Source organism: Sporosarcina koreensis, assembly GCF_042655825.1.
In the GTDB taxonomy this organism is placed as follows: domain Bacteria; phylum Bacillota; class Bacilli; order Bacillales_A; family Planococcaceae; genus Sporosarcina; species Sporosarcina koreensis.
In genome coordinates this window covers 1-56,873 of record NZ_JBHSNP010000027.1, presented here as the reverse complement: position 1 = coordinate 56,873, position 56,873 = coordinate 1, and the positions used below count along the sequence as shown (strand labels likewise).

Here is a 56,873-nt window from a genome sequence, read left to right as displayed (position 1 = left end):
TTTGGTATCCAGAACCGGAAGTTTTAAAGAAAGACCGCCAATCTGCACGTGGCAAACAGCGGTTTCGTTACCGATCAAAAGGTGTATTGCTTCAATAGATTTTCAAGTTTCAGTGCAAGGCCAATATTGCCTTTCACTTGTAATTTTCCCATCATGAAAGCAGCAGTGGAATTCAAGTTGCCGCCAAGCAATTTTTTGAAATCCCCGACACTCATCTTCAATGCACAATCCACTTCGCCTGGGTCTCCACGGAACGTCTCCGCCTCGCCGCCAGCAAATTTTAATCCATACATGCCGCCGTCCTCACCGGACAAGTCGAATGAATACGACGCATTCATCCCTTCAACTGGGCCATTATTGGCACCCAGCTGCGCATCAATTTCGGTCCAAATCTGTTCCATCGTCATTTCTTCTAATTTCATTCGAAGACACCTTCTTCGCAAATAATGATTGATTATTCATTCATTATAACACATAGGAACAAAAAGGAATTATGAAAAAAATAGGTTTTACCCTCAATAAACCTAGAATTTTGTCGATAGAAAGGGGTAGTAGATATAGTTAGCAGAAAGGGGTTGTAGAAGTCCGATGAATCGTTCCCATGAAGATCTCAATATGATCTTGGAAGAACTGCAGAAAAAACAGGAATTCATATTTACGCAAGCGAAGCAGACGGACCTTTCACGACAATCGATTGCCCCTGTCTTAGAAGAATTGTGCATCCGCATCTCGAAAATAATGGCGTGCGATCGAGTGAGCATTTGGTTATTCAATGATGATCGAACGAGCTTGACCGCGCAAAATATTTTACATAAAAATAGATTCGCACATACATCAGGGGAAATGATCCTTGCCGAAGAGCTGCCGTCTTATTTTGAAGCGGTCCAGCAAAAACGGATATTGGCGATTGCAGACGTTTCCACAGATCCTGCCACTAAGGAATTGATACAGCTTCCTGCATACGATGACGGGGAAGTAAAGTCACTTATTGACGCCTCGATCATCTTAAGCAAGGGGATCGGCGGCGTTGTCTGCTGTGAATCGACAGAGCCTAGAACGTGGACATATCTTGACCGGGTGCTAGCAGCGTCCATAGCGGACATGCTATCGTTCATTTTCGATCGGCTGGAGCGCATCGAAGTGGAAGAACACGTCCATCAGCTAGCCTATACCGATCTTTTGACGGGGCTCGACAACCAGTATTCATTCACTGAAAAAGTGACGAATCTATTGCCGGTGTTAGAAGAAGGACATCGTGGATTGTTCATCTACCTTGTGATGGATCAGTATACGGAAGTGCAAAGCGTGCTTGGACCAGACGGGGCGGATCAAATGCTCAAAATTACGGCGAACCGTCTGAAGACGCTATTCCCGTATCCTGCACAAACCACAAGGCTGGCATTCGACCATTTCGTCATTTTCACGCCATTTGAAGGCGAACTGGAATGCGAAATGACTAGGGTGGAGCGGCTCATCAACCGATTGAAACGTCCGATGCATGTAAGCGGACAGGAAGTGTATATGACGTTCAGCTACGGGGTTTCCATTTATCCCGAGCATGCGACGAACGTGAAGTACGGCGTTCAGGCAGCGTATATGGCGCTGCAATCCGGAAAAGAGGCAGCGAACAGGAAAGCTTGGAACCTCTATAATCCGGACATGCATACATTCCTGAAAGAGACGATGCTTTCGGAGATGAACTTGCGAAGAGGCCTCGATATGAACGAATTCAAGCTGCATTATCAGCCGCAAGTGAATTGCCGGACGGGGGAAGTGAGCGGCTTCGAAGCGCTCATCCGGTGGCAACACCCGGAGCGCGGACTTATTTTTCCTGGGGATTTCATAGAGCTTGCCGAGTCGACGGGGCTCATCACGCCGATCGGGGAGTGGGTCATCAAGCAGGCGGCCGGCCAAATCCGGGAGTGGAATGAGCAAGGATTGAAGAATGCTACCGTATCAGTGAATTTATCACCGAGGCATTTCCTGCATCATAATCTTCCGTTCTATTTGGATAAATGCGTTAAAGAGGCTAACATCAAACCGAAAAGCCTTGTGCTGGAAATAACGGAAAACGTCGCTTTGGAAGATACGGAAGCTGTCGCTAACCGCATTAATCTCCTGAGGGAAATGGGTTATTCCGTTTCCATTGACGACTTTGGAAAAGGGTATTCCGCATTCATTTATTTACAACACTTTCCTATCCAACAAATCAAGATCGATCGCCAATTCATCAACGGGCTCGGAAACGACCCGAAAAGCTCCGGAATTGTCCAGACGATCATTCATCTTGCTGAAATGCTCGGACTGCAAACGATTGGTGAAGGCGTCGAAACGAAACAGCAATGGGATCTTTTGAAACAGTTCGGCTGCTCCGAACTGCAAGGGTTTTACTTCAGCAGACCCGTCCCTGTCGATGAAATCAATGAACTGATCCGCAAGCATGGAAAAGGCGGGAAACTGCTTCTCCCATCCTTGTAAAAGTAAACAAAAGCCTTACACATCGGGGAACTCCCATTGTGTAAGGCTTTATTAATTACCGCCCAATCGGCCAGTCAAATGGCAGCGACCCTGGCGGGGAGTGCTTGATAATATCGATGACCGGAATTGTATAGGCGAATAGAATAAGGGCAATCGTAATCCCGATCCACAGATACCAGTTCTCCAGGATTTTCGGTGTCGGTTCTGCATCAACCTCTTCTTCCGCAATCGGAAATTCCTGTACGCCGCGCGGGGCGAAGAATGCGAGTTGGATAAAGATGTAGATCATCATGATGATGCCGATGAACAGGATCGTTCCTCCGACTGCTTGTGCGATCTGATAGCTGATCCACGTATCGACTTGCGCGCCGCCAGCGTAGTTCGAGAAATTCGAACGTCTCGGCCCGCCAAGAAGACCTTGGATATGCATCGCTGTCGACATGATCGTCATCCCGACCGTCCAAATAATCGTTTGGATGATGCCGAGTTTATTCAACTTCGGTGTCAATCGTCTTCCTGTCAAATGAGGGACGAGCCAATAGGCGATGCCGAAATATGTCAGGATGACTGTCGTTGCGACCGTCAAATGGAAGTGGCCTGTCACCCAGATCGTATTATGGATGAGCGTGTTCACTTGGTGGGAAGCGTTGACGATACCGCCGGCGCCGCCAGGGATGAATGCGACCATGCCGATGAACGGTGCAAGGAAACGGACGTCTTTCCAAGGCAGATGCTTGAACCAGCCGAAAAGCCCTTTATGGCCTTTCCGTCGGCCAGTCGTTTCAAATGTAGCAAAGATCGAGAACGCCGTCATCAATGTCGGAATGACAACCATGAATGTCAGGACGACTTGGATGAATTTCCACGTCGGATCGATTCCGGGCTCCGTCAATTGGTGGTGGAAGCCGACCGGGATCGAGAACATAAGCAAAAGAATGAATGATAGCCTTGCCAAAGAGTCACTGAACAATTTGCCGCCAATAATTTTCGGGATGATTGCGTACCATGCCATATATGCCGGAAGCAACCAGAAGTAGACGAGCGGGTGACCGAAATACCAGAAAAGCGTACGGCTCAGCAGCACGTTGATTGTAGCTGCGTAACCTAAAGACCAAGGGATGAACTGAATTAAAACGGATGTTGCAACACCAAGGGATGCGATGAACCACATCGCCATATTGATGACGACCATGAAAGCGAGCAACGGGGATTTCTGCCCGGGGTTCGCTTTTTTCCAGACGTACAGCTGACGGAAGTTGACGAACACGGCGATCCAGCTGCCGACAATGACCAATGCCAATCCGATATAAAATGCAGCATGTGCACGCAAAGGAGCATAGAATGTGTACAGTACGTTCGCCTGACCAACCAAAATAGTGATCGCTGCAATAATCGTACCGACGAGCATCGTCCAGAATGCGATCCAGCCCCATTTGCGTTGTTTGTCAGAAATGCCGACCGTTTTCCCCATAAGGGCAAATTGGAAGCCGACGATGAAGAATGTAGTCAACACCAAACCTAGAATGACACCGTGCACCGTTAAAATGGTATAGTAGTTTATTCCGAACGGCAGTTGGAATTGCCCTGAGCGGGACAATGTCTGCAAGAGCCCCATAAGGCCGCCGATCAGCAATGAAGCGAATGTCACATGCATGAAAGCCATGTATAGACGCGCTTCCTTTTTCGGAAACAGAACGTTTTTCAACATTACTCAAACACCTCCACAGTTGCAAACATTTGATGGTGGCCGATTCCGCAATATTCATTACAGACGACAGTGAATTCACCAGCGTTTTTCATGACCGTTTCAAGCCGGCTCACATGTCCCGGCTCGACCATCATGTTGACATTCGTGCCTGCAACTTGGAAGCCATGCACGACGTCCTTAGTAGTGATCTGGAATAAAACAGTGGAACCTTTTGGCACGCGGATCTTCTTGACAGGCTTTCCGTCCGCATCCGTGCCGAAATCATAGTTGAATGCTGAAGCGACGATATTGACTGTATATTTTCCGTCAGCCACTTCACGAAGGCCGAGATTTTCAGGTTTGAAAGATTCATGCGCCTCGACATTCTGCGGATCGATCGTTTCGATATGGCTCATCGGATGCGTCCCTTTCCAGAAAGCCGCGAAACCGATGATGATTAGAAAAAGTGCAAGCGAACCCAATCCGAATGTAAGCCAGATCTTTTCGTATTTATGCAAATGCATTGGTTTTCCTCCTAACAAGTCTCATTATCTTGATAAAAAAAGTGCGTAAAGTCCGAACCATGTCACTAGGATGAAGATACCTAACAGCATGACTGAGATGAAAGTCCCTTTAAGATTGATGCCGGTTTCAGGATTTCCGGATTGTTGTACCGGGTTCTTCTTTGTTTTGTTTGTAGCCATTCGTTCCACCTCCTGCATTGATTGAAGTTGCGCATCTCATACTTTTATCATAAGCATTGAGGAAAATTAGAGAATTAGGGAAATCCCTATGAATCTCCAATTGGCGAAAGAGTCCACATTTTGTTCACATCGTCTTCAAAAATTAGACATATACGTTTGGAGAAATGTGATGGGTTTTAGTAGATAAGAAGAGGGAATAGAAGTGTGGTCAACCTTTTTGTGAAAATTATCCGTTTTATTGACCATACTGTTTTTGGAAATTACAATAAGACAGTAAGACCAAATCTATAATGAAAGTCGGTTGAGAATGATGGAAAAATGTAAACTTATTCAAGTGGAAAGCCCTGAAAAAGGAGCAGAAAAATTTTATCAGTTGATAAAAGAAGAACTTGAGCATAATCGACTTCATGTGCTTGGATTGGCAACAGGAAGTACGATGATCCCCGTCTACAAAAAATTGACGGAATCGGAGCTGGACTTCTCGGATGTGACAACATTCAATCTTGATGAATATGTCGGTTTGCCCGCATCCAGCCCGAACAGTTATGCATATTTCATGAACGAACACCTATTCAATAAGAAAACATTCAAAGAAACGAATATACCCGATGGCACAGCTGAGAACCTCGAGGAAGAATGCAAACGTTATGAGCAAGCATTGCAAGACGCAAAACTCGACATCCAACTATTGGGCGTCGGCGAAAACGGTCATATCGCGTTCAATGAACCTGGAACTCCAAAAGATTCCGTCACACATGTCGCCCAGTTGACGGACTCGACACTCGGCGTAAACAGCCAATACTTCGAAAACGACGAGAAGATCCCTAACACTGCGCTGACAATGGGAATCGCCTCCATCATGAGCGCCAAAAAACTTGTCCTTCTCGCATTCGGAGAGAAAAAACGCCCGGCCATCGAAAAAGTGCTCGAAGGCAAAATCGATCCGGACTGGACGATCACATACCTCCTTGAGCATGGAAATGTTACAATCATTACAGACTTAGAATTTTAATGAATAGCCGCATCCCTTGATAAAAGGGGTGCGGCTTTTTAATATGGGGAGAAAAATGACAAGAATGTTTCAAAGGAGAAATATGAAGGTTTTTTGTAATGTTTCTGTTACCGAACTGTAATATTGGACGAGCATAGTACATGGTAAAGTAGTCTCAGATGAAAGATACAGATAAATAAAAATTCGGGGGATCATACATGAGAATATTTTCACGCATGCAAAAGCCTGTTGCATCCTTTGCAATTGTCTTTGCCTTATTGTTCACGCCAATGATAGGTCAAGCTGAAGCATCCTCATCCGATTCAGCTTCAATTTCTGCAACCGCCACTAGTCTTAAAGGAATTAAGTACGTTTACGGCGGGACATCCAAAGCAGGCTTTGATTGTTCAGGGTATGTCCAATTCGTATTCAAGCAGCATGGAGTCAATCTGTCCCGTACGGCATCCGGAATGTATACGTCAGGTGAAAAAGTTGCAAAAAGTGACTTGGCTGTTGGCGACTTGGTATTCTTCAATACAAGGGGCAAAGGGGTTTCACACGTTGGTATCTATATCGGCGACGGAAAGTTTGCACATGCCTCATCATCCAAAGGCGTTAAAGTCGATAAGCTCAATGACCCGCACTATTGGGGCAAGCGTTATGTCGGCGCTAAACGGATCAATGGAATTACAGAAGTTGCATCTAAATAAATGTTAAACACTTTATCATAAAGCAGATTCCCAATTCGGAATCTGCTTTTTAATTTGTGATTTCAACAAAGGATACTTGTTCACCCGCCAAAAAAAGAAGCCTCGACAGCGCGGTCGAAGCTTCTTTTTTCTTTACTTATTGAGGAACTCGGATAATCCACTTAGAGAAATCCGGATTTTCTTTTTGAACCATTTCTTTCGGATAAATGAATGTCCAAGGCTTAGATGTATTCGCCTTCACTTCAAGTGGTCCTAAATTGAACGAACCACGTGCAACAATATCGCCAGTGGCATCCAACAATTCAAGCGGCAGCGTTTCGACGCTGATCTGCTTGGAGTGTCCGTTACGGATGAAGAGGGATACTGAAATGCTCTTGTCATCCTGCTGCTTTACTTGGAAGCCGGCGAAGTTGACCTCGCGTGGCTTTAATTTAGGCATCTGTTCAACAACTTTAGCGAGTGCATCTTTCTGCTCAGTAGAAAGTCCCTCTTCCCATGCTTTATCAAGTTCAAGTCTATGTGGTGCCATAGACTGGACATTAAATGCAAGTTTCCAATTTTCCTTGGGAGGCTGCTCTACAAACGTATTCGTTTTCTCGAAAACGAACACCCATGGACGTGCACTTCGGGCCGGGAGTTCGCCTAATTCGTTCAAATCGAATTCCTGGGAAGCGATTACTTCGCCATTTCCATCCAATAGCAATAATTCCACGGGGCCAATCGTAATTGGCTGTTCCAGTGAAGACCTGAAAAATGCTTTGACTAACCAGTTTCCATTTGCCGGTTCGACATCGATGTCGATTCCGGAAAGGGAGATCTGGTTCGGCTTCAAAGGCTCCAATTCATTTGAAAGGAAACGGAAAACGTATTCCTGCTCTTGTGAAAGCGCCCACTGGGGATGAAGGGAAAGAGTTGTTTCCACTTCATCTGTGCCTTCTGATTGGGCACTGCCTTCCAGAATTTCTTCAGAATCGATTGTGCTATCAGAACCCGTTTTTTCGGTTTTCTTGAATAAATTAAATAGTTTCATGATTATTGGGCCTCCTGTTGTTGTGAAATAAGCTTCATAAAGCCGATAACTTCGGATGCGATATTCCTGCGCAGCTTCTGATAGTGCGTGCCGAACAATTGCAGCCCTTCACGTTGATAAATACGCATTGGATCCTCTTGGCCGTATGACCGCAATCCGATCCCTTCCTTAAGACGCGCCATCACCTCCAGATGTTTCACCCACATCGTATCGATATGGCTCAACATCACTTGCGGGATGATCTCGTTCACCTGTTCATTTTCAGCGAACGTTTCAAGGTACGCAAACAGGTCGGCAACCGGCTCTTCATAAAGCTTCAAAATGTCGGCAGGCTTCTCCAAATTGCGTGGAAGCGCGACCGGCTCCAATAATAATCCGTCCATCGTGCGTTCAATTCGATCGAAATCGAAGTTATCCGGAGTTTCGTGTTCCGGGCAGCTGTCATAGACGACGAATTCCACCGCTTCGGATACCATTGTTTTCAATTGATCAAGAAGGTTTTCGCGCTCAAGCACTTTATCCCGCAGCGAATAAAGTACGCCGCGCTGATCGTTGATGACATCATCGAGTTTCAAATTGTATTCACGCATGGAGAAGTGGGCGCCTTCAACAATCCGCTGCGTCCGTTCAGTAAGTTCGTTCACATCGGTATTTTGCACGAGCCCTTCTTCATCCACGACAACCTTTTTGCTGAATTTCTCCAGGTCATCCTTTGCGAAACGTTTGAACATGTCATCTTCAAGCGAGATGAAGAATTGGCTTTCACCGTGATCCCCTTGACGTCCGGAACGTCCGCGCAGCTGGTTGTCAATCCGGCGGCTTTCATGCTTTTCCGTACCTAGGACGAATAGGCCGCCGATTTCCTCGACCCCTTCGCCAAGCATGATATCCGTTCCGCGTCCCGCCATATTTGTCGCAACTGTTATATGGCCCATTTGGCCAGCCTGGGAAATGAGATCCACTTCCTGCTCGACACTTTTCGCGTTCAATAAATGATAGTCAAGATTCTCGCGATCCAAATACTCCGCAACCTTTTCAGATTGTAGAATGGAAGTCGTTCCAACGAGGACCGGTTGCCCTTTCTGATGGCGCTCCGCCACTTCTTTCGCAACCGCTTCGTATTTTTGTTCGATTGTCTGATATACCCGGTCCGGAGAGTCGATGCGCGCACGAGGACGGTTCGTCGGGATTTGGATGACTTCCATGTTATACACTTCACGGAATTCCTTCTCCTGTGTCTTCGCTGTACCTGTCATGCCGCTAAGCTTCGGATACATCCGGAAATAGTTCTGGATCGTAATTTGCGCTTGGGCCTTATTCTCATCAGTGATCGGCAAACCTTCCTTCGCCTCGATCGCCTGGTGAAGTCCATCCGAAAGTGTACGGCCTTCCATGATCCGGCCGGTGAACATGTCGACAAGTTCGACTTTTTCATCCTTCACGATATAGTCGACATCGCGTTTGAAGATGACGTAGGCGCGGACGGCCTGAATCATATAATGATAGAGTGTCTGGTGTTCAAGCTCATAAAGATTGTCGATGCCGAACGCCTTCTCCACTTTCTCGATTCCAGCTTCCGTAAGTGAAGTCGCTTTTGTTTCATCATCAAATTCAAAATCGACGCCTTTTTTGAATCGCTTCGCGAGTCTGGCGGCGATGAAATGAAGATCGGGATCAGCCTGCATTTTCCCTGCGACGATCAATGGGGTCTTCGCCTCATCGATCAAGACACTGTCCACTTCGTCAATGATGGCGAAGTGATAGGGGCGCTGCACCTTTTGGGAAGTATGCTGAACCATATTATCGCGGAGGTAATCAAAACCGAACTCGGTTCCGACACCATACGTAATATCTGCCATATAGGCATCCTGTTTTTCAGGTCCTTGCATCATCGGAACGTTCAAGCCGACCGTCAATCCGAGGAAACGGTGGATCTGTCCGATTTGATTGTAGTCCCGTCTAGCGAGATAATCGTTCACTGTAATGACGTGAACACCTTTTCCTTCAAGCGCCCGCAAGTAGGAGGGAAGGGAAGCGACAAGCGTCTTTCCTTCACCTGTCGGCATTTCCGCGATATTGCCTTCAGCCAATACCATGCCGCCGATCAGCTGAACGTCAAAATGACGCATGCCTAATACCCGCTTCGATGCTTCACGGACGACGGCGAATGCGTCTGGGAGGATGGCTTGAACGTTTTCGCCCTCCTGGATTTGCACTTTGAATACTTCTGTCATATGGGCAAGCTCTTCATCTGATAATGTTTCATATTTTGATTCCAAGTCATTTATGTGACGGACAACTTTGCGATATTTGCGAAGTTGCCTTTCGCTCGTTTGATTTGAACGTTTGAAAATTGATAACATATAATTGGCGCTCCTTTTTCTCATCCTTCTATTAAAGGATACAAGTTCTATTTTATCAAACTATAAACGAAAAGACTACCTTGATAAGAAATTGGAAGGATTCGCCCTTTGCTAACCGGGTATAGTAGTCTCGAGTGCCTAGTTTCACGAACTTGGGATGCTTTCCATTGACAGCTGTGCTATAATACTTGTGGCTAACTAAATTATTGTCATTTACAGGGAGGAAGGACATGTTATTTCTTGCAATGGCTGCTGCATTCATAGCTTCCATCATACTGACTCCACTTGTCATAAAATTCGCGTTCCGTATCGGGGCGGTCGATCATCCGAACTATCGGAAGGTGCATGCATCCGTCATGCCGCGTATCGGGGGGATAGCGGTTTTCGGCGCTTTTGTCGTCGGTTATCTTTTACTTCGTCCTTCAGATGAGCACGCTGTCGGAATCCTTGTTGGAGCCATTATCATAATTGTTACAGGCTTCCTCGATGATATGCTTGAAATCACCGCCAAGGCGAAGCTGATCGGCCAACTGGCTGCGGCAATCGTCGTCGTGACATGGGGCGGTTTACAAATTGAATTCATTAACTTGCCATTTTTCGGCCCGTTTGACTTTGGGTATTTAAGTATCCCGATTACGATACTTTGGATCATCGGCATTACAAATGCTATCAATCTCATTGATGGTTTAGATGGTCTTGCAGCGGGCGTTTCCACGATCGCACTTATTTCCATCACGGTCATGGCTGTGATCATGGGCGACGTATTCGTTGTAGCGACAGCTGCCATCTTGGCTGCGAGCACACTCGGATTTTTGTTCTACAATTTCCATCCCGCAAAGATTTTCATGGGGGATACCGGGGCACTGTTCCTCGGCTACATGATTTCAGTATTGGCATTGTTAGGCTTTAAGAATGTCGCGGTTGTGTCACTCGTTATCCCGATTATTATGCTTGGTGTACCGATTTCCGATACATTCTTCGCAATCGTTCGCCGGGTGCGGATGAAGCAGCCGATTTCAGCACCGGACAAATCGCACTTGCACCACTGTCTACTCCGTGCAGGCTTCTCTCACAGACAGACTGTCCTGATCATCTATGGACTGGCTATCCTTTTCGGCGTAGCTGCAGTGCTATTTTCACAAGCGACTGTCTGGGGCGCGATCGTACTGATTGCCGTCATGCTCATCGCAATTGAGCTGTTCGTCGAAATCATCGGTCTTGCAGGAACGAATTACCGGCCATTATTGAATTTGGTTCGTATGATAGGAAAATAAATGAATGTATTATAACAAAAAGGTGATATGCGACACTTCGCATATCACCTTTTTTGGTGCGGGGGAATATATCGATCATTTCCCAAGATATATGGTCATTTCGGGACCTTTGGCTTAATAAAAAAACATCCCGGACCCAGCCGGGATGTGAGATTTCTATTTAATAATCATCGCTGCCTTCAGCAGTTTCATCCGCTGTCCCGATGACACTTGAACTATCGGTCAACGAGGACGAATCCGGAATCAATCCAAGATGGGCTTTCAACAGCTGGCTCACGTTCGCTAAATCAGTTTCGTTCAACTTATAATAATAGACGCCTGTCGACCAATCGTCATAGCCCTGCAAATTGATTGTGTCGATTTGAGGCATGCCGCCTTTTGCATACTCCCAGAAGGAAGTCATTTCTTTGAACGTCATGTCGGTTTTCATATTATCGCCGACTGCTTCAATGACGTCGCCATATTTCGTAATGGATTTCACAGATACCATTTCTTTGATGATCGCCTGTAAAATCTCCTGCTGGCGTTTTCCACGCTCGAGGTCACTGTCAAGCTTACGAGTACGCGCCAATGCGAGCGCATGTCTGCCGTCCAGCAATTGTTGCTGGCCTTTAACCAATTGAATCGTGTTTTTATCGTTTTCATCTTTTTCAAGTCTATTATACGGAACGTCGACTGTAATACCGCCAAGTGCATCAACGACTTCGATAAACGCATTGAAGTTCATTTTCACATAGTAATCGATCGGGATATCGAGCATTTCTTCAACCGATTCAATTGCGGCATGAGTTCCGCCGAATGCATGGGCGTGGGTGATTTTATCCTTATATCCGACTTTGGGGATATAAACATATGAATCACGCGGGATGCTCAATAGTTTCACGGATTTCTCTTCAGGATTGAACGTGGCGACAAGAAGGGCGTCGGAACGGCTATGGCTGTCCCCTTGCATTCTCTTCTCGCTGTCATCCACCCCTATTAATAGAAGGGACACATTATCCTTCGAGGGTTCCACTTTCGCCTCGGCCCTGCCCCCCGATTTCTTTGTTTCAGGAACTGCCTCATACGCCCTATCGACTGCCTGCTCCGCTTGTTGTTTCAATGAAAGGCCGTAAGCTGCAGTTGCAAGCAAGGCAGTGAACGAAACTAACAGCCCGATCTTAATCGCGAGCCTCGCTTTGGATGTCTTCTTTTTAAATTTTTTATAATCTTTTCTTTTCATGGCTTGTATTGGCCTCCACCATTGGCTAAGGATTCTTCCCAAGCAAATTTAATGTCCCTCGAAAAACGGAAAATTGACGCAAACATGTATGGAATCCGCAGAATATACAATGAATCGTCAACTTTCACCATTATACTATTAATTTCCTTAGTCGTATACTATTATCGCAAATCGAATTCAAGGAAAGAAGTCGAGACTTCTGAAATTTCAGCTTGCCCATTTGTCAATTCAGTCATCCAGCTACTAAATGTCTCAGTTTCCCCTATTGGAACATAGAGCAGCAAGCTGACGTCTTCTTCGTAGAGGATCTCTTTGAGTGGATAAGGTGATTGTCTTGCTTCATTCTCAACTTTGCCGAGCAACGTATAATCGATGGAGACTTTCATGAGCGCATGAAGCTTCCGCTCTACAACGCCTGTGGCGGCAATCCCCTCGGTAGTTGCGCGTCCATACGCGCGGATCAGGCCGCCTCCACCCAATTTGATTCCGCCGAAATACCGTGTCACGACAACAGCGGTATCTTTCAACCCTTGCTTCTTTAGTACTTCCAGCATGGGGAAGCCTGCTGTACCCGAAGGCTCTCCATCGTCATTTGCCTTCTGGATCTGATCATGCTCTCCGATCATATAAGCTGAACAGTTATGTGTCGCTGTATGATGCATCTTTTTGATGTCTTGAATGAAGTCGAGCGCTTCTTCCTCGGTCTCTACACGCTTGACGTAAGTGAGGAATCTCGACTTCTTGATTTCGATTTCACTTTCACCGGACAATTTGACCGTTTTGTAATCCGCTCGCATTTGCAGCACTCCTGTCACTTGTAATACAATCTTAATACGCAATTAGTTTTATGATGATATAATAATAAAGTGTATAAGGAATTAAGGAATACTGCAACATTGCCTACGTTTAGTTTTATCGCTTTCCAGAAGGGAGGGGTTGGGATGGCAGAACAGACGATGGACATCCAGAATTTGGAAAAGATATTTGACAATATGGTCAACGTGATGGATCAATCCAAAAATGACATTTTCACTATAAGTGAACAAAGCCGTCAAACTTTCCAAGAGATGCAAACTGAGCTCGTTATCATCAAAGAGGATATTTCCCGGGTAATCACTGAAGGGGACTATTTGGAGGATATGACTCGGCAATCCCGAAGGCGACTGGCAGATGTTTCCAAGAACTTCATGAACTATTCTGAGGAACAAGTTCGCCAAGCGTATGAGGTTGCTAATGATTTACTCGTCAGGCTATCCATCAACCGAATGGAAGAAAAGCAATTGCGCGTTCGGCGGGACGAGTTGGACCGGCGCATTGTCGCCCTTTTGGAAACGATTGAAAAGGCGGATCATCTTGTCAATCAAGTGACCACGGTCATTACATATTTGACATCCGATTTGAAAAAGGTCGGGGAAGTTCTGGAGACGGCCCGGCAGAAACAGGAGTTCGCCATTCAAATCATTCAGGCGCAGGAAGAGGAACGTAAACGGTTATCACGAGACATCCATGACGGTCCTGCACAGATGCTTGCCAATGTACTGCTCAGATCAGGGCTGATTGAAAAGACATTTACCGAAAGAGGCCCAAATGCCGCATTATCCGAACTGAACCAATTGAAGGAAATGGTCAGGAATGCCCTTCTTGAAGTCCGACGCATCATCTATGATCTCCGTCCAATGGCATTGGATGACCTTGGATTGATTCCGACGCTCCGAAAATATTCTTCGACGGTGATGGAATATGAAAAAGGCGTCACGATCCACTTCATAAATAATGGAACAGAGAAGAGGTTCGAATCGAGTATCGAGGTGGCGATTTTCCGTCTCGTCCAGGAATGCATCTCAAATGCACTTAAACATGGAAAATCAAGAGATGTTTGGGTGAAAGTCGAGTGGCTTCGTGATACAATGAACATTGTCGTGAAGGATAATGGCAAAGGGTTCGACCCGAGTCAAACTAAAGATAAATCATTTGGCATTATAGGGATGCGGGAGCGCGTAGAACTGCTAAAAGGCGAGATGAAAATAATGTCTGCCATTGGCAATGGCACAACTGTCTTATTCCGTATTCCGTTACAAGAAAATATAATTGAATAGGGTATTGGGAGGGAAATGAATATGACAAAAATTTTAATTGTAGATGACCACCAGCTGTTCCGTGAAGGAGTTAAGAGGATTCTGGATTTTGAAGACTCATTTGAAGTGGTGGGTGAAGGAGACGATGGCAGTGAAGTGGTTGAGCTATACCGCCGCTTTGAACCGGACGTCGTCTTGATGGATATTAATATGCCGGGAATGAACGGAGTGGAAGCAACGGAAGTGCTCAAAAATGAGTTTCCGGAATCGAAAGTGATCATGCTCTCCATCCATGATGATGAATCATATGTGTCACACGCTTTGAAATCAGGCGCGCTCGGTTATATGCTGAAAGAAATGGACGCGGACGCGATTGTACAAGCAATCAAAGTTGTTGCGGCAGGCGGATCTTATTTGCATCCGAAAGTGACGCATAATCTTGTATCCGAATTCCGCCGTCTGAGCGAGCGCGAACATAAAGGATCTTTCCAACAAAATGATATCCGCCGCCCGCTTCATCTATTGACGAAGCGCGAATGCGAAGTTCTGCAGCTGTTGACAGATGGGCAAAGCAACCGGACAATCGGGGAAACGCTTTTCATTTCCGAAAAGACGGTGAAAAACCATGTTTCGAGCATATTGCAGAAAATGGGTGTCAACGACCGTACACAAGCGGTTGTCACAGCAATCAAAAACGGCTGGGTTGAAGTGAAGTGATGTTATACTAAAAGGGGCCTCCTATTTGGAAGGTCCCTTTTACCGTACAGGAGGAAAAATAATGAAAAAAATGCTTGTTTTCTCAATGCTCATCCTCGTGCTCATCCTTGGCGCGTGTTCGAAAAAGGAAGATGCATCGAACCACGGTTCGGTGAATGATGGGGAGGCTCCGAGCGAATTCGGTTCGATCGATCACGGCGTGGATGAAAATAAAGTAGGCTTCAACTTGACAGGCGGCACAATCGAGGAGGCTGCAAACGTGCCGGCGGAAGAGAAAGACCTGATCATCCGATCATTCGACACGTATATCCATGCATTCAACAACCAGGACCTCGATGAATATATGAGCACGCTTTCCGAGAAGCCCAAAAGCTTCAATTTGGATGAAGAACGCGAGTATATCGAAAGCGTATTTGACGAATATGAATTGTCCCGTGAGGCCAAGGATATTACAATCGTGAAATTTGACGAAGAGACGGGCGAATCCCAAGTATTTGCCAACTTGGTGACGAAGATGAAACAGAAGTCCACCGGCTTGGAGACGAAACGAGATGGCAGGCAAGTGACTGTCTTTTCAAAAGAGGGCGGAGATTGGAAAGTGAACTCCGTTTATTATATGGAAGACCAGAAATAACGTTTATTTACAATAAAATCTCCACAGACTGAAACTGCCCGGTAAATTATCGGGCAGTTTTTTCATGCTTAAACAAAAATTACCTTCCCCGCTATATTGCTTTCAAGAAATGAAACAGGTATAATGGGAACAAATGTTCCTTTTGAAGGGAGGAAACCGTAATGCCTTTAATTCCGGCGAAGGCATTGCCTCATTTCGAAAACATGATCTACTTGCCGATGGTCCTCACTGTACTGCAGCGGGACCGCGAGTTATTTGAAAAAGGCCCGTTCAAGTTAAAGGGGCCTTACTTGAAAATTGTCGATAATACGGTGAAGCAAGTCCAAAGCGAACTGCAGGAAACGTCATTCTATTTGCGACGCAATAATATGAAAGTAATCCGGAAAACGAGGGATAGTATGTTCACGGAATACATTTTCATCAATGGCGGCTATGAAGATCACCGCCGCTATTTGAATGTCCGGCTCCGCAACCGGACGGAAGAATTATTGGAACTGTATTTTACAAAGTCGGGTAATCAGTTGACGGGCCATTAGGCGGGAACCGTAAAGAAGAATGGAAGCTCTTCTGCCTTTTCAGGAAATTTCGCTCGAGCAATTTTCCCAAAGCGTATTGCCGGTTCATCGTCGTTTCCGAAATATCCAAGTGATACTTTTCTCCATTTTCCAACACGACGAAAGTCCCTAGTCCATCCTCATCGTAAAAATCGATTGCATGGACGGAAATCCATACATTTTGATCCGATAAAGGTGACAACGTCGGAAGGAAGATGAATGGAATGCCGAAAGCATTTGCCAACAGAAAAGGCGCCTTCTGCTTATTTTCCCCGAATAACCGCTTGGATGTACTCATGGCGGTCGCATAACTGGAACCGTAGTAAGTACATGATGCTGTTATAATATGTATCGGCTTTTTGGGAACAGTCACAATCCTGTCCCTTTCAACAACCCTCGTGAAAATTTTATTGCCTTCTTTCTTCGGTTGTAACATAAGGGTATCAAGCGATAGATAATACCTTGGTTCGAATTCAGTCAAATCAATCTCTCCCTATCCTATTTTTTCCACCTCATCCCTCACTAGTATTATAGGATAATAAATTAGAAAAACAAGTATTTTAAATGAATAATTAGAACTATCCGATAAAAAGTACAATACTACTAAAAAATCCCCCGTCAGTAAACGGGGGATGAAGATATTTATTCAGCTTGATAACCCAACGCCGCAGCGCCTAATGTTTTCGCGGCAAGCAGCATTGCCTGTTCCTCGAAATCGAATTTCGGGTGGTGATGAGGATATGTTTCAGCTGGCTGGGCACCTGTGAAGAAGAATGTACCAGGCACCTTTTCCAAATAATAAGCGAAGTCTTCTCCGCCCATTTGCGGCTTGCTTTCCACGACATGCTCGACGCCAGGAACCGATTCGGCAATGTCTTTCAAAAACTCGGTTTCTTCTTTATGGTTGACGACGGCAGGATAGCCGCGGAAATAGTCGAACCGGATTTCACAATCGTTGGCAAGTGCCGTTCCTTTCACGACCCGTGCCATTTCCCGTTCCATCATGTCGCGGACGTCGGGATTGAATGTGCGCACCGTGCCGCCAAGCTTTGCAGAATCGGCGATGACGTTGAATGCGTTGTCCGCAACGAATGAACCGACAGACAAAACAGCAGACTCAATTGGATCCACGCGGCGGGACACGAGCTGTTGCAAGTTCATGACGAGCTGCGCGCCAATGACGATGGCATCCTTCGTCTGGTGCGGCGCCGCTCCATGGCCTCCTGCGCCTTGAATCGTAATTTCAAACCGATCGGCAGCCGCCATGACTGGTCCTGTTAAATATTCGATAGTTTTGTAGGGGATGAGCGACCAAAGATGCGTGCCGAAAATGACATCTACACCGTCCAGGCAGCCATCCTCGATCATTGAAATGGCCCCGCCCGGCGCAAACTCCTCCGCGTGCTGGTGAATGAAGACATATTCGCCTGCGAGGTCTTCCCGCAGTTCATGAATCGCTTTCGCCAAATGGAGCAATGCCGCTGTATGGCCATCATGTCCGCAAGCGTGCATGACGCCCGGCACTGTCGATTTATAAGGGACATCTTTTTCGTCCTGAATCGGCAATGCGTCGAAATCGGCGCGCAAAGCGACCGTTTTCCCGGGACGAGCCCCTTTGACACGGGCAACTACACCGTTGCCGCCGACGCCTGAACGAACATCGACGCCAAGATCTACGTAAAAATCATGGATGTATTGCGCGGTTTTTTCCTCTTTGAATGATAATTCCGGGTGCATATGCAGATGTCTGCGGATGACGACCATTTCTTCATAAGCGATATCCAACTTCTCGAACAGCAGCTTATTCACTTGATTACCCCTCTCGAAACGCATTATTTATATTCACAATTATAACAATACGCTTGCGGGGCCGCAATGCAGTTAACGATTAAGCCTTGTCATCGATTTTCGCGATATACGTCGTAATATAGGATGCGCTATCAAAAATATGCGTCGTATTGCCTGCAAATGCATTCATGTCGAGCGATTGAGGTGATTCCTTGAACGCCTGCGAATGCTTCCAGCGATCATAGTCGGACGCATCCTCCCATTCGGTCATGACGATATATGTGTCCGAATCGAGCGGTCGCAACAGACGGAAAGCGGTGAACCCTTTCTGACATTCAATCCGGCCGGTGTCTGTGGATAAACGGTGTTCGAAGACAGGCCGCCCTTCATCCGTGACCGGAACGCTATTGAAGACGAAATAGCCTTCTTCCTTCAATTCCCCGGCAGAGCTGACCACTTCATATCTGCGCGGTGTCTGGAAGACAGACTTCTTCCCGTCTGTTTCGTGCAAAAGGAGCGATTGGCCGCCGCCATGCATGAGAATCATCCCCTTATCCGCATGGCGGGCCTGAAGCTTCTCCATGAAATCCCTCGTTCCGGTAGTCAAATACATATACATTCCCAAAACCTCCTTAATGGATGAGTGCTACTCATATTTTCCCTTAACGGGACAATTAAAACAAACATTGTCTAAATGATGGCGGCGTGCGCGAAATATGAGTACAATTTGATGACAAATGGGGCCAATCACTATACATTCAATAAGGAAACGTCTATATTTGAAAGCGAATATGTGAACTTCGATAATTATTATAAAGAAAGTGGGAATCGATTTATGACAACATTTAACGATACACTGCTTCGTGCTGCTAGAGGAGAAAAAATCGACCATACGCCGGTTTGGTTCATGAGGCAGGCGGGCCGTTCTCAGCCTGAATACCGCAAAATCAAGGAGAAGTATTCATTAGAAGAAATTACGCATCAGCCGGAGCTTTGCGCTTACGTGACAAAGCTTCCTGTCGACCAATACAATGTCGATGCAGCGATTTTATATAAGGATATCGTGACGCCGCTTCCGGGAATCGGAGTGGACGTGAAAATAAAAGCGGGTGTCGGCCCAGTCATTTCGAATCCGGTCCGTTCGGTGCAGGACGTCCATAATCTTGGGGAGCTTTCGCCAGAGGACGACATCCCGTTCGTCATCGATACGATCAAAATCTTGAAAGAGCAATTGAATGTGCCGTTAATCGGCTTCGCAGGTGCGCCATTCACACTCGCAAGCTATATGATCGAGGGCGGTCCGTCGAAAAGCTATAACTTGACGAAGTCTTTCATGGTGTCGGAGCCAGAAGCGTGGTTTGCGCTCATGGATAAATTAGGGGATACGATCATTACATCGATCAAAGCCCAAGTTGCAGCGGGAGCGGCAGCAATTCAAGTATTCGATTCTTGGGTAGGCGCATTGAACGTCTCCGATTACAGGATATTCATCAAACCTGTCATGACACGTATTTTCAACGAGCTTCGCGAATTGAATGTGCCATTGATCACATTCGGCGTAGGGGCAAGCCACTTGGCGAACGAATGGCATGACCTTCCAGTCGATGTCGTCGGCTTGGATTGGCGTTTATCAATCAAGGAAGCCGGGGAAAGAGGATTGACGAAAACATTGCAAGGAAACTTGGATCCTTCATTGCTTCTCGCAGATTGGAACATTATCGAAGAGCGTGCGAAAGTGATCGTTGAACAGGGTGTCGAGCACGGCAGCCATATTTTCAACCTTGGCCACGGCGTCTTCCCTGAAGTCCAGCCGGCAACGTTGAAACGTTTGACAGAATTCGTTCACGAATATAGCGCACAGCTTCGCAAATAAATCGGGTAAATACATTCCAAAGAGGTGCAACTGATGACAAAGAGAAAAATGGGACTTTTAGTCATGGCGTACGGAACGCCATACAAGGAAGAGGATATCTTACCGTACTACACGCATATCCGGCGCGGTCGTCCGCCAGCACCGGAACAATTGGAAGATCTGAAAGCACGTTATCAGGCGATTGGCGGCATCTCTCCTCTCGCGAAAATTACGGAAAACCAGGCGAACGCGCTTGGCGACCGTTTGAATGCGATACAGGATGAGATTGAATTCAAAGTCTATGTCGGTTTGAAACATATTACGCCATTCGTTGAGGAAGCAGTGGAACAAATGGAAGCTGACGGAATCAAAGAAGCGGTATCGATCGTCTTGGCACCCCATTATTCGTCATTCTCCGTTAAATCATATAATGAACGGGCAAAGGAAGAAGCCGAGAAGCATGGCGTTTCCATGACGTCCGTCGAAAGCTGGTACAAGCAGCCGAAGTTCATCGAATACTGGTCCGATAAAATCCGCGGCACGTATGAAAGCATGAGCGATGCAGAACGTGAAAAAGCGTGCCTCGTCGTTTCGGCGCACTCCTTGCCTGAAAAGATCAAGCAATTCGGAGACCCGTATCCGGAACAATTGGAAGAGACAGCGAAATTGATTGCGGAAGCGGCGGGAGTCGAACAATATGCAGTCGGCTGGCAAAGTGAAGGGCAGACAGGCGAGCCATGGCTCGGACCGGACGTCCAAGACTTGACGCGCGACCTGCATGAAGAGAAAGGCTACGAAGCATTCGTCTATACACCGGTCGGCTTCGTTTCGGACCATTTGGAAGTCCTGTATGACAACGACCATGAGTGTAAAGTCGTATGCGATGAAATCGGTGCAGCATATTACCGTCCGGCAATGCCGAATACGGACCCGCTTTTCATCAGTGCAATGGCGGATGCAGTCCTTGAACAATTGAAGGAAGCCTGATGGCAGCTAGGAAGTGATGAGATGAGTGAAAAAAAGAAGAGAGTCGTCATCGTCGGTGGAGGGATCACCGGGCTTTCCGCGGCATTCTATATGCAAAAAGCGGCCCGTGAACAAAACTTGCCGATTGAAGTGACGCTGATCGAATCGACGAATCGACTGGGCGGGAAAATCCAGACAGTTCGCCGTGATGGCTTTGTCATCGAACGGGGACCGGATAGTTTCCTCATCCGAAAGAAAAGCATGGATACGCTCGCGAAGGACGTTGGCATCGGCGAAGACCTTGTGCGGAATGCGACGGGACAGGCTTATATCCTCGTGAATGGCCGGTTGCAGCCGATTCCGGGCGGCTCCGTCATGGGCATCCCGACGAAGGTCGGCCCGTTTCTGAAATCGGACCTGTTTTCATTGGCAGGCAAACTGAGGGCGGCAGGGGATTTCGTCTTGCCGCGTTCAGGCGTGGAAGGGGACCAGTCACTCGGCCACTTCTTCCGTCGCCGATTCGGAGCGGAAATCGTCGAAAACCTCATCGAGCCGCTGTTATCGGGCGTTTATGCAGGTGACATCGACCATATGAGCTTGCAGTCGACGTTCCCGCAATTTTACGAAGTGGAAAAGAAACATCGCAGCCTCATCCTTGGCATGAAAAAGACGACGCCGAAGCAAGTGCCGCAGAAAGACGGACATGGCGCTTCCCCAAAGGGGGCGTTCCATTCACTCCGGAACGGCCTTGAATCGATTGTCGAGGCAACGGAACAGCAGTTGGATCCGGGAACGGTGCGGAAAGGGATCCGCATCGAAACTATTTCCAAGCAGGGGAATCAAACCGTCCTGGAACTGAATACCGGAGAAACGATTGTGGCCGACTCCGTCATCTTGACGACCGGTCATATGGCGGCAAGCCAACTGTTCGCTCCCCACGGACTGCTGCAAGGGTTGAAGGAAATCCATACGACATCCGTTGCGACAGTGGCACTCGCCTTTCCAGAAGAGCACATCGTCCAGGATACGGAAGGAACAGGTTTCCTCGTTTCCCGCAGCGGCGATTACTCCATTACCGCTTGCACATGGGTACATCGGAAATGGCCGACGACGACGCCGGAAGGGAAGGTCCTTCTGCGAGCGTTCGTCGGGCGGGTAGGGGAAGACGCGATCGTCGATTTGCCGGATGATGAAATCGAGCGGATCGTCCTCGAAGACCTCGGAAAAATCATTACGATCAAAGGCAAGCCCGACTTCACGGTCATCACACGGTTCAAGGAGGACCGCCCGCAATACCGGGTCGGCCACCGCCAACGAATCGACAATGCCCGCGAAGAACTGAAAAGGGAATTTCCGAACGTCAAATTGGCAGGCGCCTCTTATGACGGTGTCGGACTGCCGGACTGTGTTGATCAAGGCAAAGCGGCTGTTGAAGAAGTCATTGCCGATTTGTTTGGGAATTAACATTAAAAAGTCCGCCCCGTGCGGACTTTTTACATTGGAAGGAATTTTTTATGAAAAAGCTTTTATGGATTATGAGTACATCGGTTTTATTATCCGCCTGCAATATCGGAAATGAATGGGATAATCCGATGCCTGAGGAAGGCTTCCTGATCATTGCGCATCGGGGCGCTTCGGCATATGAACCGGAAAACACGCTGCCTTCTTTCGAACTCGCAGAAGACCTAAATGCGGATTATGTCGAACTTGACGTCCATTTGACGAAGGACGGAGAACTGATCGTCATGCATGACGATGACGTGAAACGGACGACGGAAGCGGTCGGGAAAATAAAAGATTATACTTTGGCCGAATTAAAAGAGCTGACCGCGAATGAAGAGAAAGGCAAGAAAGTCGCCGATGGCCGCAGGGATGAAGAAGAAGCATATAAAATCCCGACGTTGCAAGAAGTGATTGAAGAGATGAAAGACGACATCCGCTTTGTCATCGAATTGAAAGACACCGATCAGTATCCAGGCATCGAGGAAAAATTGGTCGGACTCATGAAGGAGAATGGATTGATTGGTGCCGACGCCAAAGGATATCCAAAGGCGGTCATTCATTCATTTGATAAAAAAGCATTGAAACAGGTTCATAAACTCGAATCGGCGATTCCATTAATGCAGCTGATCTCCTTTGACGAAGGAGAGGAAGCGGAAATTTCCGCGAAGGAACTGAGAGATATTCTGACGTACGCATCGGGCATCGATGTAAGCTATGAAGCGCTGACGCCTCCTTTCGTTAACACGATGCATGACGCAGGTTTGGCGGTATACGCCTATACGGTGGATGACGCCGAAGCCGCACTGCGCTTGAAAGCGATGGGCGTCAATGGAATCCATACAGACGAGCCCGACTTGTTGGGTGAATGAAAAACAGCTGGGAAGCAGAATCCCAGCTGTTTCATATTTTATTCAGATGATGTTGCACTCGTCGCATTTATTACTGTAGCACTCGTGCTGTTCCTCGATCTCTTTTCCGCACTCCACACATGTTTTAGCAGGCAGGTTCTTGAAAAACTCAATGACATTCTCCAGCATCGGTATTCCCTCCCGTCTTTTTGTACTAATACTAAATGGGTAATTAGGCTAGTGTATTATAACAGTGTGGATAAAAAAATTAGACGATATTGCACTCGTCACATTTATTGCTATAGCATTCATGCTGTTCCTCGATATTCTCTCCACAAACTTCACAGGCTTTAGCGGGCAGGTTTCTGAAAAACTCTACGATACTCTCGATCATTTCATCATCCTCCTCGTGTTCTATAACTCAATTTGATAGTGTGATTGTAATATAACAGCTAATCAAATGTCAACACTTTTCTGTCCTTTTCGGATAAAATAGAATTGAATTCATTTACATAGGGAGCGATTAGTGTGTATTTCGTTGACAATAAAGGCATTACAGATCCGAGAATCAACCTCGCGATCGAAGAGTATGTACTGAAAAACATGGACATCGACAAAGATTCATTTTTGCTGTTCTATATCAACGAGCCATCGATCATCATCGGGAAGAACCAAAATACGGTCGAGGAAATTAATACAGAGTACGTCGATGCGAACGGCATTCACGTCGTCCGCAGACTTTCCGGCGGAGGCGCTGTGTACCATGACTTAGGGAACCTCAACTATAGTTTCATCACGAAAGATGACGGCGAATCGTTCCGCAACTTTAAGAAATTCACTGAGCCGGTCATCAAAGCCTTGGCGGATATGGGCGTCAAAGCGGAATTGCTTGGCCGCAACGACATTCTCGTCGAAGGACGGAAAGTTTCAGGCAATGCGCAATTTGCGACGCAAGGCCGCATGTTCACTCATGGAACTTTGATGTTCGACACGGAAATCGAGCGTGTCGTATCTGCGTTGAAGGTTCGGAAGGACAAAATCGAATCGAAAGGGATCAAGTCGATCCGCAGCCGTGTCGCGAACATTTCCGAGTTCATCGAAGAGCCGATGACGATCGAACAATTCCAGATGGAAATTCTGAAGTCGATTTTCGAAGGCGAAGAGAACATTCAATATTGGGAGCTGACCGACGAGGATTGGGACAACATCCGCGCGCTATCCGCAGAGCGTTACGGCAACTGGGACTGGAACTACGGCAAATCCCCGAAATTCAATATGCAGCATTCCCACCGATTCCCTGTCGGCGGCATCGACGTGCGCCTGCAAGTCGGGAAAGGCAAAATCGATGACGTCAACATTTACGGCGACTTTTTCGGCGTAGGCGACGTGGCAGTCGTCGAGGACAGCCTGAAGGGCGTTCAATATGACCGCGAGTCCATCACCAAAGCGCTGGACGCAGTCGACATCCCGACGCTGTTGGGCGGGATCACGAAAGAGGAATTCATTAATTTAATCTATTGAGTTGAAAACCGGTGCTCAGCCGGTTTTTTCTTTTGCCTTATTATATGCGGGATTGCATGAAGTAGTGTAGTTATCACGTGTTGCACGTTGGAACGAGGAGCTGTTTTATCCAATTAATGGTCGAATGGTGATAAACCATGCTTGAGCGGTGATAAAGTCATTCCAAGCGGTGATAAACTCATGCTGAGTGGTGATAAAGTCATTCCAAGCGGTGATAAACTCATGCTGAGTGGTGATAAAGTCATTCCAAGCGGTGATAAACTCCAGCTGAGTGGTGATAAATCGACGAATCGGTGGTAATGCGCCGAGAATCGGTGGTAACACGGCAAGTCGGTGATAACCGGTGGAGAGGCGGTGATAACGAGCAGAGAGTCGGTGATAAACTCCACCGAGTCGGTGATAAATCCATTTCAAGCAATCCCCCGCGCCCGCCGAGCGTGCATTCCATTTTTACGATATACTATATGGAATAAAGAAGGGGGAATTTGCGATGAGGAACCACCGTATCTTCATTGTTGAGGACGATAAAAAAATTGCGCGGCTGCTGGCGGATACGCTGCGCAAATATCAATATGATGTAGCAATTGTGGAGGATTTCGATAATGTGGAGGCGGAATGTGCGGCGTTCGATCCGCATTTGATTCTCCTCGACATCAATCTGCCTTCATATGATGGCTATTATTGGTGCCGGCAGCTTCGCCAGACGACGACGTGCCCGATCATTTTCATCTCCGCGCGTTCGGGCGATATGGACCAAGTGTTTGCGCTCGAGAACGGAGGGGACGATTTCATTACGAAACCTTTCCATTACGAGATCGTCCTTGCGAAGATCAGAAGCCATTTGAGAAGGGCGTTCGGAGAATACGCGCCTAGCCAAGGAGAGCGCACGGTGAAGCTCGGCTCACTCGAATTATTCATCGAGCGGATGGAGCTGCATTTGCGTGATGAAGAAATCCCGCTTCAGAAGAAGGAATGCGTCATCCTTGAGCTATTGATGGATGCGTCGCCGAAAGTCGTGTCGCGGGAGACGCTGCTTGAAGAATTATGGGACGACCAGTCGTTTGTCGATGAAAACACGCTGAATGTGAACATGACACGCGTGCGGAAAAAGCTTGCGGACTATGGCGTGCAATCAGTCATTGAAACGGTCCGCGGGTCGGGTTACCGTTTCCTCGTCGCGCCGGAGGAATCATGAAGCAGATTGTTTTATTCCTGAGGGAGCATCTGTCATGGGTCATCTTCGAAATGCTCCTCGTCACATTCATCCTTGTCTTGTATTGGCTGGACGGATTCCGCGGGCTCAATACGGCAATCTACTCGATTATTATGAGCTTGCTGCTGACGGCGGGCTTCCTCGTCGGGAAATTCATCACCCGGCGTTCGTACTATGCCGCGATTCTGCACAAGCCAGAAAAGATGGAAGATGCACTCATCCGCAATGTGCAAACGACAGAGCAGCGCCAATCGACAAAGTTCATGCGTGCCTTGTATGGCTTGTATCAAAGCGAAGTGCAATCGCTGTACGCATCACAGCATCGGCAGCTCCAGTTCGTTAATCAATGGGTGCATCAGATGAAGACGCCGATCTCCGTCATCAACTTGCTTCTGCAGGAAGATGGCGAGCTCGACAAGCGGAGCATCCGCGAGGAAGTCGATAAAATCCAGCGAGGGCTCGATGTCGTTCTCGTCAACGCGCGGCTTGAAACATTCGAGGAAGACATGCAGATCGAACGGGTCGGTTTGAAGAGCCTCGTCCAGCAGATCGTTACCGAACATAAGCGGCTGTTCATAACGAACGGCGTGTTTCCGGTCATTTCGATCGACGAGTCACTCGTCGTCGCGACGGACCCGAAATGGATGAAAGTCGTTATCGGGCAGTTCATTACAAATGCAGTGAAATACACATTTGAAAAAGGGAAACGGCTTTATTTGACGGCGGAGCAGAACGCAAAAGGGTTCGAGCTGACGATCCGCGATGAAGGGGTCGGGATCCCGGCATCCGATCTGAAGCGGGTGACGAAGGCGTTTTTCACAGGTGAAAACGGAAGGTTGACCGGTGAATCGACTGGGATGGGCCTGTATATTGCCGACGAAGTGTGCTCGAGGCTCGGCCATCCGATGAAAATCGAATCGGAAGTGGGCCAAGGGACTTCCGTCAAGATCCTGTTTACAAATGGAGAGATAGGTGAATCGGATGAAGAACTCGATCGTGCAATTGGATCAAGTGACGAAGATCTATGAAGGAAAAGTGATGCACCGTGCGCTCAATCGCCTTGACTTCGAGGCCGATGCAGGGGAATTCATCGCCATCATGGGGCCTTCGGGAAGTGGGAAGACAACGTTGCTGAACATCATCTCGACGATCGATATGCCGACGTACGGACGCGTCATGATTGACAGCGTCGAGCCCGAGGCATTGAATGCGAATGAACTGGCACTGTTCCGCCGGCATAATTTCGGCTTTGTCTTCCAGGACATCAATCTGCTGAAAAATTTGACGGTGGAAGAGAATATCGTTCTGCCGCTCACTCTGGACGGGCTGCCGATCATGGAGATGCAAAAGCGGGTCGACCTGCTGGCTGGGCAGTTAAGCCTGAAGGAGATCCTCAATCGGCGCCCCGATGAGCTATCGGGCGGACAAGCGCAGAGGACCGCTGTCGGCCGGGCGCTGATCCATAAGCCGAAGCTTATTTTGGCAGATGAACCGACAGGGAATCTTGATTCGAATTCAGCAAAGGAAGTCCTTGAATTGCTCAGTCTTGTCAATCAAACCGAGCGGACGACGATCATCATGGTGACGCATGACCCGATTGCGGCGAGCTATTGCGATCGCGTGCTGTTCATCAAGGACGGGGAATTCTTCAATGAAATCTACAAGGATGAGCGGCGCCAGACGTTTTTCCAACGGATATTGAATGTGCTCAGTTTACTTGGAGGGAATGTCAATGATTTGCGGACGTTGTAATGTGCGGAAAGCCAACATCTTTGGATACTCGGACAGCCGATTAGGGAGGAGAGCTTGATGACATTTCGCCAGTTCGCTTTCCGGAATGTCATGCGCAACCGTCGGATATACGCAGCCTTTTTCATGGCGAGCGTTTTTTCGGTCATGGTTTTTTTCCTTTATTCCATGCTGCTCTTCCATCCATCGATCGAAGGCAGTGCGGTGCAGGACATTGCGGTGCTCGGCATGGGCATCGCTGAAATCATCCTTTACATATTCACGATGTTCTTCCTGTTCTATTCGATGCGGGCCTTCTTGCAAGCGAGGACGAAAGAGTTCGGCATCCTCCTCCATTTGGGGATGGAGAAGCGGCAGCTGCACCGGCTCATCTTCATCGAGACGCTCATCATCGGTGCGGCATCGATCGGTGTCGGAACGTTTCTAGGGTATATGTTTTCGAAGTTCTTCTTCATGGTCGTAAGGAGAATTGTCATGCTTCCGGCGCTTCCTTTGTACTTTTCGTGGGAGCCATTCGCGTTGACGGTCGGCGCGTTCCTGAGCTTGTTCATCATCATTTCGTGGGTCGCACCGGTTTTCATCCGGACAGGCAAGCTCGATGAATTGATCCGTGGAGACAGCGTCGGCATGGAGACGCATGGTTTCTCAAAAATCCGTGGCGTGATCGGTCTCATCCTCCTCGGACTGTCGTATGGGATGGCCGCCTTTACGTCGAATAGCATCGTCATCGGCCTTGTCTTCCTACTGCCCCCGCTGGCGACGCTCGGAACGTATTTCTTTTTCACGGATTCATTGCCGTTCATCCTTCATCTGTTTAAAGTAAGGAAGGATTTCTATTGGCGGCATTTCCGCCTGCTCGCGATTTCCGAAGGCGTCATCCGGCTGAAAGAGAACGCCCGAATGTTTTTCATCGTGACGATTGTCTCCACGGTCGCTTTCATGTCCGTCGGAATCCTTGCATCGCTCACTTCATTCGCCTCCCAATACCGGGAAATGAACCCGCTTGGCCTCGTGTACGAAAGTTTTCCGGGCAATGAATTGGAGCACGAGCATATAAATCGGCTTGAATATGAACTAAGGAAGAATGAAATTGAGTACACATACGTACAGTTTCCGGTGCTAAAACAGCGTTCCTCTTTGACGGACAATAATGTCACGATCATCCAGCTGTCCAGCGTCAACCAGCTTTCAAGGTCGTTCGGCAATCAGGCGTTTGAATTGAAGGAAGGGGAGGCGCTCTTCCTGCCGCCGACCGCTTCCACATTTGAGCAGCTGAACAGGCAAACCGTCAAGACAGTGCTCGAGGAAAGCGGCATCGAGGTGCGGATCAACGGCGCTTATCCGTACGAACTGTTCCCGGCTCACGCAATCGGCACGAACACGATCATTTTGAACGACGCCGACTATGACAAACTGGCGTTGCTCGTCAAGCCGTCGTCCGTCTATCACGCATTCGACATCCCGGATTGGCAGAAGACGAAAAACATCGGGCTGAATATCGAGCATTCCGTAACGGAGTCAATCATTAAAGGGACGCGCGGGAAACTGCATTTCAACTTCGATAATCCCGGCCTGAACTATTCCGTCATGCGGACGACATTCACGTTGCTGCTGTTCATCGGCCTGTTGCTGGCAGGCGTTTTCCTGCTTGCTGCGGGAAGCTTCATCTACTTCCGCCTCTATACATCGCTCGACAGCGACCGCAAGCAGTTCGATGTGCTTCGCCGCATGGGCATCACAAACAAGGAATTCAAGACAATTGTCAACCGACAGCTGATTCCGCAATTTTTCGTTCCATGGGGCGTTGCGCTGATCCACAGCTTTTTCGCGTTCCTGTCGCTGCAAGTGATCTGGGACGCCCTCGCGGAAATCTCCATCGTCCGCGAACTCACAATGGTTCTCGTCGGCTTCACCGCGTTGCAAGTCATTTATTTCTACCTCATCCGCTGGCGCTACCTTGCCCATATACGGACGCCGGAGTAGTAGTGGAATGAAAAACGCATTAATGCCTTCCCTCGATTTACAGGGAAGGCATTTATTTTTCTGAAATAAAACATCTGCTTTCACCAAATTGCGATTTCCATAGATTTTCTAAAAGTATTGTGAACTTTTAATTTTTCTTATATAATAATAGGTGGGTTTAATGAATGATGATTCATTCAATCAAAAGGGAGGATGTTCAGTATGAATTTGGTAACACAAGTTTATGAGACGTCAAAACTGCAGCCTGGGAAAACGGCCTACCACTTTATGGGGAAAGACACATCTTATGCCGAGCTCGACCAGTCTGTGTCCATGTTCGCATCGGCATTGCAAGGGTTGGGAATCGAAAAGGGCGATCACATCGCGTTGCTGTTAGGGAATACGCCGCATTTCCTCATTTCTTTATACGCGACGATGCGGATCGGAGCGACAGCGATTCCGATCAATCCGATCTATTCGCCTGATGAAATTTCGTACATTTTACATAATAGCGATGCGAAAGCAGTCATCGCGCTTGATCAGCTATTGCCATTGGTCGAGAAAGCCGCGCCTTTATTCCCGTCAGTCGAGCACTATATCATCTGTGAAATGAGCGCAGATATTGGGGAAAGAGTGGCGGCGCTGCCGGATAAGGCGAAAGCGAAAGTGAAGTTGTTTTCGAAGCTGATTACGACAGGCCGGCCGGATCTTGAACCGATTGAAGTTGATGAAAATGAAACCGCTGTCATTCTTTATACATCCGGAACGACTGGCCGTCCGAAAGGCGCGATGCTGACGCATAAAAATCTGTACTCGAATGCACGCGATGTCGCGGACTATTTAGGGTTCTCGGAACATGACCGCGTCGTCGCGACGTTGCCGGTTTTCCATGTCTTCGCATTGACCGTCGTCGTGAACGCGCCATTGCTGAAAGGTGCGACCATCGTTCTCGTTCCGCGTTTCAGCCCGTCGGATGTGTTCGAGACGATCAAAGAGCAAAAAGCGACTGTGTTCGCAGGCGTCCCGACGATGTACAATTTCCTTTATCAATTCCCGGATGGCGATCCAGCCGACTTCAACACGATCCGCCTCGCAATTTCCGGAGGGGCTTCGCTGCCAGTCGCATTGCTGCATAACTTCGAGGATAAATTCAATGTGAGGATTTCGGAAGGGTACGGCTTGTCAGAAGCATCACCGGTCACATGCTTCAACCCGCTGGACCGCGAGCGCGTTCCAGGATCAATCGGTACGAACATCATCAATGTTGTGAATAAAGTAGTCGATGAATACGGCGATGAAGTGTCGGTCGGCGAAGTCGGCGAGCTCGTCGTCCAAGGGCCGAACGTCATGAAGGGCTATTACAAGATGCCGGAGGAAACCGCCGCTGCAATCCGCGACGGCTGGCTGTACACCGGCGATTTGGCACGACAAGATGAAAATGGGTACTTCTACATCGTCGACCGCAAGAAAGACATGATCATTGTCGGCGGCTACAACGTCTACCCGCGCGAAGTCGAAGAAGTCCTATTCACACACGACGACATCGTTGAAGCAGCGGTCATCGGCGTGCCCGATCCCGATTTCGGAGAAGAAGTCCAAGCCTTTGTCGTCCTGAAGAAAGGCGCTGTGGCGGACGCTGAAAAGCTGAAAGCGTTCTGCGCCAACCGTCTGGCGAAGTACAAAGTGCCGAAAACAATCGAGTTCCTGGATGAACTGCCGAAAAACACAACCGGCAAAATTTTGCGCAGGTCGTTGAAAGATCAAGTGAGGCAATAAGTGAGGAGGCCCTTCCACGCGGCGTGGAAGGGCTTGTTTTTTGCAAGGGCTCATTTATTTCAACAAGGGCTCAATTATTCTCGTAAGGGCTCCATTATTTGATCAAGGGCTCAATTAATCTCGCAAGGGCTCCATTATTTCAACAAGGGCTCCATTAATCTCACAAGGGCTCCATTATTTCAACAAGGGCTCAATTAATTGCGCAAGGGCTCCATTATTTCAACGAAGGCTCAATTATTTACACAAAGGATTTACACCTTTCCTGACGAATAGTGTCAGTGGGGGTGAGATAAGTGATATCAACATTTACAAAGGGACAGTATATTGGTGAATTCACTTTAGGGCCTGGTATTCCGAATATGAGATCGGGCGTAGATCGCATTGTAGGGATGTGCAAAAGAGAAAACGGCACTCAAGAAGTCGAAATCCATCAGGTTCTGTGGTGTGGTGAAAACAAGTACGCGGTTATCTTAAACTATTATAAAGCAGCCAAGACGAATACTTATTAAGCACTCACTTCTTTGGGTGCTTTTTCTATGCCTGAAATAAAGGAGGGGGCTGGTTTCTCGCAAGGGTCCATTCTTTTGCCTTCAAGGTCCATTCTTCCGCGTTCAAGGTCCATTCTTTCTCACAAGGGCCCATTCTTCCGCGTTCAAGGTCCATTCCCATCCCTTCAAGGTCCATTCTTCCCCGCTCAAGGTCCATTCCATCAAAAACTACCCAAAATAAAAAGCGGAAATCCCCCGTATGAAATCCTCCTCCAATTCACCCTTCTTCTTCACAAGAATATAGGTCGACACAATCGGCAACTCGAATAAATCAAAATGAGGTCGCATGAGCCGGCCTTCCGTCAGTTCGCGCCGGACGATCGAGTGGGGGAGGAACGAGACGCCAAGCCCTTCCTGGATGAACCGTTTCGCGATATGCGCCTGCGTCACTTTCATCGTGCGCACGCCCGGCACATGTTTATGCAGGACGACGAGCAAATCATCCCAGTAGACGGGGTGGTGATGCGTCAGCAAATAATTCCCGAGCAGCGCCTCTTCCACATCGACAGGGGGCCCGCTTTCCTCGTCGTAGCTGTCCGTCGGTGTAATAAAAACGATTGGGTCGTCATAAACACGGATTGATTCAATCCCTTTCAAAGCTGCGTCCAACGCCGAAATGCCCAAATGGACTTCCCCCGAATCGACGAGCCGTTCAATCATGTCCGATTCCTCCACCCGGATCGTCAGCTCCACATCGGTATGCCTTTCCATGAACGTCCGCAGGAAATAAGGTAAGATCGTTTCCGCCATGAGCGGCGAAATAGCGATCGTCCACATCCGGCGGTACCCTTGCGCAAATGCGTGCATCCGATTCACGCTGTCATCCAGCCTCGCCAACAATCCCTCCGCTTCCGCGTAAAATAATCTCCCAGCATCGGTCAACGTTACGCGATTGTTGATCCGGTCGAATAACCTGACGCCTAATTGTTCCTCCAGCAGCTTAATATGCACCGTGACGGTCGGCTGCGACAACAGCAATTTCTCGGAAGCCTTCCTGAAATTCAATAAATCCGCCGCCACGACGAATGTGCGCAGCCATTGCGTATCCATTCCCTCACGTCCTTTCGATTAATAATAGTAATCAAATCATTCCAAAACATTTAATTTACCTAATTATACCTTCCTCTTATACTGAAGAAAAGGAGGAATGACTTATGTTTCAAAAAGGTTTGAAAGATGTCGTTGCAGTACACACGAAAATTGCCTCAGTCGAAGGGGATATAGGCGAGCTGAGATACCGCGGAGTCCAAGTCGGCGAGCTGATCACAAATCATTCATTCGAGGAAATTGCGCACTTTCTATGGAATGAAAAATTACCGGAACGAAACGAATCATATACTCTTCAGGAAGGCAGGGAACTGCCTGCACACGTAAAAACAATCATCGACGCCCTCCCGCCCGAAACGCCGATCATGGACGCGATGCGAACTGCAATTTCGGCATACGCGCACAACGAATTCACGAATGAACCGATCGAACAGCAAGCGCGCCATCTGACCGTGGCGCTCCCGACCATCATCGCGAGACACTATCGGAACGTGAACGGACTTCCTGTCATCGAACCCGATCCGGCACTATCCCATACCGCCAACTACTTATGGATGCTCACCGGAACGAAGCCGGCCGATGTCCATGTCGAAGCGCTTGAAACATACTTGAAACTGACAATGGAGCACGGCATGAACGCCTCGACTTTCGCAGCGCGGGTCACCATTTCCACGGAATCCGATCTGACAGCGGCTGTCACGTCTGCGCTCGGAACGATGAAAGGTCCATTGCACGGCGGCGCCCCTTCAGCGGTCATCGAACTGCTCGAAGAAATCGGAACAGAAGAAAACATCCGTCCTGTTATCCTAAATAAACTGCAAAACGGCGAACGGATCATGGGTTTCGGCCACCGCATCTACAAAACCGAAGATCCACGATCGATCTTATTACGGGATAAATGCGCAGAGCTCACCGGAAAAGACAATTGGCTCGATCTCGCGACTACAGCCGAAAAAGAGATCATCGCCTTGCTCGAAGAATACAAGCCGGGACGAAAACTCTACACCAACGTCGAATATTACGCTGCCGCCATTATGCGTGCGATCCAAATGCCGCCCGAACTATTCACCCCGACATTCAGCGTGGCAAGAATGGTCGGATGGACGGCGCACGCAATCGAACAACTGAGCGACAACACGATCTTCCGGCCACAATCCGTGTACGTCGGAAAAAAGTTTGAAATTTAAAAGGGGAAACTCCTCCGGTTGTCGAAATATGTAGAATAGAAAAAAGAAGGGGGAATTCCCATGAGAAACCTACAGACAGATGATCTATTCAAACTGCAATCCGTCACAAACCCGCGGCTTTCGCCTGACGGAAAAGAAGCTCTGTTCATCAAAACGCATATCGACGAAGAGGAAAACAAATACATCGCGAACTTGTACCACATCGACCTTGAGAAGAAAGAAACGACGCAATGGACGCACGGTAAACACCGCGTCAGCTCGCCAAAATGGTCGGCGGACGGCAAGCAGATCGCTTTTTTGTCGAATCGCGACGATAAAAATCAGCTGTACATTCTATCCGCCCGCGGAGGCGAGGCGAAGCTGCTGACATCCTTCGAAAAAGGCGTATCGAGCTTTGAATGGTCGCCATGCGGAACGAAAATCTGGTTTGACGCCTCTCTAAAGGAAGGCAAGACATTCACGGACAAAGAGGAGAAGGATGAGAAGAAAAAGCCGGAACCCGTCCGAGTAACGAAGATGAAGTACAAAATGGATGGCGTCGGTTTAGTGCCGCAGGATGCATTCAAACAGGTCGGCGTCATCGACATCGAAACGGAAGAAGTGACGCAATTTACGGAAGGGAATCACCAGCATACATTGCAGGCAGTTTCGCATGACGGCAGCAAGCTTGTCATCGGTGTGAACCGGAACGAGGATCTGGACTGGGAATTCCGTCAGCCGCTCCATCTGGTCGATGTCGATTCAAAGGAAGAGACAGTCATCGTTGATGAAGAAGGCTATTACGGCGGTGCTGCATTTTCGTTCGACGACAATTATATCGTGTTCGCTGGGTCGGACCGCACGTTCCAGAATGCAACGCACAGCAGTTTGTACGTGTACGACACGAGACGCGGCAACCGGCTCAATATTACGGAAAGCGTCGATGCACCGGTTGGCGATTATACCGTTGCGGACCACCAGCAAGGGGCAAGCGCGCCGGCTGCAGTCTGGACGAAGGACGATCACTTGTACTTCCAGCTCTCCTCGATGGGAGATGTCCGTCTTTATTTCGCGACGCTGGAAGGCGAAATGTACCCGGCATCGCCTGAAGATGAGCATGTTTACGGCTACGCAGTGAACGGAGAAGGCGATTTCGCGCTCGTCGCTGTAAGCGATCCTGTGAATCCGGGCGAAATCTATCAACTGACGATTGCAACGGGCGAAAGGGAAGCCCTCACTTCATTCAATAAAGAGTATTTGCAGGAAGTCAAACTCGTTGAGCCGGAAGCGATCGTCTTCAAAAGCGTGAAAGACTGGGATGTGCACGGCTGGCTCATGAAACCGGCAGACTTCAAAGAAGGGGAGAAATATCCGCTTATCGTCGATATCCATGGTGGACCGCACGCGATGTTCGGCAACACGTTCTTCCATGAAATGCAGCTGCTTGCCGCCAAAGGATATGGCGTTCTTTACATCAATCCGCGCGGCAGCCACGGCTACAGCCAGGAATTCGTCGATGCGGTACGCGGCGATTATGGCGGGGGCGACTATGAGGATATCATGGCGTCGGTTGACTATGTATTGGCGGAAAATGAGTGGATTGACGCAGACCGACTCGGCGTTACGGGCGGCAGCTACGGCGGCTTCATGACGAACTGGATCGTCGGCCATACGAACCGATTCAGAGCGGCGGTCACGCAGCGCTCGATCTGCAACTGGATCAGCTTCTTCGGCGTATCCGACATCGGCTATTACTTCAGTGACTGGCAAATCGCCGCGGATATGAAGGACGTTGAAACGCTATGGAAGCATTCTCCATTGAAATATGCGGAAAACGTCGAGACGCCACTATTGATCCTTCATTCGGAAAAAGATTTCCGCTGCCCAATCGAACAGGCGGAGCAGCTATATATTACATTAAAGAGCATGGGGAAAGAGACGGAATTCGTCCGCTTCCCGGATGCAGACCACAATCTATCGCGGACCGGCGTACCGAATCTGCGTGTCGAGCGATTGAACGAGATTACGGGCTGGTTCGATAAGTATCTATAAGAACCGGAGGAGTTTGATTGACGTATACACTTGACGGCGTTACGATCCGTCCAATAAAAGAAGAAGATTTGCAGCGCATGTGGGAATTCACATTCAAACAGGAGAACCCCGAATGGAAGAAATGGGACGCACCGTATTACGAACATGTAACGATGACGTACGAAGCGTTTCTGGAACAGAAAGACCAAATTGTCGAAGTAAAGGATTATTGGGCCATCGAAGTGGGCGGCGAGCTCATCGGCATGGTGAGCTACTACTGGGAGCACCAGCCGTCCCTCTGGCTTGAGATGGGCATCCTCATCTACGAGCCGAAATATTGGAGCGGCGGCTACGGAACAAAGGCGCTCACAATGTGGATCGATCATCTATTCAACGAAATGCCGCTCGTCCGCGTCGGCCTCACAACCTGGTCCGGCAACAAACGGATGATTCGTGTCGCCGAAAAGCTCGGCTTGACAATGGAAGCCCGCATCCGAAAAGTCCGCTACTGGAACGGCGTCTACTACGACTCGATTCGTATGGGTATGCTGCGCGAAGAATGGGAAGCGCATAAAGCAAAATGAGAGGTAGCAAGCACGTGTGAAAAGCTCCTAACTAATGCGCCTTAATTTACGCACATGTAATTTCTACACCAATAGGAAAAGCCGTTTCACTAGTAGAGAAACGGCTTTTCCTTTACTTAATTATTCAGCTGTTGCCTCGGAAATTTGTTCCTTTACTGTATTACGTTTTAAAGCAGTAGCTAGTATGGTTAACATGCTTACTAACCCGATCCAAACAAGAACAGAAACAGGGGTATTCCAAGTTAATCCTTTCCCAAAGAAGAACAATTCACGAAGCCCTTCTATCATGAAGCGCATCGGCAACCAGGAGTAGATCCAATCTTGATAGAATGGAGACATCATTTCAGGTGCCAGTGCCAATAAAGGTGCTCCGAAGAAAAGCATTAACACAAAGACGGCGATACCCGGAATACCAACTAAAGAAAGTACAGCGAGTATCATTAAGAAGAAGCTAAAGGAAGTTATGGATAAAAATATAGCTGTATCCATATAATCCGGGATACTTAATCCTACCATTCCATGTGCTATCCAAGTTAGACCAAACCCAATTACAAGGGCTATTCCTGCACCCATCAAGATTTGTGTGATCTTTATCACAAGGTTCTCCTTACGGGTACCGATTGGCATTTTACTAATAGTAAAGAAGATGATCGCAGCACTGACCATACTGGCAATCCATAATGGTTGGAACAGGGTAACAGGAGAGTTCCCATTCGAACTATTTTGTCCGACCTCATTTACGGTAATCACCTTTTTGGTAATAGGCGTTACTAAAATAGAAGCCTGTTCTGCTGTCAATGGGATCCCTTGTAATTCAAATCCTTCTAGTAGTTGTGTGCGAACAGTATTGCTCATATTGTCAACTACTCCATTCAATAGTTGCCCCGCTACGTTTGACGCCGCCATATTCATTCCCTGATTGATATAAATACGTAGTTCGGGTGAAGAAGGATCGGGTGTCTGTAACGATGCTTGCTTCTCACTAAAATCTTTTGGAATCACTAACGCTGCATAGTACTCTTGATTATCCAATCCCTCTTGAACTGCGACTTCACTTTTTATTTCCACCCATTTAACAGCGGGATCCTTTTCTGATTTGGATGATTCTTGCATCCTGTTAACAATGCCTTCTCCCATATTCATTTTTGGCTGACCAGGAATTTCTACACCTTGATCTTCATTCACAATGGCAATAGGCAAATTTTTCGGCTGAGGTTGGACGGTCGGAAATAATGTTAATGAAAAAACAAAAATAACTGCGAGTGCTACAATTGGTGATAAAAGAAAAAGTTTGTTTTTCAACATTTGCATTTTACTCCTCCTTTACTATGAGTCATAATAATAAACAACACGTTGTTTGTTTTTCACTACTATCATATGCATGGAAGATGTCTTATACAATGATCAGAAATCGCTGATATGTCGGTTATAAGACGCATTTCATGAATGTGTTGATTAAAATGAAAGGGGAGAATAAAGTGCGAGACAATTACAAGGATTTACGTGTCATTCGGACAAAAGGATTGATCCGAGATGCCTTAGTTCAGTTAATAGAAGAGAAAGGCTTTGAAGCAATTACGGTGAAAGATATTACAACTACAGCAAATATAAATCGTGGTACCTTTTATGCACACTATCAGGATAAATTTGATTTAATGACTAAATGCCAAGAAGAAATCATGCAAGAAATATATCGAATTGTGAGACACAAATTTCCGGATGCACTTGCCGAATTTGGAGCAAACACCAGTCCGACGACACCACTGACTATTGCTATCTCCATTTTCGAATATCTAAATGAAAATAGTGGATTTATGCAAGCTGTGTTAGGTCCAAAAGGGGATTTATCATTCCAAACAAAACTGAAAGACTTTGTAGGGAAAACAATATTTGGAAACAGTCCAAATGCATTTATTACGGAGGAAAAATTACTAGTTCCAAGACATTATTTAATTTCTTACATGGCGTCAGCTCATATAGGAGTAATTCAGCAATGGTTAAATAGCGGGAGAAAAGAATCTCCTCAAGAAATGGCTCAAATCCTTTCAACCATATCGGTTAACGGCCCATTCTATGCAGCTGGATTGAAAAAGTAAATCGCTAAAGAAAAAAAGGAAAGTACCTAAGTAATATAGGTGCTTTCCAATGCCACACTTTATATGTGAAGCAACCTTTTTTGCTTCTATTCCGTGTAGTTTTCCTTCAAAAGTTATAAAAACCCTTTCGAAATTTCATTCAATCGATTGGCAACCCATTCAATGTCATAGCCTGCTTCGTTGAGAATCACTGTGTTATAGATTTCCTCGAGTCCAATCCGAAGCATATAGCAGTAAATTACTTCTTTCGTTTCATCGGAGGTAATGTATTTCTTTTTTACTTCCTTAATGAGTGGCTGTAATTTATCTTCATTCCAAAACAGTAAGTTCGCTTTATCATATAAATGGTCTCCGTACAATGCCAGGCTCCAATCGATGATGCCTGTTATTTGGTCATCCTTGGCCAATAAGTTGTATGAGCCTACATCACCATGGACAAGATGCTTTTTGGTGGAAGTGATGCAGCTTATATGGGACTTCAACTCTTGAATGGCATTTTTCACAACGTCAGAATCCAATCCTTTTTCCTCTAATGACGACCAATTATAAATGTCATTGTTGTAAGCCGCCTTTATAAAATCGATCCATGTTGGATAGGAAGCATTTCCTGTGCTATCAAAATAGCCATAGCCTTCCTTGTCTATTTCAATGGATTCCAACGTTTCGAATGTTTGCAAGACAGCCGGGACGATGTCGAGTAATTGCTGGCTGTTGAGGTCAAACAATTTGTCGCCTTCAATAAATTCGGCTATGGAATAGACTACCTTGTCATCTGTCTGGTGAATCTCCATTACATGACGGACAGGCAAAATTGTTTTGAGTTCATTATCAATGAACTTTTCTTTTTGAAAGCCTTTAAGATTACCTGCTTGAAAAATAAAACGGTCGTTGTCTTGTTCAAATAGGTACGTTTGTGAAGCCAAGCCCCCAGTCAGTTCCTTAACATTGCTTGCATCTGGATAATGTGTTTTTATCAGTGTCTTGATTTCCTCTACCGAAAGTTTCTTACTCATAACAGACTCTCCTTTAAAATGTATTTTTCCTAACAACAGTTCATCCAACGAGAGATTATAAATTTTGCTAAGAGAAATTATAGAGTCAATATCGGGATAATTTTTATCGACTTCCCAATTCGATAATGTTTGTCGCGTGATATTCATTTCCGTGGCAACTTGCTCTTGTGTAAGGCCTGATTTCTTTCTCCTGAGTTTTAATTTTTCCCCAAGATTCATACCCATCATCTCCTTAATTGAATTTTCCCATGATTCGAAAGGGAAATCTAGCAAGCATTCCTTGCTTTTAAGAAAAGATGTCAGATAAAAACAAATTCTTCACTTCGCAAAATCTTTTTCATAGATTACAATAAAGTGAGTACTCACTCATTATGAAAGAAGAGGTGACCATCCATGAACGAAGGCGAAGTATGTGTCTCCATTCGCAACGTCTCCAAAAGCTTCGGCAAGCACCACGTACTGAAAGACATCAACCTGGACATCTACGAAGGGGAAATCTTCGGGTTGCTTGGACCATCCGGTGCTGGAAAGACAACGCTCGTAAAGGAACTTGCGGGACTGGACGAACCAACGGCAGGGGAGAATCATTTATTCCACGAGAAAATGCCTTCCCTGAATCTCATCAACCGGATCGGGTATATGGCGCAATCGGACGCCTTATACGAGGAACTATCGGCAAAGGAAAATCTTCAATTCTTCTCTGAGCTGTACGGATTGAAAGGGCAGAAACAAGCGCAGCGCATTAATGAAGTGATGGAGCTCGTCCAGCTTTCCGGCGACATTACAAAACTGGTATCGAACTATTCAGGTGGAATGAAAAGAAGACTTTCACTCGCAATTGCACTACTCCATGAACCGGAACTGCTCATCCTCGACGAGCCGACTGTCGGAATCGACCCGGTTCTCAGGAAAAGCATCTGGAATGCATTCACGGATTTGAAGGCGCAAGGGAAGACGCTCATCGTCACGACCCACGTCATGGACGAAGCCGATAAATGCGATCGGCTCGGTTTAATCCGTGATGGAAAACTGATTGCGGTCGGCACGCCAACCGAATTGAAGGAACAGACAAACTCAGCAACAATCGAGGAAGCATTCCTCGTCTTCGGAGGTGTGGAACGATGAGAGTGATGGCATTGGTGAAACGGATCCTCCGTCAACTCGTCCGGGACAAACGCACAATTGGGCTGCTTATCTTCGCGCCAATCCTCGTGCTGACGATGCTTTATTTCGTCTTCAACGGCGACGAGTACACCCCAAAAATCGGATTGGTCGATATTCCGGAAATGCTCTCCGACCATATCGATACGGAAGGAGCGCAAGTAACAACCTTCAATACGGAAGCGGAAGCCAAGAAAAAACTTGCAGCTCAAGAGCTTGACGCTTATTTGAAAATCGAAGGCAATTCCCCGTCCATCGTCGTCGAAGGAAGCGACCCAAGCGTCACAGGCGCTACGATGAAATGGCTGCAAAACGCATTGCCGAAACCTCCACAAGTCGCCGATATGCCAGAACTGACGGTCGACTACTTGCACGGCTCGAGCGACATGGGACAGTTCGATTATTTCGGACCAGTCCTGCTTGGATTTTTTGTGTTCTTCTTCGTCTTTCTCATTGCAGGCGTTTCATTCCTGCGTGAACGGACGACGGGCACACTCGAACGGCTTCTCGCCAGCCCGTTGCGCAAATGGGAAATCGTCGCTGGCTACGTCGTCGGCTTTGGACTTTTCACGACAATCCAGTCTACAATCATAACAGCGTACGCAATCTACGTACTTGGCATGGTCATGGAAGGGGCTTTCATCTATGTGCTCCTCATCATCCTCATCCTTGCGATGACCGCATTGACGCTCGGCATCCTGCTCTCCTCATTCGCGCATAACGAGCTGCAAATGATGCAATTCATCCCGATCGTCGTCGTGCCGCAAGTGTTCTTTTCCGGCCTGTTCAACTTGGAAACGATCGCCGAATGGCTTAGCTGGATCGGCTATTTGACACCTCTCTATTATGCAGCGGAAGCGTTGCGCAACGTCATGGTAAGAGGCGCAGGTATCGGCGACATCATTACAAACTTGCTCATCTTAGTAGGGTTCTGCCTGCTGTTCATCGCAATAAACATCACCGTGCTGCGCAAGTATCGCAAAATATAAGGAGGGCGTCATGACGGAAGAAATCAATCTGCTCGACGAAATGCTGAAGGAAGACGACAACCTGACAGACAAACAGCGGAAGATCCTCGTCGCAGCGACAGAAATGTTTGCAGAAAAAGGCTTCGCCGCTACATCGACGAATGAAATTGCCAAAAAGGCGGGCGTCGCGGAAGGCACGATTTTCCGCCATTACAAAACGAAAAAGGACCTGCTCTTGTCCATCGTCACACCGATGATGGTCAAAATGCTCGGCCCAATCATCATCAAAGACTTGAATAAAGTGCTTGATAAAGACTTTGAGCGCTTCGAAGATTTCGTGCGCGCGATGATCATAAACCGCCAGGAATTCCTCGAGAAAAACTTGAAGGTCGTCCAGATCTTTCTTCAGGAAATCCCGTTCCACCCGGAACTGCGCGAGCAATTCATCGAGCATATCGGTAAAAAGGTAGTCAGCCGACTCATCCAAATCGTCGGGCATTACCAATCGAAAGGCCAAATCGTTCAACTGCCAGCAACAACCGTCATCCGGCTCACCGCCTCGACAATCATGGGCTATTTCGCCGCGAAATACATCATCAATCCGAAGTGGAACGATGAAGAGGAAATCAATCAAATGATCCACTTCCTGAAAAAAGGGCTCACTCCGGATGAATGAAAAAGAAGGTTCCGACCTTCTTTTTTTGTTGGAATCAAACGTAAGGGCTCATAAAATCAATCTAGTAGGCATAAAGTCATTACGTAATAATACAACTTTCCTACAGTTCCAGACATTTCCTAGTAATGGTACGATAAATAGAATCACTCCACATCAGGGGGTTACGAAACATGCCAGTATACAACGTAATGGAAGAAGTCGTCCTCGGCGTACTCCAACAATACGAAAATGAACTCCATCTCACATGCCATTGTGACCGATGCAAAGACGACATCATGGCCATTGCGCTCAACCAACTCCAACCGCGCTATATCGTGAACGATAAACTAAGTCCGGTCATCCGTGCAGAACACGTCGCCGACCGGCAAGGCGCCACAAACATCCTCTCCACGGTCGTCAAAGCGGCACGCATCGTCTCCGCAAACCCGCGCTGCGAAAACGCAAAAAAAGAGTAGGCAGGGAGAAATCCCATTCGCCTACTCACTTCGAAAACAACGACATCACACTATGGATATTCTGATTCACCTGCTTCACAAGCAAATGATCCCCTTGCTGACGGATATCCAGACTGACGAAATTCATCATTTCCTTCGCCATATCCGTATCCTCAAGCAACGACAGCGACTTCGTCAAATTATTCTCGAACGTCAACGCATTCGTCAAATGATGCTCGACCGCCTCCATATTCGAGCCGATCCGCGTCAAATGCCCGGAAACCGTCTTGATTGCCTCATCAATCTTCGTAATCAACTTATCTGCAAGGTCCCGCAATTCCAAAGAAGCCCCTTCAAGTCCGAGCGCCTTCGAACTGACATCCACAAGCGTGATCTGCATCTGCTGCCCGGGATTCGCCCCTACCTGCAGCGTCAACGAACCATTCTGACCCAAAATCTTCTTCGTATTGAACTCAAGCTTCGTCGCCGTATCATCGACAGCACCTAATAGATGGTCAAGTTCCACCTGGCTCGCCGCACGGTCATTCACCGTCAGCGTATCATTCGCACTCATCACCGCAAGCTCACGCGCCCGCTGCAACAGGCCATTCACATTATTCAGCCCTTCATTCGAAGCCTCAAGAACAGAAAGCCCGTCCTGCATATTGCTCTGCGCCCGCGAAATCCCGCGGATCTGCGCCCGCATCGTCTCCGAAATCGACAGACCCGAAGCATTGTCGCTGCCCTTCGCAATCTTCGTTCCCGTTCCGAGCTTCAACAAACTCTTCTCAATCTGCCCAGCATTCCGCATCGACCGATTCGCCGAAACCGCAATATGCTCGCCGCTCAAAACACGCATTCCATCACCCCAATTCCAACTTTCATCATTATCTCCCTCTATATATCGGCCAAAAACAATTGAAATGAACAGAAAAAAGCCGATACAAAAGAAAAAGCGACAGGAGGCACCCACATTGACAACCGTAGACATCGAAAAAGCCATCCAAATCTACAAAGAAGCAAGCGCCTCCACATTATCGATGATGGAATACGTCCTTCTCCTGCTCAATGAACTCCAGAAAAATATCGAGCTATGCAAGCAGGCGATCGAGGCAGGGGACACCGACGAACGCGACCGGACACTGCAAAAGGCGCAGGACTTCCTGTTCGAACTCATGACAACAACCGACCACGAAGCCGAACGAAGCGACCGGCTCATGACGATCTACCTCCACATGAACCAATGCCTCGTCCAGACGCATATGACTAAAACGGACGAACTGCTTGATCATCTTAAGGAAATGACTGTTCAGTTAATCGCGTCATGGCAAGTCGCCAAGCAAGTAACGCGCCGCAGGAATTTCACGACGGACCGCCTGTGAACGGGGGATTATGGTGGAGAACGAGAGCTCTTTGAACGAGAACTTTTTTGCGCATGAACGAGAACTCTTCGGGAATGAACAAGAACTCATTCCCAATAAAAAAAACGTCCTGGGAAGTAGCGAGAACTCGCCATCTCCAGGACATCCCAACATTATTTCCCTTTAAACTCCGGCTTCCGCTTCTCGGCAAATGCCGCAAGCGCCTCCAACCGGTCTTCCGTCGGAATCGTCAACTCGTACGCCTTCCGCTCGATTGCAAGACCCGTCTGCAAATCGGCGTTCATGCCTTGCTTAATCGCAAACTTCGCCTGCTGCAATGCAATCGGCCCGTTCGCGAGAAGCTCTTCGACAAAACGATCCACCGTTTCCTGCAAAATATTCGCAGGAGCAACACCCGTCAACATGCCATACAGCTGCGCTTCATCTGCCTTCAACCGCCTCGCCGTCAAAATGAGCTCCATCGCCTTTGACTCACCAATCAGCCTTGGCAGCCGCTGCGTTCCACCAGCTCCCGGGATGATCGCAAGCCCCGTCTCCGTCAGCCCCATTACCGCGGAATCGGCCGCGAATCTGAAGTCACAGGCAAGCGCCAGCTCCATTCCGCCGCCGAATGCATAGCCGTTCATCATCGCAATCGTCGGCTGCGGCAAATTTTCCACCATCGAAAACACTTCACCGATTTTAAAGACATTCCGTTTCACTTGTGAATCCGTCAGCAATCGCCGCTCCTTCAAATCAGCCCCCACGCTGAATGCACGTTCCCCTGACCCCGTAAAGATGACAACCCGGATATCCGGATTGATGCGGATCGATTCGAGCACTTGTCCTAGCTCCGACAGCATATCGTAATTGAAAGCATTCATCGCTTCCGGCCTATGTAGCGTCACCTTCGCGACATGCCCAACTTGTTCAAAAATAAGTGTTTGCATAACGAATCCCCCATTTCCATTAACTTTCTTACAACATATCATTTTTTCTTATCAACCGCTATTAAAATAGTTTGAAAATTGGTAGTAAAAGAGGACTGGGTCTGATATACTATTTTCATTGTGAGGTGGGAAAATGGAGTCACAGGTATTTGTAGGCAGGCAGCCGATTTTGGACAGCGAGGGGCGCATTTACGGATACGAATTGCTGTACCGAAATAGTGAACAGAACCGCTTTCCGGAGATCGATCCGGAACAAGCGACAATCCAACTGCTCGTCAATACTTTCCTGTCGATCGGCGTCGATCAGATCTCAGGAAAATCGAAGTCATTCATCAACTTTTCCGGTGAACTGCTCATCAAGGACATCTTTTCAAGATTGAAGCCGGAATATGTCGTCATTGAAATTTTAGAGGACGTGGAAATCACGCCTTCGCTGATTTCGAGAATCCGGGAAATCAAGCAGGACGGATTTCAGCTTGCGCTCGACGATTTCATCCTGCAGGACCAGTATGCATTACATAACGAACTCTTCGAGCTGATCAATTACGTGAAAGTGGATTTCCTTGCAGTCGACGAAAAGGGCAGACGGGTCATCGAAAGGTTCATTAAAAAATATCCGCACATCAAGATGCTTGCGGAAAAGATCGAGACGGAAGAGCAGTACCAAATTGCCAAGCGGAACGGATACGACCTGTTCCAAGGGTATTTCTTCGCAAAGCCGGAGATCATCAAAGGCGTCGAGATTCCTGCGAACTTCAATCTGTATATGCAGATCATCAGCAAGCTGAATGAAAACAACCCGGACATCGATGAAGTCGCAAATCTCATACTCCAGGACATCTCACTGACGTACAAACTATTGCGATTCATCAACACGATGAACTTCAGCGTCCCGAAAAGCGTCACCTCCGTCAAACAGGCGGTCATCCTGATCGGCATGCGCGAACTGCGGAAGTGGATGCGGATTTTGATGCTTCAGGATATTAGCGACCATTCATCGAGCGGACGCATCAAGGCGCTTGTCTCCTATTCGATGTCGCGCGCGAAAATGTGCGAACTCGTCGCAGTCCGTACGGGTTATCCGACCGGGGATGAACATTTCTTCGTCGGCCTGTTTTCATTGCTCGACGCCATCATGAAGCGCAGCTGGAACGACATCCTTCCAATGTTCCCGTTCTCCGATGAAGTGGCGGAAACCTTACAAGGCAAGAAGACCGACCTGACGCCATACTTGGAGCTTGCCATCGCTACAGAGCGATTTGACATGAAGAATATCGATGAAATTGGCAAGCGATTCGGCGTTTCAAAGAATGAGATCGTCGCCTTCTCCAACAAAGCGAACCTGTGGGCGCGGCAGCTCGAAAGATGAGCTCACAGGGCTTTTCATTTCACCTGCATTTCAAGTAGAATATGATGCAGGAGTTGATAGTTTTGAAAACAGCAATTGTAACTGATAGCACGGCATATTTGCCGTCATACATAGTGGAGAAACTTGATATCCACGTCATCCCGTTGACAGTGACAATCGATGGACAAGCATATGAAGAGGAAGTCGATCTGACGTCGGAAGAATTTTACGATAAAGTGCGTGGGGATGGACCGTTGCCGAAAACATCACAGCCGCCCGTCGGAAAATTCGTCGAGTTGTTCGAGTCGTTGAAATCGGATCACGACGCCATCATTTCCATCCATCTATCCAGCGGAATCAGCGGCACATTCGCAGGCGCCGTCCAAGCAGGGGAAATGACGGAACGCTTCGACGTCCGTGCTTTCGACTCGGAACTGTCCTGCTATATGCAAGGATTTTACGTCATCCGGGCAGCGGAAATGGCGAAAGAAGGAGCCACTCCCAACACCATTATGGCCGAGCTCACAGAAATGAAAAAGACAATGCGCGCCTACTTCATGGTGGACGACCACACGCATCTGCAGCGTGGCGGCAGACTATCAAGCGCGCAAGCACTGATCGGCGGTCTGCTGCAAGTGAAGCCGATCCTCCATTTCCAGGACAAAGTGATCGTCCCGTTCGAAAAGATCCGCACACGCAAAAAAGCGATGAAACGGATTGCGGATATGCTCGCAGAAGACGCGGAAAATATGCCGCTAGAAGCAGCCATCATCCACGCGAACCAGCCTGAGGAAGCGGAAGCTTGGAAAGTGGAGTTGGCGGAGCGCATGCCGGATGTTCAATTTACCATCAGTCACTTCGGACCAGTGATTGGCACGCATTTAGGCGAAGGTTCAATGGGGCTTGGATGGGTAAAGCGAAGAGGCTAAGTGCTCAAAAACATTTAGCGCGGACCTATGTTTGAATCAACCAATATCCAACCGCGTACAACAACAAATAACAAAAGTGGGGGTGTGAACATGACAAAGCCATTCAATCCGGCCATCCGTGATTTCCTGGACGGCCGCATTTGGTTGCGCATGCACACCCCTTTTCCGTGCGAAGAAATCAACGCGTTGATTGGAGACGGCCATCTTCAAACGATCAAAGGCATCGAATCAAAACCATCCTTCTTCAATCAAAAGCGCAAATTCTGCAACCGCTGTGAAAACGACGATCCAACACGGTTCACAACTTTCAACTGTGCAAAATGCGAAGGACCGTGCACATACTGCAGGCACTGTCTCAAAATGGGACGCGTTTCATCCTGCACGGAACTCATCGTGTGGAACGGCGAGAAGCCGGAATACCCGACGAACCACACAATCGCTTGGCGAGGCACCCTCACCCCGCATCAGCAAAAAGCATCCGATGAACTGACCGCGAGCCAAGAAAAACGAGCATCCCACCTCATCTATGCCGTTTGCGGCTCTGGGAAGACCGAAATTCTCTTTCCACCAATCCATAAGCTGCTCACAGAAGGAAAGCGCGTCTGCATCGCAGCTCCCCGTGTCGATGTCATCCATGAACTTGAACCACGCCTAAGCGCAGCATTCCCTGAAACGAAAATCGAAGCGTTATACGGTGGCGCCCAACCGACGATGGAAGCATCCCAGCTCGTCCTCGCGACAACCCACCAACTGTACAGATTCCGGCACGCATTCGACGCCGTCTTCGTCGACGAAGCGGACGCCTTCCCGTACAAGGCGGATATAACATTGCAGAGAGCTGTTAAGAAAGCGGTCAAACCGGGCTTTCCTGTACATTACGTCACAGCGACACCTTCAGACAAACTTTTGTCTGGAATACAACGGACGGGCTACGTGTCTATCATCAACCGACGCTACCATGGCCACCCATTGCCTGTCCCGAAATTCGTCCCGTTATGGAATTACGAAAAGCAGATCCGGAAAGGGAAGCTGCCGCGAAAACTCATCGATTGGACGGAACAGCGGCTCGCCAAAAAAGAACCGTTCCTCATCTTCTTCCATCATATCGGCTTAATGGAGGAGGCGGAGCCTTTATTCCAGCTCATCGACCCGCGGATCCGCTCCGTTCACGCTTCGCACCCAGATCGAAAAGAGCATGTGCAGGCATTGCGGAATAAAGAATTGCCTGGCTTGCTCACAACGACAATCCTTGAACGCGGCATCACAATCCCGAACGTGCAAGTCGCGGTCGTCGGCGCCGAGCAGCAAATCTTCGACAAAGGCGCCCTTATCCAGATCGGCGGCCGTGTCGGTCGTTCCGCAGACTATCCGACCGGCGATTTCATCCTGTTCCATAACGGCATCACATACGCGATGGACGATGCAAAAGCCGAAATCGATAAACTAAACAAAGGAGGCGTCCGCACATGAATTGCCTCCTTTGCGAGCAGAAAATCGCCTCTACCCCTAGCTGGCAGTCCCTATTTGCCATCGAAAAAACGTCTTTAATTTGCGAGAGCTGTTCAAAAAGCTTCGAACGTGTCGACATAAAAGAGGAAGGCGATGTGGTCGATCTAGTCACTTCCATCTATACATACAACGAACCAATGCGCAAATATCTCCACCAATACAAGTTCCTGCAAGACGTTGCACTCGCGGGTGTCTTCGCGAATGAACTGTGGAAGGTACTTACAAGGAAAGATGCCATCATAGTACCTATTCCCATGCATCCGCAGAAGAAGATCGAGCGGACTTTCGCACACGTCGAGGAACCGTTGGTAGCGGCACGCATTCCATTCGAGGATCTACTCATTAAGACGAACAACGAAGTGATGGGAGAGAAGACGAGGGAAGAGCGGCTTGCCATGCGCAATTTATTTTCAATCAAACATGGAAGCGAAATCCGAAAAACGACCTACATACTCGTCGATGACATTTACACAACCGGCACGACTCTCCGCCACGCCGCAACCGTCCTAAAGGAAGCTGGCGCTGAGCGGGTGGAAGCGATCACGCTCATCCGTGCCGAAAGATAGGAGGAAGCCATCATGGCTGAATTAAGACACTGCCCAACATGCGGCGAATTTTTCAATTACACAGGAATCCGCGAAGTCTGCGCCAAATGCGCACGCGGCGAAGAAGAAATGTACGAGGAAGTGTACCGCTTCCTTAGAAGACGTGAAAACCGTGCCGCGACAATCGAGCGGATCGTCGAAGTGACAGGCGTCACCGAAACATTGCTCCATAAATGGGTGCGAAAAGGCCGCCTACAACCGGCACTGTTCCCGAACCTCGGCTATCCATGCGACAACTGTGGCAAGCTGACGACAAAAGGCAAACTATGCGACAACTGTACGGACGAACTGAAAAGCGGTCTTCGCCAATTCGAAGCTGCCCAGGAATTCAGGGAAGCGATCGCTAAAAGTGAAACTGGAACGTACTTGGCCGATCGAAAACGGGATGAATAAGGAAGCAATCACGATACGCCCATTGCACATCGATGATTATGAAACTGTCCTCAGCTGGAGCAAGGACGACTTGTTCTGCTCCGCAAATGGATGGGAGTTGAATCGAAACGAAGAAGAGTTATATGAATGGTGGAATCGTTGCGTCCACAACAAAGCTGCAAACTTCATCAGAATGGGAATCGAATTCGATGGGGAGCTGATAGGCTACGCCGACTTGGCGAAGATAGAAGGACACTCCGCCGAAATCGGCATCGCAATTGGCGACTCATCAATATGGGGAAAAGGCATTGGTTATCATGCGACATTGCGATTAATGAACTACGCAACTTCGAAACTTGGAATCACAGATTTTATCGCTGAAACCCATGAAACAAATATTCGCTCCAGAAAAATGCTGCAGAATCAAGGTTTCGTGGAAACAAGCAGAATAGGCAGCGAAGAGTATATGGGAGAGAAGAGCCAGCTTATTCAATATAAGCTGACGAAAAACGCATAACTTCCCATAATCACGCATAAATGCTAAGAAAAGCTCATAAACGCCCAAATGTACGCATAATCGCTTCCAGAAACGCATAAACGCAGAAATTCACGCATAACTCCCTCCAAATACGCAAAATCGCCAAAACCGACCCTTCCAAGTCGGTTTTTTCCTCTTTTAATTAGGGAACAATAAGCTCGGACCCCCGAGGAAAAATGCACATTTCCGGTTTTCGTCCAAAAGCCCCTAAACGTTGTCACAAATCTGCCGAAATAAACAATAAGAGCAATACGAAAGGAGCGAGTACTATGAAAATCAATAAAATCAACATCCCGCCGGTCAACCCTTATAGGACGAACCAGCTGAAAGCGGAGCAGGCTAAGGAACAAGCGAAAATCAAAACGGATAAAATCGAAATCTCTTCCGAAGCGAAGCAGCTCTCCGAAACATCACCGATCACAACACAACGGAACGAACGAGTACAACAGCTGAAAGCCCAAATCGAATCAGGGAACTACAAAGTCGAGCCCGAAAAACTCGCTTCCAACCTGATTAAGTACTACAAAAAATAACGAAGACGAAGGCAGGGGTCTCCATGTCAATAGATACAATCCTTTCCATACTCGCCAACTTGGAAAAACTGCATAAGAGCCTGCTTCGCATTGCAAACGAAAAAACGGCGCTCATTAAAAATGGCGACATCAACGGTATCGACCAGCTCATGAAAGACGAGCAGGCTCACCTCGCAGCTATCGTCCAAATGGACACCGACAGGCAAAAAGCGGTCATCGCATACCTCAAGGGACAAGGACGTCCCGTTCCGATGAACCCGACAATCGCCAATCTGATCGAAGCAACAGCCGAACCGGAAAAGAACCAACTTGTGGAGGCGAAGGATCGTCTCCTGCATGCGATTCATGAATTGAAATGGCAAAACGACTTGAACCAGAAACTGACGTACCAATCCCTTCAATTCGTGAATCTATCGCTGGACATGATACGCCCGCGTCCGGAATCGGCTACCTACTCAAAAACTGAAATCAACGGCAGAAAAGAGACGAAGGACCTACCGAACTTCGACTCGCAAGCCTAAGGAGGAACACTCACCATGCGCTCCACATTCATGGGACTCGAAACAAACAAACGCGGCTTGTTCACACAACAATCCGGCTTATATACAACCGGCCACAACATCAGTAACGCCAACACACTCGGCTATTCCCGCCAACGCGTCAACATGCAGGCAACAGCCGGCTTCCCTGGCGTCGGCCTCAACACCCCAACAATGCCCGGCTTCCTCGGAACAGGCGTCGAAGCAGGCTCCATCCAACGGATCCGCGACTCCTTCGTCGACCAGCAATTCAGACAGGAATCGAATAAGCTCGGCTATTGGGAATCAAGATCGAAGGCTATCTCACAAATGGAAGACGTCCTTGCAGAACCATCGGCGTACGGTCTGCAGCAATCATTGAGCGAATTCTGGTCTTCTTTGCAGACACTTGCAGCGAACCCGGAAAACGGCGGAGCACGTGCAGTCGTTGTGCAACGCGGGGAAGCAGTGGCGGATTCATTTAACTACATGCATAAATCTTTATCGGAAATCCAAACGAATTTAGGCAAGGAAATCGGAGTTTCAACGAAAGACATCAACTCCATGCTTGAACAGATTGCGGAACTAAACCGTCAAATCGCAGAAGTCGAACCGAATGGCTATATGCCTAATGATTTGTATGATGCCCGGGATATGTTGTTGGATGAACTGTCAACTTATGTACCGATTGAGACTTCTTATGAAAAATCAGGTGGGCGTGCTCTGGCGATTGCTGAGGGTACGGTGACTGTGAAAATAAAAACGGATGGTGCCCCGATAACTGTAGTAACTGGGAAATCTGCACTGAAATTAGCGGTAGAAGATGCAGATGTAGACGGAAACCCAACAGGACCTATGACAGGATTTAAATTTTTAGATGGAACTACTGAAGTTGGAAGTTTAGAAGTTGCTAATATGCAGACTTCAGGTAAACTTAAATCGCTTATTGACTCATTCGGATATGATAATGGAACAGTTAATGGAAAAGGGTTATATCCTGATATGCTTGCAGAGCTTGATAAAATGGCGCGAGAATTTGCTATTGCATTTAACGACGTTCATAAGGATGGTACAGACTTAGAAGGCGTTACAGGGTTAGCATTCTTTGTGAATAAAGCTGATGAAAGCGAAACTAACATAACTGCAGGTAATTTATCAGTAAATAAAACAATAGTTGCAGAGCCGAAAAAAGTTGCCGCTTCGGATTCTAAAACGGGCGCGGAAGTTGGTAATGGCAAAAATGCAAAGAAGTTAGCCGATGCTCAATTTGATAAGTTAGACGGGTTAGATCAAACGACCGTCCAAACGTTCTACTCCGGTGTTATCGGGAGGTTAGGTGTCGAAGGCCAACAAGCTGAACGCCTCACATTCAACACAACAACGCTGCTAGGCGCAGTCTCACACCGTAGAGATTCCATCAGTTCCGTCTCACTCGACGAAGAAATGACCGATATGATCAAATTCCAGCAAGCATACAATGCATCCGCCCGGATGATTACAGTTGTCGATGAAACACTCGACAAAATCATCAACGGCATGGGCGTCGTTGGTCGATAAGAAGGGGGAAACAACTAAATGCGCGTAACACAATCTATGTTATCCAACAATATGCTCCGTAACTTATCGTCGAGCTATAATAAAATGGGCAAGCTCCAAGAACAGCTCAGCTCCGGTAAAAAAGTAAATCGCCCATCCGATGATCCAGTCGTCGTCATGAAAGGCATGGGCTACCGAATGCAAGTTGACAAGGTCGCCACATACCAGAAGAACTTAGGTGAAGTTAACAACTGGCTAGATAGCTCTGATGATGCACTGGACGGTGTTGGCCAAGCTTTACACCGTGCGAAGGAACTTGTTACGAATGCTGCGAATACAGGTACAATGACACCTGAAGATCGCGAGAAAATTAAGATTGAACTAAAGCAACTCCAAGAACAAATCCAAGACTTGGCAAATACAAAGGTCGGGGATAAATACATTTTTAGTGGAACAATGACTGACAAGCCCCTATTTAACAAAGCTCCAAATGCAGATGGTGATGTTATTGGAATTGAATTAGGGGATGCTTATTCAAAAGCCGTAGAAATCGAGGTGTTTGATGGAGTTTCCTTAAGCGTCAACACTAACGCGGTTGCTTTATTCAAAGGAATTGATGATTTATTTAAAGGAATTACTGATGGTGATGACAACGTCAATTTTGGCGATGCTATAAAAGAAATAGATGATCAAATGGAGGCTCTCCTAACAGCCCGCGCAGATATCGGCGCACGCTCCAACCGAGCAGAACTAATGTATAACCGTCTTGAAATGCAAGAAGGCGCAGCGAAAAAACAGCAATCCGAAAACGAAGATATCGACTATGAAAAAGTGATTACTGAAATGCTCACACATGAATCGATCCACCGTGCCGCTCTTTCTGTTGGTGCCCGTATCATTCAACCATCACTAGTAGACTTTTTAAGATAATCAATCATCAAGGCGTTTGGAAAGTTTCCAAACGCCTTTCCAAAAGGTGAAGCTTATGAACATCCCTCAACTACAAATTCAAACTACCCGCGGTGTTCTTGGGCTCCAAATCGATAAACCAATCCAGGAAATCGAACAACCTAGAGCGACACTTACCCAAGAACAACCCGCAGCCATCTTGGAAATGTCGTCGACAAGATCGCAACTATCACTCGATACAACCGAAGTCCGTGCGGATATCGACTTGAAAAGTCCATTAAGACGTTCAGCTGAAAACGCGCAATACGGTATGCAACAACTCATGGAAGGCATTGCGCGCCGAGCGCAGGAAGGCCAACAGTTGGTACAGATTGAAATCGGAGGCGGCGCAATTGCCGATATCTCTAAGCAAAACGGTACACCACCACAAAAACAATTGGCGATCAAATTCGTCGGTGACCGGACAAAAATCCAAATGTCCTTACAACCAGGCACTCTAAACATCAACGCAACACCACAAAAAGCCATTAACAATGTCCAAGTCAATAAACCGATCCACAATTATACTCAAGGGAAAGTGACAGGTGTCATGGAACAATACCCTTCCATCCAAATTGATTGGAGACTATGAAGAACGTTAACCACCACGTTCTTTTTTTATGCAAGAAAACCGTAACATGCTATGCTATTGAATAATAAACCGTGTCATAAAAGGAGCGAAAATACATGAACATCCAAACAAAATTCCACGGCGATATCGCAATCCAACCCGACCAACTTTGGAACTTTCCAAAAGGCATTCCAGGCTTCGAAGACGAAAAGGAATTCATCCTTCTTCCTATCGAAGAAAACAATTTGTTCCAAGTATTGCAGTCTTCCAACACACCATCAGTAGCTTTCATCGTCACAAATCCATATACATTAGTCGATGACTATTCATTTGACATTGATGTACCGACAATTGAATTGCTCAACATTGAAAGACCAGAAGATGTATTTGTGCTTGGCATTCTCACACTGAAGCAACCATTCGAAACATCGACAATCAATCTACAAGCACCACTCATTTTCCAAATGAATAACAGAACAGCGAAACAAATGATCCTTAACGACATCCGTTTCACAACCCGTCACATAATTGGTCAACCGAAGGAGGCAAAATGATATGCTAGTCCTCTCTCGTAAAACGAATGAAACAATTAAAATTGGCGATGACATCGAAATCCGTATTCTTGAAGTTAAAGGCGACAGCATCCGAATTGGAATCGAAGCACCGAAAAGTATAGATATTCTTCGGGGTGAACTTGTTCAATCAATCACTGAGACAAATACAGAGGCACTTACATTAGATGCCACACTCTTTTCTCAGCTTACAAAGAAAGAATAAAACCACTGGGATGCCTGACAGTTGTTCAGGGATCCCTTTCTTTTTAAATTGCACCTCAATACTTTCCATAAAACAAACCAAAATCCCGCAAAACCTTTCATAAAAACGCTAAACTTCTAACAAACTTGTCCGATACTAATATTGTAAGCGGCAGTAACGAGTTCGGCCGGCTCTTACTCCGTGAGCAATTAATTACTTAGGGTCACAAGGACGTGAATCCGTAAACACTCAAGGAGGAAATAATAATGAGAATTAATCACAACATCGCAGCACTTAACACACACCGCCAACTAGGTGCTAACAACACACAAGCATCTAAAAACCTAGAAAAACTATCTTCAGGTCTTAAAATTAACCGTGCAGGAGATGATGCAGCTGGCCTAGCAATCTCCGAAAAAATGCGTGGTCAAATCCGTGGTCTGGATATGGCACAGAAAAACGCACAAGATGGTATTTCTTTGATTCAAACGGCTGAAGGTGCCTTAAACGAAACTCACTCTATCCTTCAACGTGCCCGTGAATTAGCAGTACAGTCTTCTAACGACACAAACACAGACACTGACCGTAAAGAACTTCAAAAAGAACTTGACCAATTACTTGAAGAAGTAGACCGCATTGCTAATACAACTGAATTTAATACCAAAAAACTTCTAAATGGAGAACGATCTGGTGCGGGTGTAGATAAGGAATTGGTCTTCCACATTGGGGCAAATAGTGGCCAAAGCGTTAATTTATCAATTAGCTCAATGAAATCTGATGCAATTGGAACACTAGGAGCTAGCGGGACGATCGGTTCAGGTACAGCTATTGATACTCTGAAGGGCTCAGGAATAACAACTCAAGCAAAATCAGAAGCAACAATTACAACTATTAATAATGCTATTGAAATGGTTTCTGCAGAGCGTTCTAAACTAGGTGCTATGCAAAACCGTTTAGAACACACAATCAATAACCTTGGTACATCTTCTGAAAACTTAACTGCAGCTGAGTCGCGTATCAGAGATGTTGATATGGCGAAAGAAATGATGGAGTTCACG

61 protein-coding genes are annotated in these 56,873 nt (G+C 47.4%); 42 read left to right on the top strand and 19 right to left on the bottom strand.

Annotated features, from left to right (window positions below; genetic code table 11):
- Nucleotides 1-74: 74 nt before the first annotated feature.
- Nucleotides 75-422, bottom strand: a complete 348-nt coding sequence (locus tag ACFPTP_RS13010) for an SCP2 sterol-binding domain-containing protein (RefSeq protein ID WP_381445597.1) — start codon at nt 420-422, stop codon at nt 75-77.
- A gap of 166 nt (nt 423-588) precedes the next feature.
- Here ACFPTP_RS13010 and ACFPTP_RS13005 point away from each other — a divergent pair, with 166 nt between their 5' ends.
- The gene (locus ACFPTP_RS13005) at nt 589-2,478 is read left to right on the top strand and encodes a sensor domain-containing phosphodiesterase (protein WP_381445595.1); all 1,890 of its coding nucleotides are present in this window, start codon (nt 589-591) and stop codon (nt 2,476-2,478) included.
- 55 nt (nt 2,479-2,533) lie between these two features.
- On the opposite strand, the gene ACFPTP_RS13000 is transcribed toward ACFPTP_RS13005, so the two are convergent.
- From ACFPTP_RS13000 to ACFPTP_RS12990, 3 genes are read right to left on the bottom strand one after another with little or no spacing between them, the layout of a single operon-like run.
- Complete coding sequence (locus ACFPTP_RS13000; protein WP_381445593.1) at nt 2,534-4,186, bottom strand: b(o/a)3-type cytochrome-c oxidase subunit 1; 1,653 nt, start codon at nt 4,184-4,186, stop codon at nt 2,534-2,536.
- Nucleotides 4,186-4,689 (bottom strand): cytochrome c oxidase subunit II, encoded by a 504-nt coding sequence (locus tag ACFPTP_RS12995; protein ID WP_381445591.1) that lies wholly within the window; start codon nt 4,687-4,689, stop codon nt 4,186-4,188. Before ACFPTP_RS12995 ends, ACFPTP_RS13000 begins: the two co-directional genes overlap by 1 nt.
- Nucleotides 4,690-4,713: 24 nt before the next feature.
- Nucleotides 4,714-4,869: a cytochrome c oxidase subunit 2A gene (locus ACFPTP_RS12990; RefSeq protein ID WP_381445589.1), complete on the bottom strand. Its 156-nt coding sequence runs from the start codon at nt 4,867-4,869 to the stop codon at nt 4,714-4,716.
- Between the two features lie 310 nt (nt 4,870-5,179).
- Between ACFPTP_RS12990 and ACFPTP_RS12985 the strand changes: the two genes are divergently transcribed.
- Together ACFPTP_RS12985 and ACFPTP_RS12980 are read left to right on the top strand one after the other, a co-directional pair.
- Nucleotides 5,180-5,881 (top strand): glucosamine-6-phosphate deaminase, encoded by a 702-nt coding sequence (locus ACFPTP_RS12985; protein ID WP_381445587.1) that lies wholly within the window; start codon nt 5,180-5,182, stop codon nt 5,879-5,881.
- Between the two features lie 197 nt (nt 5,882-6,078).
- Complete coding sequence (locus ACFPTP_RS12980) at nt 6,079-6,570, top strand: C40 family peptidase (RefSeq protein ID WP_381445585.1); 492 nt, start codon at nt 6,079-6,081, stop codon at nt 6,568-6,570.
- Nucleotides 6,571-6,706: 136 nt separating this feature from the next.
- Here the strand turns inward: ACFPTP_RS12980 and ACFPTP_RS12975 are convergent, their stop codons facing one another.
- Nucleotides 6,707-7,600: an accessory Sec system S-layer assembly protein gene (locus tag ACFPTP_RS12975; RefSeq protein ID WP_381445583.1), complete on the bottom strand. Its 894-nt coding sequence runs from the start codon at nt 7,598-7,600 to the stop codon at nt 6,707-6,709.
- A gap of 2 nt (nt 7,601-7,602) precedes the next feature.
- On the bottom strand, nt 7,603-9,963 hold the full coding sequence (gene secA2, locus ACFPTP_RS12970; protein ID WP_381445581.1) for an accessory Sec system translocase SecA2: 2,361 nt from the start codon (nt 9,961-9,963) through the stop codon (nt 7,603-7,605).
- Nucleotides 9,964-10,193: 230 nt separating this feature from the next.
- Between secA2 and ACFPTP_RS12965 the strand changes: the two genes are divergently transcribed.
- Nucleotides 10,194-11,237 (top strand): glycosyltransferase family 4 protein, encoded by a 1,044-nt coding sequence (locus ACFPTP_RS12965; protein WP_381445578.1) that lies wholly within the window; start codon nt 10,194-10,196, stop codon nt 11,235-11,237.
- A 160-nt stretch (nt 11,238-11,397) separates the two neighbouring features.
- On the opposite strand, the gene ACFPTP_RS12960 is transcribed toward ACFPTP_RS12965, so the two are convergent.
- The gene (locus ACFPTP_RS12960; protein ID WP_381445576.1) at nt 11,398-12,459 is read right to left on the bottom strand and encodes an LCP family protein; all 1,062 of its coding nucleotides are present in this window, start codon (nt 12,457-12,459) and stop codon (nt 11,398-11,400) included.
- Nucleotides 12,460-12,620: 161 nt separating this feature from the next.
- Nucleotides 12,621-13,256, bottom strand: a complete 636-nt coding sequence (locus ACFPTP_RS12955; protein WP_381445574.1) for a YigZ family protein — start codon at nt 13,254-13,256, stop codon at nt 12,621-12,623.
- Between the two features lie 144 nt (nt 13,257-13,400).
- Here ACFPTP_RS12955 and ACFPTP_RS12950 point away from each other — a divergent pair, with 144 nt between their 5' ends.
- The 4 genes from ACFPTP_RS12950 to ACFPTP_RS12935 all read left to right on the top strand — a co-directional run bounded on the left by ACFPTP_RS12950 (nt 13,401) and on the right by ACFPTP_RS12935 (nt 16,421).
- Complete coding sequence (locus tag ACFPTP_RS12950; RefSeq protein ID WP_381445572.1) at nt 13,401-14,555, top strand: sensor histidine kinase; 1,155 nt, start codon at nt 13,401-13,403, stop codon at nt 14,553-14,555.
- A 21-nt stretch (nt 14,556-14,576) separates the two neighbouring features.
- Nucleotides 14,577-15,251, top strand: coding sequence for a response regulator (locus ACFPTP_RS12945; RefSeq protein ID WP_381445570.1), 675 nt, complete (start codon nt 14,577-14,579; stop codon nt 15,249-15,251).
- Nucleotides 15,252-15,312: 61 nt separating this feature from the next.
- Entirely contained in the window at nt 15,313-15,885 is a 573-nt protein-coding gene (locus tag ACFPTP_RS12940) for a nuclear transport factor 2 family protein (RefSeq protein ID WP_381445568.1), read from the top strand.
- Nucleotides 15,886-16,046: 161 nt separating this feature from the next.
- Nucleotides 16,047-16,421, top strand: coding sequence for a YhjD family protein (locus ACFPTP_RS12935; protein WP_381445566.1), 375 nt, complete (start codon nt 16,047-16,049; stop codon nt 16,419-16,421).
- Here ACFPTP_RS12935 and ACFPTP_RS12930 read toward each other — a convergent pair.
- The 3 genes from ACFPTP_RS12930 to ACFPTP_RS12920 all read right to left on the bottom strand — a co-directional run bounded on the left by ACFPTP_RS12930 (nt 16,387) and on the right by ACFPTP_RS12920 (nt 18,846).
- On the bottom strand, nt 16,387-16,920 hold the full coding sequence (locus ACFPTP_RS12930; RefSeq protein ID WP_381445564.1) for a competence protein ComK: 534 nt from the start codon (nt 16,918-16,920) through the stop codon (nt 16,387-16,389). The two genes, ACFPTP_RS12935 and ACFPTP_RS12930, sit on opposite strands and share 35 nt — an antisense overlap.
- Before the next feature lie 161 nt (nt 16,921-17,081).
- A complete protein-coding gene (locus ACFPTP_RS12925; protein WP_381445562.1) occupies nt 17,082-18,248 on the bottom strand; it encodes a M20 family metallopeptidase in 1,167 nt (388 codons plus the stop codon).
- A 79-nt stretch (nt 18,249-18,327) separates the two neighbouring features.
- Entirely contained in the window at nt 18,328-18,846 is a 519-nt protein-coding gene (locus ACFPTP_RS12920; RefSeq protein WP_381445560.1) for an antibiotic biosynthesis monooxygenase family protein, read from the bottom strand.
- A gap of 216 nt (nt 18,847-19,062) precedes the next feature.
- Here ACFPTP_RS12920 and hemE point away from each other — a divergent pair, with 216 nt between their 5' ends.
- From hemE to ACFPTP_RS12900, 4 genes are read left to right on the top strand one after another with little or no spacing between them, the layout of a single operon-like run.
- Entirely contained in the window at nt 19,063-20,100 is a 1,038-nt protein-coding gene (gene hemE, locus ACFPTP_RS12915; RefSeq protein ID WP_381446066.1) for a uroporphyrinogen decarboxylase, read from the top strand.
- 33 nt (nt 20,101-20,133) lie between these two features.
- Nucleotides 20,134-21,066, top strand: a complete 933-nt coding sequence (gene hemH / locus ACFPTP_RS12910; RefSeq protein WP_381445558.1) for a ferrochelatase — start codon at nt 20,134-20,136, stop codon at nt 21,064-21,066.
- Nucleotides 21,067-21,087: 21 nt separating this feature from the next.
- Complete coding sequence (gene hemY, locus ACFPTP_RS12905; RefSeq protein ID WP_381445556.1) at nt 21,088-22,509, top strand: protoporphyrinogen oxidase; 1,422 nt, start codon at nt 21,088-21,090, stop codon at nt 22,507-22,509.
- Nucleotides 22,510-22,559: 50 nt separating this feature from the next.
- Complete coding sequence (locus ACFPTP_RS12900) at nt 22,560-23,417, top strand: glycerophosphodiester phosphodiesterase (RefSeq protein WP_381445554.1); 858 nt, start codon at nt 22,560-22,562, stop codon at nt 23,415-23,417.
- Between the two features lie 42 nt (nt 23,418-23,459).
- Here ACFPTP_RS12900 and yhfH (ACFPTP_RS12895) read toward each other — a convergent pair whose 3' ends face one another.
- Entirely contained in the window at nt 23,460-23,585 is a 126-nt protein-coding gene (gene yhfH / locus ACFPTP_RS12895) for a protein YhfH (protein WP_381445552.1), read from the bottom strand.
- Nucleotides 23,586-23,664: 79 nt separating this feature from the next.
- Complete coding sequence (gene yhfH / locus ACFPTP_RS12890; protein WP_381445549.1) at nt 23,665-23,790, bottom strand: protein YhfH; 126 nt, start codon at nt 23,788-23,790, stop codon at nt 23,665-23,667.
- A gap of 134 nt (nt 23,791-23,924) precedes the next feature.
- On the opposite strand from yhfH (ACFPTP_RS12890), the gene ACFPTP_RS12885 reads away from it, so the two are divergent.
- A complete protein-coding gene (locus ACFPTP_RS12885; protein WP_381445547.1) occupies nt 23,925-24,917 on the top strand; it encodes a lipoate--protein ligase in 993 nt (330 codons plus the stop codon).
- A 105-nt stretch (nt 24,918-25,022) separates the two neighbouring features.
- Here the strand turns inward: ACFPTP_RS12885 and ACFPTP_RS12880 are convergent, their stop codons facing one another.
- The gene (locus tag ACFPTP_RS12880; RefSeq protein ID WP_381445545.1) at nt 25,023-25,331 is read right to left on the bottom strand and encodes a hypothetical protein; all 309 of its coding nucleotides are present in this window, start codon (nt 25,329-25,331) and stop codon (nt 25,023-25,025) included.
- A gap of 76 nt (nt 25,332-25,407) precedes the next feature.
- On the opposite strand from ACFPTP_RS12880, the gene ACFPTP_RS12875 reads away from it, so the two are divergent.
- From ACFPTP_RS12875 to ACFPTP_RS12850, 6 genes are all read left to right on the top strand, one after another.
- Complete coding sequence (locus tag ACFPTP_RS12875; RefSeq protein WP_381445543.1) at nt 25,408-26,112, top strand: response regulator transcription factor; 705 nt, start codon at nt 25,408-25,410, stop codon at nt 26,110-26,112.
- Nucleotides 26,109-27,158, top strand: coding sequence for a sensor histidine kinase (locus ACFPTP_RS12870; RefSeq protein ID WP_381445541.1), 1,050 nt, complete (start codon nt 26,109-26,111; stop codon nt 27,156-27,158). Before ACFPTP_RS12875 ends, ACFPTP_RS12870 begins: the two co-directional genes overlap by 4 nt.
- On the top strand, nt 27,112-27,882 hold the full coding sequence (locus ACFPTP_RS12865; protein ID WP_381445539.1) for an ABC transporter ATP-binding protein: 771 nt from the start codon (nt 27,112-27,114) through the stop codon (nt 27,880-27,882). Before ACFPTP_RS12870 ends, ACFPTP_RS12865 begins: the two co-directional genes overlap by 47 nt.
- 57 nt (nt 27,883-27,939) lie before the next feature.
- Nucleotides 27,940-29,862 carry an FtsX-like permease family protein gene (locus ACFPTP_RS12860; RefSeq protein ID WP_381445537.1) on the top strand — a complete coding sequence of 641 codons (1,923 nt, stop codon included), beginning with the start codon at nt 27,940-27,942 and terminating at the stop codon, nt 29,860-29,862.
- A 201-nt stretch (nt 29,863-30,063) separates the two neighbouring features.
- On the top strand, nt 30,064-31,617 hold the full coding sequence (locus ACFPTP_RS12855) for a fatty acid--CoA ligase family protein (protein ID WP_381445535.1): 1,554 nt from the start codon (nt 30,064-30,066) through the stop codon (nt 31,615-31,617).
- A 293-nt stretch (nt 31,618-31,910) separates the two neighbouring features.
- The gene (locus ACFPTP_RS12850) at nt 31,911-32,126 is read left to right on the top strand and encodes a hypothetical protein (protein WP_381445533.1); all 216 of its coding nucleotides are present in this window, start codon (nt 31,911-31,913) and stop codon (nt 32,124-32,126) included.
- Nucleotides 32,127-32,333: 207 nt separating this feature from the next.
- Here ACFPTP_RS12850 and ACFPTP_RS12845 read toward each other — a convergent pair whose 3' ends face one another.
- Nucleotides 32,334-33,215: a LysR family transcriptional regulator gene (locus ACFPTP_RS12845; protein WP_381445531.1), complete on the bottom strand. Its 882-nt coding sequence runs from the start codon at nt 33,213-33,215 to the stop codon at nt 32,334-32,336.
- Between the two features lie 104 nt (nt 33,216-33,319).
- On the opposite strand from ACFPTP_RS12845, the gene ACFPTP_RS12840 reads away from it, so the two are divergent.
- From ACFPTP_RS12840 to ACFPTP_RS12830, 3 genes are read left to right on the top strand one after another with little or no spacing between them, the layout of a single operon-like run.
- Nucleotides 33,320-34,399 (top strand): citrate synthase/methylcitrate synthase, encoded by a 1,080-nt coding sequence (locus ACFPTP_RS12840; protein WP_381445529.1) that lies wholly within the window; start codon nt 33,320-33,322, stop codon nt 34,397-34,399.
- Between the two features lie 60 nt (nt 34,400-34,459).
- Complete coding sequence (locus ACFPTP_RS12835; RefSeq protein ID WP_381445527.1) at nt 34,460-36,430, top strand: S9 family peptidase; 1,971 nt, start codon at nt 34,460-34,462, stop codon at nt 36,428-36,430.
- 17 nt (nt 36,431-36,447) lie between these two features.
- Complete coding sequence (locus ACFPTP_RS12830; protein WP_381445525.1) at nt 36,448-36,993, top strand: GNAT family N-acetyltransferase; 546 nt, start codon at nt 36,448-36,450, stop codon at nt 36,991-36,993.
- A 120-nt stretch (nt 36,994-37,113) separates the two neighbouring features.
- Here the strand turns inward: ACFPTP_RS12830 and ACFPTP_RS12825 are convergent, their stop codons facing one another.
- The gene (locus ACFPTP_RS12825; RefSeq protein WP_381446063.1) at nt 37,114-38,298 is read right to left on the bottom strand and encodes a YhgE/Pip domain-containing protein; all 1,185 of its coding nucleotides are present in this window, start codon (nt 38,296-38,298) and stop codon (nt 37,114-37,116) included.
- Between the two features lie 173 nt (nt 38,299-38,471).
- Here ACFPTP_RS12825 and ACFPTP_RS12820 point away from each other — a divergent pair, with 173 nt between their 5' ends.
- Nucleotides 38,472-39,089, top strand: coding sequence for a TetR/AcrR family transcriptional regulator (locus ACFPTP_RS12820; RefSeq protein WP_381446061.1), 618 nt, complete (start codon nt 38,472-38,474; stop codon nt 39,087-39,089).
- 113 nt (nt 39,090-39,202) lie between these two features.
- Here the strand turns inward: ACFPTP_RS12820 and ACFPTP_RS12815 are convergent, their stop codons facing one another.
- A complete protein-coding gene (locus tag ACFPTP_RS12815; protein WP_381445522.1) occupies nt 39,203-40,321 on the bottom strand; it encodes a helix-turn-helix domain-containing protein in 1,119 nt (372 codons plus the stop codon).
- Between the two features lie 174 nt (nt 40,322-40,495).
- Between ACFPTP_RS12815 and ACFPTP_RS12810 the strand changes: the two genes are divergently transcribed.
- The 4 genes from ACFPTP_RS12810 (at nt 40,496) to ACFPTP_RS12795 (ending at nt 43,362) form a co-directional block, all read left to right on the top strand.
- Nucleotides 40,496-41,227: an ABC transporter ATP-binding protein gene (locus ACFPTP_RS12810; protein ID WP_381445520.1), complete on the top strand. Its 732-nt coding sequence runs from the start codon at nt 40,496-40,498 to the stop codon at nt 41,225-41,227.
- Entirely contained in the window at nt 41,224-42,252 is a 1,029-nt protein-coding gene (locus tag ACFPTP_RS12805; RefSeq protein ID WP_381445518.1) for an ABC transporter permease, read from the top strand. Before ACFPTP_RS12810 ends, ACFPTP_RS12805 begins: the two co-directional genes overlap by 4 nt.
- Before the next feature lie 10 nt (nt 42,253-42,262).
- Nucleotides 42,263-42,907 (top strand): TetR/AcrR family transcriptional regulator, encoded by a 645-nt coding sequence (locus ACFPTP_RS12800; protein WP_381445516.1) that lies wholly within the window; start codon nt 42,263-42,265, stop codon nt 42,905-42,907.
- Between the two features lie 170 nt (nt 42,908-43,077).
- Complete coding sequence (locus ACFPTP_RS12795) at nt 43,078-43,362, top strand: late competence development ComFB family protein (RefSeq protein ID WP_381445514.1); 285 nt, start codon at nt 43,078-43,080, stop codon at nt 43,360-43,362.
- 25 nt (nt 43,363-43,387) lie between these two features.
- On the opposite strand, the gene ACFPTP_RS12790 is transcribed toward ACFPTP_RS12795, so the two are convergent.
- Nucleotides 43,388-44,200, bottom strand: a complete 813-nt coding sequence (locus tag ACFPTP_RS12790) for a flagellin (protein WP_381445512.1) — start codon at nt 44,198-44,200, stop codon at nt 43,388-43,390.
- Between the two features lie 115 nt (nt 44,201-44,315).
- Between ACFPTP_RS12790 and ACFPTP_RS12785 the strand changes: the two genes are divergently transcribed.
- Nucleotides 44,316-44,723: a flagellar export chaperone FliS gene (locus ACFPTP_RS12785; protein WP_381445510.1), complete on the top strand. Its 408-nt coding sequence runs from the start codon at nt 44,316-44,318 to the stop codon at nt 44,721-44,723.
- Nucleotides 44,724-44,875: 152 nt separating this feature from the next.
- Here ACFPTP_RS12785 and ACFPTP_RS12780 read toward each other — a convergent pair whose 3' ends face one another.
- Nucleotides 44,876-45,652 (bottom strand): enoyl-CoA hydratase-related protein, encoded by a 777-nt coding sequence (locus tag ACFPTP_RS12780; RefSeq protein ID WP_381445508.1) that lies wholly within the window; start codon nt 45,650-45,652, stop codon nt 44,876-44,878.
- A gap of 133 nt (nt 45,653-45,785) precedes the next feature.
- On the opposite strand from ACFPTP_RS12780, the gene ACFPTP_RS12775 reads away from it, so the two are divergent.
- The 14 genes from ACFPTP_RS12775 to hag form a co-directional block, all read left to right on the top strand.
- Nucleotides 45,786-47,021, top strand: coding sequence for an EAL and HDOD domain-containing protein (locus ACFPTP_RS12775; protein WP_381445506.1), 1,236 nt, complete (start codon nt 45,786-45,788; stop codon nt 47,019-47,021).
- Between the two features lie 62 nt (nt 47,022-47,083).
- Nucleotides 47,084-47,929 carry a DegV family protein gene (locus ACFPTP_RS12770; protein WP_381445504.1) on the top strand — a complete coding sequence of 282 codons (846 nt, stop codon included), beginning with the start codon at nt 47,084-47,086 and terminating at the stop codon, nt 47,927-47,929.
- A 90-nt stretch (nt 47,930-48,019) separates the two neighbouring features.
- Nucleotides 48,020-49,399 carry an ATP-dependent helicase ComFA gene (locus ACFPTP_RS12765; protein WP_381445502.1) on the top strand — a complete coding sequence of 460 codons (1,380 nt, stop codon included), beginning with the start codon at nt 48,020-48,022 and terminating at the stop codon, nt 49,397-49,399.
- Nucleotides 49,396-50,004, top strand: a complete 609-nt coding sequence (locus ACFPTP_RS12760) for a ComF family protein (protein WP_381445500.1) — start codon at nt 49,396-49,398, stop codon at nt 50,002-50,004. Before ACFPTP_RS12765 ends, ACFPTP_RS12760 begins: the two co-directional genes overlap by 4 nt.
- Nucleotides 50,005-50,016: 12 nt before the next feature.
- The gene (locus tag ACFPTP_RS12755) at nt 50,017-50,436 is read left to right on the top strand and encodes a TIGR03826 family flagellar region protein (RefSeq protein ID WP_381445497.1); all 420 of its coding nucleotides are present in this window, start codon (nt 50,017-50,019) and stop codon (nt 50,434-50,436) included.
- Nucleotides 50,393-50,932 (top strand): GNAT family N-acetyltransferase, encoded by a 540-nt coding sequence (locus ACFPTP_RS12750; protein ID WP_381445495.1) that lies wholly within the window; start codon nt 50,393-50,395, stop codon nt 50,930-50,932. The genes ACFPTP_RS12755 and ACFPTP_RS12750 overlap by 44 nt, the downstream gene beginning before the upstream one ends.
- A gap of 290 nt (nt 50,933-51,222) precedes the next feature.
- A complete protein-coding gene (flgM, locus tag ACFPTP_RS12745; protein ID WP_381445492.1) occupies nt 51,223-51,486 on the top strand; it encodes a flagellar biosynthesis anti-sigma factor FlgM in 264 nt (87 codons plus the stop codon).
- A gap of 23 nt (nt 51,487-51,509) precedes the next feature.
- Nucleotides 51,510-52,007 carry a flagellar protein FlgN gene (locus ACFPTP_RS12740; RefSeq protein ID WP_381445490.1) on the top strand — a complete coding sequence of 166 codons (498 nt, stop codon included), beginning with the start codon at nt 51,510-51,512 and terminating at the stop codon, nt 52,005-52,007.
- A gap of 15 nt (nt 52,008-52,022) precedes the next feature.
- Entirely contained in the window at nt 52,023-53,561 is a 1,539-nt protein-coding gene (flgK, locus tag ACFPTP_RS12735; RefSeq protein ID WP_381445488.1) for a flagellar hook-associated protein FlgK, read from the top strand.
- An 18-nt stretch (nt 53,562-53,579) separates the two neighbouring features.
- Nucleotides 53,580-54,470, top strand: a complete 891-nt coding sequence (flgL, locus tag ACFPTP_RS12730) for a flagellar hook-associated protein FlgL (RefSeq protein ID WP_381445486.1) — start codon at nt 53,580-53,582, stop codon at nt 54,468-54,470.
- 55 nt (nt 54,471-54,525) lie between these two features.
- Nucleotides 54,526-55,080, top strand: coding sequence for a DUF6470 family protein (locus ACFPTP_RS12725; RefSeq protein ID WP_381445484.1), 555 nt, complete (start codon nt 54,526-54,528; stop codon nt 55,078-55,080).
- A gap of 95 nt (nt 55,081-55,175) precedes the next feature.
- Nucleotides 55,176-55,613, top strand: a complete 438-nt coding sequence (gene fliW / locus ACFPTP_RS12720) for a flagellar assembly protein FliW (protein ID WP_381445482.1) — start codon at nt 55,176-55,178, stop codon at nt 55,611-55,613.
- Nucleotide 55,614: 1 nt separating this feature from the next.
- Entirely contained in the window at nt 55,615-55,836 is a 222-nt protein-coding gene (gene csrA / locus ACFPTP_RS12715) for a carbon storage regulator CsrA (protein WP_381445480.1), read from the top strand.
- A gap of 245 nt (nt 55,837-56,081) precedes the next feature.
- A partial coding sequence (gene hag, locus ACFPTP_RS12710; protein ID WP_381445478.1) for a flagellin Hag occupies nt 56,082-56,873 on the top strand: 792 nt, incomplete at its 3' end.

Excerpts from the sequence above, each read along its gene's own strand:
- ACFPTP_RS12865 (WP_381445539.1), top strand. The coding sequence starts at position 27,112 with ATGAAGAACTCGATCGTGCAATTGGATCAAGTGACGAAGATCTATGAA.
- flgM (WP_381445492.1), top strand. The coding sequence starts at position 51,223 with ATGAAAATCAATAAAATCAACATCCCGCCGGTCAACCCTTATAGGACG.
- secA2 (WP_381445581.1), bottom strand. The coding sequence starts at position 9,963 with ATGTTATCAATTTTCAAACGTTCAAATCAAACGAGCGAAAGGCAACTT.
- yhfH (WP_381445549.1), bottom strand. The coding sequence starts at position 23,790 with ATGATCGAGAGTATCGTAGAGTTTTTCAGAAACCTGCCCGCTAAAGCC.
- flgL (WP_381445486.1), top strand. The coding sequence starts at position 53,580 with ATGCGCGTAACACAATCTATGTTATCCAACAATATGCTCCGTAACTTA.
- fliW (WP_381445482.1), top strand. The coding sequence starts at position 55,176 with ATGAACATCCAAACAAAATTCCACGGCGATATCGCAATCCAACCCGAC.
- ACFPTP_RS12835 (WP_381445527.1), top strand. The coding sequence starts at position 34,460 with ATGAGAAACCTACAGACAGATGATCTATTCAAACTGCAATCCGTCACA.
- ACFPTP_RS12940 (WP_381445568.1), top strand. The coding sequence starts at position 15,313 with ATGAAAAAAATGCTTGTTTTCTCAATGCTCATCCTCGTGCTCATCCTT.
- ACFPTP_RS12955 (WP_381445574.1), bottom strand. The coding sequence starts at position 13,256 with ATGCGAGCGGATTACAAAACGGTCAAATTGTCCGGTGAAAGTGAAATC.
- ACFPTP_RS12855 (WP_381445535.1), top strand. The coding sequence starts at position 30,064 with ATGAATTTGGTAACACAAGTTTATGAGACGTCAAAACTGCAGCCTGGG.
- ACFPTP_RS12920 (WP_381445560.1), bottom strand. The coding sequence starts at position 18,846 with ATGTATATGTATTTGACTACCGGAACGAGGGATTTCATGGAGAAGCTT.
- ACFPTP_RS12790 (WP_381445512.1), bottom strand. The coding sequence starts at position 44,200 with ATGCGTGTTTTGAGCGGCGAGCATATTGCGGTTTCGGCGAATCGGTCG.
- yhfH (WP_381445552.1), bottom strand. The coding sequence starts at position 23,585 with ATGCTGGAGAATGTCATTGAGTTTTTCAAGAACCTGCCTGCTAAAACA.
- ACFPTP_RS13000 (WP_381445593.1), bottom strand. The coding sequence starts at position 4,186 with ATGTTGAAAAACGTTCTGTTTCCGAAAAAGGAAGCGCGTCTATACATG.
- ACFPTP_RS12945 (WP_381445570.1), top strand. The coding sequence starts at position 14,577 with ATGACAAAAATTTTAATTGTAGATGACCACCAGCTGTTCCGTGAAGGA.
- ACFPTP_RS12825 (WP_381446063.1), bottom strand. The coding sequence starts at position 38,298 with ATGTTGAAAAACAAACTTTTTCTTTTATCACCAATTGTAGCACTCGCA.
- flgK (WP_381445488.1), top strand. The coding sequence starts at position 52,023 with ATGCGCTCCACATTCATGGGACTCGAAACAAACAAACGCGGCTTGTTC.
- ACFPTP_RS12900 (WP_381445554.1), top strand. The coding sequence starts at position 22,560 with ATGAAAAAGCTTTTATGGATTATGAGTACATCGGTTTTATTATCCGCC.
- ACFPTP_RS12765 (WP_381445502.1), top strand. The coding sequence starts at position 48,020 with ATGACAAAGCCATTCAATCCGGCCATCCGTGATTTCCTGGACGGCCGC.
- ACFPTP_RS12775 (WP_381445506.1), top strand. The coding sequence starts at position 45,786 with ATGGAGTCACAGGTATTTGTAGGCAGGCAGCCGATTTTGGACAGCGAG.
- ACFPTP_RS12875 (WP_381445543.1), top strand. The coding sequence starts at position 25,408 with ATGAGGAACCACCGTATCTTCATTGTTGAGGACGATAAAAAAATTGCG.
- ACFPTP_RS12950 (WP_381445572.1), top strand. The coding sequence starts at position 13,401 with ATGGCAGAACAGACGATGGACATCCAGAATTTGGAAAAGATATTTGAC.
- ACFPTP_RS12995 (WP_381445591.1), bottom strand. The coding sequence starts at position 4,689 with ATGCATTTGCATAAATACGAAAAGATCTGGCTTACATTCGGATTGGGT.
- ACFPTP_RS12815 (WP_381445522.1), bottom strand. The coding sequence starts at position 40,321 with ATGAATCTTGGGGAAAAATTAAAACTCAGGAGAAAGAAATCAGGCCTT.
- ACFPTP_RS12810 (WP_381445520.1), top strand. The coding sequence starts at position 40,496 with ATGAACGAAGGCGAAGTATGTGTCTCCATTCGCAACGTCTCCAAAAGC.
- csrA (WP_381445480.1), top strand. The coding sequence starts at position 55,615 with ATGCTAGTCCTCTCTCGTAAAACGAATGAAACAATTAAAATTGGCGAT.
- ACFPTP_RS13010 (WP_381445597.1), bottom strand. The coding sequence starts at position 422 with ATGAAATTAGAAGAAATGACGATGGAACAGATTTGGACCGAAATTGAT.
- ACFPTP_RS12990 (WP_381445589.1), bottom strand. The coding sequence starts at position 4,869 with ATGGCTACAAACAAAACAAAGAAGAACCCGGTACAACAATCCGGAAAT.
- ACFPTP_RS12870 (WP_381445541.1), top strand. The coding sequence starts at position 26,109 with ATGAAGCAGATTGTTTTATTCCTGAGGGAGCATCTGTCATGGGTCATC.
- ACFPTP_RS12975 (WP_381445583.1), bottom strand. The coding sequence starts at position 7,600 with ATGAAACTATTTAATTTATTCAAGAAAACCGAAAAAACGGGTTCTGAT.
- hemE (WP_381446066.1), top strand. The coding sequence starts at position 19,063 with ATGACAACATTTAACGATACACTGCTTCGTGCTGCTAGAGGAGAAAAA.
- ACFPTP_RS12800 (WP_381445516.1), top strand. The coding sequence starts at position 42,263 with ATGACGGAAGAAATCAATCTGCTCGACGAAATGCTGAAGGAAGACGAC.
- ACFPTP_RS13005 (WP_381445595.1), top strand. The coding sequence starts at position 589 with ATGAATCGTTCCCATGAAGATCTCAATATGATCTTGGAAGAACTGCAG.
- ACFPTP_RS12755 (WP_381445497.1), top strand. The coding sequence starts at position 50,017 with ATGGCTGAATTAAGACACTGCCCAACATGCGGCGAATTTTTCAATTAC.
- ACFPTP_RS12960 (WP_381445576.1), bottom strand. The coding sequence starts at position 12,459 with ATGAAAAGAAAAGATTATAAAAAATTTAAAAAGAAGACATCCAAAGCG.
- ACFPTP_RS12965 (WP_381445578.1), top strand. The coding sequence starts at position 10,194 with ATGTTATTTCTTGCAATGGCTGCTGCATTCATAGCTTCCATCATACTG.
- ACFPTP_RS12860 (WP_381445537.1), top strand. The coding sequence starts at position 27,940 with ATGACATTTCGCCAGTTCGCTTTCCGGAATGTCATGCGCAACCGTCGG.
- ACFPTP_RS12805 (WP_381445518.1), top strand. The coding sequence starts at position 41,224 with ATGAGAGTGATGGCATTGGTGAAACGGATCCTCCGTCAACTCGTCCGG.
- ACFPTP_RS12845 (WP_381445531.1), bottom strand. The coding sequence starts at position 33,215 with ATGGATACGCAATGGCTGCGCACATTCGTCGTGGCGGCGGATTTATTG.
- ACFPTP_RS12795 (WP_381445514.1), top strand. The coding sequence starts at position 43,078 with ATGCCAGTATACAACGTAATGGAAGAAGTCGTCCTCGGCGTACTCCAA.
- ACFPTP_RS12980 (WP_381445585.1), top strand. The coding sequence starts at position 6,079 with ATGAGAATATTTTCACGCATGCAAAAGCCTGTTGCATCCTTTGCAATT.
- ACFPTP_RS12985 (WP_381445587.1), top strand. The coding sequence starts at position 5,180 with ATGGAAAAATGTAAACTTATTCAAGTGGAAAGCCCTGAAAAAGGAGCA.
- ACFPTP_RS12760 (WP_381445500.1), top strand. The coding sequence starts at position 49,396 with ATGAATTGCCTCCTTTGCGAGCAGAAAATCGCCTCTACCCCTAGCTGG.
- ACFPTP_RS12725 (WP_381445484.1), top strand. The coding sequence starts at position 54,526 with ATGAACATCCCTCAACTACAAATTCAAACTACCCGCGGTGTTCTTGGG.
- hemY (WP_381445556.1), top strand. The coding sequence starts at position 21,088 with ATGAGTGAAAAAAAGAAGAGAGTCGTCATCGTCGGTGGAGGGATCACC.
- ACFPTP_RS12840 (WP_381445529.1), top strand. The coding sequence starts at position 33,320 with ATGTTTCAAAAAGGTTTGAAAGATGTCGTTGCAGTACACACGAAAATT.
- hemH (WP_381445558.1), top strand. The coding sequence starts at position 20,134 with ATGACAAAGAGAAAAATGGGACTTTTAGTCATGGCGTACGGAACGCCA.
- ACFPTP_RS12740 (WP_381445490.1), top strand. The coding sequence starts at position 51,510 with ATGTCAATAGATACAATCCTTTCCATACTCGCCAACTTGGAAAAACTG.
- ACFPTP_RS12780 (WP_381445508.1), bottom strand. The coding sequence starts at position 45,652 with ATGCAAACACTTATTTTTGAACAAGTTGGGCATGTCGCGAAGGTGACG.
- ACFPTP_RS12935 (WP_381445566.1), top strand. The coding sequence starts at position 16,047 with ATGCCTTTAATTCCGGCGAAGGCATTGCCTCATTTCGAAAACATGATC.